33 protein-coding genes and 3 tRNA genes are annotated in these 57,671 nt (G+C 46.3%); 20 read left to right on the top strand and 16 right to left on the bottom strand.

All coding sequences use genetic code 11. The features are described from left to right. The first annotated feature begins 598 nt into the window (after positions 1-598). From ANPL_RS00445 to ANPL_RS04695, 4 genes are all read left to right on the top strand, one after another. On the top strand, positions 599-1,291 hold the full coding sequence (locus ANPL_RS00445; RefSeq protein WP_169192866.1) for an SDR family NAD(P)-dependent oxidoreductase: 693 nt from the start codon (positions 599-601) through the stop codon (positions 1,289-1,291). A 930-nt stretch (positions 1,292-2,221) separates the two neighbouring features. Further along, the gene (locus tag ANPL_RS04705; protein WP_236822840.1) at positions 2,222-2,440 is read left to right on the top strand and encodes a hypothetical protein; all 219 of its coding nucleotides are present in this window, start codon (positions 2,222-2,224) and stop codon (positions 2,438-2,440) included. 239 nt (positions 2,441-2,679) lie between these two features. Then, entirely contained in the window at positions 2,680-2,997 is a 318-nt protein-coding gene (locus tag ANPL_RS04700) for a hypothetical protein (RefSeq protein WP_236822839.1), read from the top strand. Further along, positions 2,972-3,316, top strand: a complete 345-nt coding sequence (locus ANPL_RS04695; protein WP_236822838.1) for a hypothetical protein — start codon at positions 2,972-2,974, stop codon at positions 3,314-3,316. Before ANPL_RS04700 ends, ANPL_RS04695 begins: the two co-directional genes overlap by 26 nt. Positions 3,317-4,501: 1,185 nt before the next feature. Here the strand turns inward: ANPL_RS04695 and rpsP are convergent. After that, on the bottom strand, positions 4,502-4,771 hold the full coding sequence (gene rpsP, locus ANPL_RS00435) for a 30S ribosomal protein S16 (protein WP_169192865.1): 270 nt from the start codon (positions 4,769-4,771) through the stop codon (positions 4,502-4,504). Positions 4,772-5,099: 328 nt separating this feature from the next. Here rpsP and ANPL_RS00430 point away from each other — a divergent pair, with 328 nt between their 5' ends. After that, the gene (locus ANPL_RS00430; RefSeq protein WP_169192864.1) at positions 5,100-6,386 is read left to right on the top strand and encodes an MFS transporter; all 1,287 of its coding nucleotides are present in this window, start codon (positions 5,100-5,102) and stop codon (positions 6,384-6,386) included. A 2,850-nt stretch (positions 6,387-9,236) separates the two neighbouring features. Here ANPL_RS00430 and ANPL_RS00425 read toward each other — a convergent pair. From ANPL_RS00425 to ANPL_RS00415, 3 genes are all read right to left on the bottom strand, one after another. Further along, positions 9,237-9,416, bottom strand: coding sequence for a Trm112 family protein (locus ANPL_RS00425; RefSeq protein ID WP_169192863.1), 180 nt, complete (start codon positions 9,414-9,416; stop codon positions 9,237-9,239). Between the two features lie 11 nt (positions 9,417-9,427). Continuing rightward, positions 9,428-10,468, bottom strand: coding sequence for a Fe(3+) ABC transporter substrate-binding protein (locus ANPL_RS00420; protein WP_169192862.1), 1,041 nt, complete (start codon positions 10,466-10,468; stop codon positions 9,428-9,430). A gap of 349 nt (positions 10,469-10,817) precedes the next feature. Beyond that, positions 10,818-18,266: a ribonuclease E domain-containing protein gene (locus ANPL_RS00415; protein WP_169192861.1), complete on the bottom strand. Its 7,449-nt coding sequence runs from the start codon at positions 18,264-18,266 to the stop codon at positions 10,818-10,820. 343 nt (positions 18,267-18,609) lie between these two features. Here ANPL_RS00415 and ANPL_RS00410 point away from each other — a divergent pair, with 343 nt between their 5' ends. After that, on the top strand, positions 18,610-28,650 hold the full coding sequence (locus ANPL_RS00410; protein WP_169192860.1) for a hypothetical protein: 10,041 nt from the start codon (positions 18,610-18,612) through the stop codon (positions 28,648-28,650). A 63-nt stretch (positions 28,651-28,713) separates the two neighbouring features. Here the strand turns inward: ANPL_RS00410 and ANPL_RS00405 are convergent. Continuing rightward, positions 28,714-28,786: transfer RNA gene (locus ANPL_RS00405), tRNA-Ala, on the bottom strand. 55 nt (positions 28,787-28,841) lie between these two features. Then, a complete protein-coding gene (gene nrdR / locus ANPL_RS00400; protein ID WP_169192859.1) occupies positions 28,842-29,303 on the bottom strand; it encodes a transcriptional regulator NrdR in 462 nt (153 codons plus the stop codon). Between the two features lie 111 nt (positions 29,304-29,414). On the opposite strand from nrdR, the gene ANPL_RS00395 reads away from it, so the two are divergent. From ANPL_RS00395 to ANPL_RS00385, 3 genes are all read left to right on the top strand, one after another. Then, positions 29,415-29,702 (top strand): NADH-ubiquinone oxidoreductase subunit NDUFA12 family protein, encoded by a 288-nt coding sequence (locus ANPL_RS00395; RefSeq protein WP_169192858.1) that lies wholly within the window; start codon positions 29,415-29,417, stop codon positions 29,700-29,702. Positions 29,703-29,888: 186 nt separating this feature from the next. After that, positions 29,889-30,350 carry an outer membrane lipid asymmetry maintenance protein MlaD gene (gene mlaD, locus ANPL_RS00390; RefSeq protein ID WP_169192857.1) on the top strand — a complete coding sequence of 154 codons (462 nt, stop codon included), beginning with the start codon at positions 29,889-29,891 and terminating at the stop codon, positions 30,348-30,350. Between the two features lie 650 nt (positions 30,351-31,000). Continuing rightward, entirely contained in the window at positions 31,001-31,288 is a 288-nt protein-coding gene (locus ANPL_RS00385) for a hypothetical protein (protein WP_169192856.1), read from the top strand. A 530-nt stretch (positions 31,289-31,818) separates the two neighbouring features. Here the strand turns inward: ANPL_RS00385 and ANPL_RS00380 are convergent. From ANPL_RS00380 to ANPL_RS00370, 3 genes are all read right to left on the bottom strand, one after another. Beyond that, positions 31,819-33,312, bottom strand: a complete 1,494-nt coding sequence (locus tag ANPL_RS00380; RefSeq protein ID WP_272899043.1) for a proton-conducting transporter transmembrane domain-containing protein — start codon at positions 33,310-33,312, stop codon at positions 31,819-31,821. Between the two features lie 428 nt (positions 33,313-33,740). Next, a complete protein-coding gene (locus ANPL_RS00375; RefSeq protein ID WP_169192854.1) occupies positions 33,741-36,428 on the bottom strand; it encodes an AsmA family protein in 2,688 nt (895 codons plus the stop codon). Between the two features lie 219 nt (positions 36,429-36,647). Further along, positions 36,648-38,903 (bottom strand): NADP-dependent malic enzyme, encoded by a 2,256-nt coding sequence (locus ANPL_RS00370; RefSeq protein ID WP_169192853.1) that lies wholly within the window; start codon positions 38,901-38,903, stop codon positions 36,648-36,650. Between the two features lie 356 nt (positions 38,904-39,259). On the opposite strand from ANPL_RS00370, the gene ANPL_RS00365 reads away from it, so the two are divergent. Then, positions 39,260-39,931 (top strand): ABC transporter ATP-binding protein, encoded by a 672-nt coding sequence (locus tag ANPL_RS00365; RefSeq protein WP_410518187.1) that lies wholly within the window; start codon positions 39,260-39,262, stop codon positions 39,929-39,931. Between the two features lie 130 nt (positions 39,932-40,061). Here the strand turns inward: ANPL_RS00365 and ANPL_RS00360 are convergent, their stop codons facing one another. Then, complete coding sequence (locus ANPL_RS00360) at positions 40,062-40,994, bottom strand: tyrosine recombinase (RefSeq protein WP_169192851.1); 933 nt, start codon at positions 40,992-40,994, stop codon at positions 40,062-40,064. Positions 40,995-41,333: 339 nt separating this feature from the next. On the opposite strand from ANPL_RS00360, the gene secG reads away from it, so the two are divergent. Both secG and ANPL_RS00350 read left to right on the top strand, forming a co-directional pair. Beyond that, complete coding sequence (gene secG / locus ANPL_RS00355; protein WP_169192850.1) at positions 41,334-41,642, top strand: preprotein translocase subunit SecG; 309 nt, start codon at positions 41,334-41,336, stop codon at positions 41,640-41,642. A 9-nt stretch (positions 41,643-41,651) separates the two neighbouring features. After that, entirely contained in the window at positions 41,652-43,277 is a 1,626-nt protein-coding gene (locus ANPL_RS00350; protein ID WP_169192849.1) for a CTP synthase, read from the top strand. A gap of 262 nt (positions 43,278-43,539) precedes the next feature. On the opposite strand, the gene ribD is transcribed toward ANPL_RS00350, so the two are convergent. Further along, the gene (gene ribD / locus ANPL_RS00345) at positions 43,540-44,709 is read right to left on the bottom strand and encodes a bifunctional diaminohydroxyphosphoribosylaminopyrimidine deaminase/5-amino-6-(5-phosphoribosylamino)uracil reductase RibD (protein WP_169192848.1); all 1,170 of its coding nucleotides are present in this window, start codon (positions 44,707-44,709) and stop codon (positions 43,540-43,542) included. Between the two features lie 80 nt (positions 44,710-44,789). Here ribD and ANPL_RS00340 point away from each other — a divergent pair, with 80 nt between their 5' ends. Beyond that, positions 44,790-45,404: a nucleotide exchange factor GrpE gene (locus tag ANPL_RS00340; protein ID WP_169192847.1), complete on the top strand. Its 615-nt coding sequence runs from the start codon at positions 44,790-44,792 to the stop codon at positions 45,402-45,404. A 6-nt stretch (positions 45,405-45,410) separates the two neighbouring features. Beyond that, positions 45,411-46,406, top strand: a complete 996-nt coding sequence (gene trpS / locus ANPL_RS00335) for a tryptophan--tRNA ligase (RefSeq protein WP_169192846.1) — start codon at positions 45,411-45,413, stop codon at positions 46,404-46,406. Between the two features lie 333 nt (positions 46,407-46,739). On the opposite strand, the gene ANPL_RS00330 is transcribed toward trpS, so the two are convergent. Beyond that, a tRNA-Ser gene (locus ANPL_RS00330) sits at positions 46,740-46,826 on the bottom strand. Between the two features lie 504 nt (positions 46,827-47,330). Between ANPL_RS00330 and ANPL_RS00325 the strand changes: the two genes are divergently transcribed. After that, entirely contained in the window at positions 47,331-49,568 is a 2,238-nt protein-coding gene (locus ANPL_RS00325) for a hypothetical protein (RefSeq protein WP_169192845.1), read from the top strand. A gap of 455 nt (positions 49,569-50,023) precedes the next feature. On the opposite strand, the gene ANPL_RS00320 is transcribed toward ANPL_RS00325, so the two are convergent. From ANPL_RS00320 to ANPL_RS00310, 3 genes are all read right to left on the bottom strand, one after another. Further along, positions 50,024-50,101: transfer RNA gene (locus tag ANPL_RS00320), tRNA-Pro, on the bottom strand. After that, entirely contained in the window at positions 50,092-50,472 is a 381-nt protein-coding gene (locus tag ANPL_RS00315) for a MerR family transcriptional regulator (protein ID WP_169192844.1), read from the bottom strand. The genes ANPL_RS00320 and ANPL_RS00315 overlap by 10 nt, the downstream gene beginning before the upstream one ends. Beyond that, positions 50,469-50,765, bottom strand: coding sequence for an HU family DNA-binding protein (locus ANPL_RS00310; protein WP_169193573.1), 297 nt, complete (start codon positions 50,763-50,765; stop codon positions 50,469-50,471). Before ANPL_RS00310 ends, ANPL_RS00315 begins: the two co-directional genes overlap by 4 nt. Before the next feature lie 354 nt (positions 50,766-51,119). Here ANPL_RS00310 and ANPL_RS00305 point away from each other — a divergent pair, with 354 nt between their 5' ends. Continuing rightward, positions 51,120-51,683, top strand: a complete 564-nt coding sequence (locus ANPL_RS00305; protein WP_169192843.1) for a TlpA family protein disulfide reductase — start codon at positions 51,120-51,122, stop codon at positions 51,681-51,683. Beyond that, positions 51,670-52,170, top strand: coding sequence for a 5-(carboxyamino)imidazole ribonucleotide mutase (gene purE / locus ANPL_RS00300; protein ID WP_236822836.1), 501 nt, complete (start codon positions 51,670-51,672; stop codon positions 52,168-52,170). Before ANPL_RS00305 ends, purE begins: the two co-directional genes overlap by 14 nt. 568 nt (positions 52,171-52,738) lie before the next feature. On the opposite strand, the gene ANPL_RS00295 is transcribed toward purE, so the two are convergent. Beyond that, the gene (locus tag ANPL_RS00295) at positions 52,739-54,544 is read right to left on the bottom strand and encodes a hypothetical protein (protein WP_169192842.1); all 1,806 of its coding nucleotides are present in this window, start codon (positions 54,542-54,544) and stop codon (positions 52,739-52,741) included. 341 nt (positions 54,545-54,885) lie between these two features. On the opposite strand from ANPL_RS00295, the gene ANPL_RS00290 reads away from it, so the two are divergent. The 3 genes from ANPL_RS00290 to ychF all read left to right on the top strand — a co-directional run bounded on the left by ANPL_RS00290 (position 54,886) and on the right by ychF (position 57,584). Continuing rightward, positions 54,886-55,599 (top strand): IspD/TarI family cytidylyltransferase, encoded by a 714-nt coding sequence (locus tag ANPL_RS00290; protein WP_169192841.1) that lies wholly within the window; start codon positions 54,886-54,888, stop codon positions 55,597-55,599. Positions 55,600-55,825: 226 nt separating this feature from the next. After that, on the top strand, positions 55,826-56,317 hold the full coding sequence (gene ispF / locus ANPL_RS00285) for a 2-C-methyl-D-erythritol 2,4-cyclodiphosphate synthase (RefSeq protein ID WP_169192840.1): 492 nt from the start codon (positions 55,826-55,828) through the stop codon (positions 56,315-56,317). A 175-nt stretch (positions 56,318-56,492) separates the two neighbouring features. Then, entirely contained in the window at positions 56,493-57,584 is a 1,092-nt protein-coding gene (gene ychF / locus ANPL_RS00280; protein ID WP_169192839.1) for a redox-regulated ATPase YchF, read from the top strand. The last annotated feature ends 87 nt before the right edge of the window (positions 57,585-57,671 follow it).

Raw genomic sequence — 57,671 nt, 5'->3', positions numbered from 1 at the left:
GAAAATCCGACACAATCCCACCGAAGGCACTAATGCCTGAATATTGGCGTTGTTTTCCAGATCTGCAAAAGAACCCAACAATTACCACAATGAAAACACAATTTCTCTATGTTGGCGTAAGTAGACAAAACACACGGCAATCTGCTTGGAAAGGTCTGTTAGCACACGCTCCCTTACTGAAATTTACTCAGTAATGTATTTGATAACCAAGAAATTAGAGAATATAACCGACATGCGAACAGAAAACTCAAACTTTCCACAGACAGAGGCTCATGTCGGAGCACCATAGGAAACCCCATTTCCACCCTCTGGGACTACGTATAGCAAGTCTTCAGCCACACAAATCAAGCCAGGATTTCTAATTTCTTCGTAAGATTATGCAATTGAGCACTTTCCTCGAACTGGCCTACAATACATCAGAGTAAGCACAATGCCTGAGTCTCGGCTGCACAAGCTTGCGTGATTTTCGGCACGCCTACACTTGAAGTAAGAAGCGACATAACCGAATAGTTGACCACCCGTACTTCGCGCTCTAAATTAGCTCGGCAACCTACAGCGCCAAGAAAGTGACCAATGTGGTTTAACGAGAGTAAGACACATGAAAAATGCTGCTTTAATAACTGGGTCAGCCCGCAGAATTGGCAGGGCCTTGGCGATCTTCTTAGCTTCTAAGCACGAATGCGACATTGTGGCGCACTATCACTCCTCCCATGATGATGCACTGAGCCTACAAGATATAGTGCAAAAATCTTACAGGCGAAAATGTGTCTTAGTGCAAGCCGACCTGGGCAATTTTGCTTCACTTAAAAAAATAATGAAACAGTCTTTCACCGCCATGCCTCATCTCAACATATTGATAAACAATGCTTCTGTATTCTATGAAGACAGCTTGGAAAAGTGCTCACTAAAATGCTTTACAGAAAACCATAATATCCATGTCCGGGCACCAGTTTTTCTCACACAATATTTTGCACGAATGTGCAAGCAAGGCAAAGTGATAAACGTAGTGGACGCGAACGTCAAAAGAACAAGCACAAGTTACTTCTCCTACCTACTATCTAAAAAATCGTTAGTGGACTTCACTGCACTGACAGCATCGGAATTCGATCCGAGGCACCTATGCATAACCGCGGTGTGTCCCACGAAAATTCCCGCACACGAGATCGACGGTATTCAATCCGTAGAAAACCTTACCGACAAACCACAACTTAAAAACTTTCTGGATATAGTGGACCATATCATGGACTTTAACCAACTCAGTAGCGGAAAAATATTATTCATGGACAAGTAACCATGAAACATCAGCCCGCTATGCGCGACATTTTTGCCATCACTTACCAGAACAGGTCGTACCCATAAAGGCAAAGATTTGCATCTCTAGGAATATTTCACGGCACATAACTAATGAACGCCGTAGTTCACTGCCACATCTCGGGTTCAGAACTTACCAAGCAAATCATCCAGAAGAATCTAGATTCTTCACGGCTAAGCCACAACGCAACCAAGAAGATCCATATCGAAAGGTTTGTAAAAACAAACTACGCAGGCGACACATTAAAGACTCAATCCACATCTAAGTCACTACGAAAATTTCCTGGACCGTTCGCAAACCCGTGAAGCAGATCTTGCAAAATCCTTCCACACAGCACCCGAGAACCATCATCCAAGACTACACAGAACATAACAGCTGAGAAATCTGTCACAAATGTTATAAAACAACTGACAAAGTAGCATATCCGTCACGACGACATTTGGTGGCAACTCATACCCCAGAAGTCTCGTCTCCAGCCATTGCGCTACAAACCTCTTGCGGATTAATGTAGGGCACTAAGTGCGTAGCTCAGCTTTTTAATAGTCGATTTCTAAAAAATCTCGGGACTTACAGGGCACTACATGGTCGTAGTATTCGAGCTACACCACACATAAAAACCACAAACACTGTCCACAGCACCTATCCACGAGAAAATACAACCCCATGATGACAATGCAGCCTGCTGTAAAGTATAATGGGAGCTGATGCACTGTTTTTTAAAACAGCTAGCTGAATCCACTTAGGTGTTCTCCCCCCCCCCTTCCCTATGCCACGTTTGGGCGTGAGTGTGGTACTGCAGGTATGCGTGAGAGGCTGTGCCATGCGCAGCATATTCACTCTATGCATGCTCGTGCTGCGTGAGATAGCCACGGGGCCGTCAAGTCGGCCATGGGTTGTGTTGGAGGTCGTATGGAAAAGGGAAAAGTAAGGCGTGCCGTGCTGTCGACGGTGATTTGCAGCGCCATAATGTGGTATGATTACATACTCGTTGGAAGTCTTACAGTAACAATTGGGGAGTTATTCTTCCACCTGATGATCGCCATATCGCCCTACTCAGCAGTTTCTGTGTTTACGCTGTGGGATTTTGCATGCGCCCATTTGGTGCTGGCGTCTTCGGTCCATAGGTGATAGGTACAGGAGAAAAATGGCCTTGGTAGCTTCGTCAATTGCCATGACTGTACCCATGGGTTTCATGAGTATAATACCGACTTATGAGAGTTCCAGCCTGCTGGCAACAGTTTTGCTGATCATGTGTTTTCTCGTGTCAGGATTTTCCCTAGGGGGGGGGGAGCGCTGGCAGTGGTGCTACGTTACTCGTTGAGCTCTCAAAGAAAAATAGACCCGGGCTTTTTGGCAGTCTAGAGGTGATGACCGCAGTTTTGGGGTCTGTATTTTCTACAGCAATTATTGTTGTGTCGAAGTATGCTTTCACCGCCTGGGGCTGGAGAATACCATTCGTAGCAGGGTTTGTGTTGAGTATAGCAAGTGTATTTATGAGAGCACAGACGGGAGAGAGTCCGGTATACGAGAAACACAAAGCCGAAGACCAGGAAGTGACAAAAGCTCCCTCCAGTGCGGCACTTGTTCCGCTTTTACAAAAAGCCCCTTTTGACCGCTGTATGCATCAGCTGTGTCGAGTGTTGCTGTTTCCATACTCTCATGGTGTTTTTCTCAAGCTATGTTAGTAGTTTGCCACATGCTGCTGAACTTAATAATACCCAGGCTATAGGCGCCGTCGAGTTCATGAGCATTTTGCTCAGGGGCGGGCTTACTGTAGCCTTTGGCGCACTTTCTGACGTTTGGGGTCGAAAAGCTGTCATAGGTTCAGCATCGGTGTTTCTCTTATTTCCATCCATTCCGGTATTCTGGTTACTGAGCCAGGAAAGCGTTCTGCTGATAGCTAGCGGCTATCTGATTTTTCACTACCGTTCACTGCAACGCTGGGACCTACAAATGCCGCGATCGCTGAGTTGTTCCCCGCAAAAGTACGTTGTGCAGGTTTAGGTCTTGCACGAAATGTCGCTTCTGCTCTGGGAGGGGGACTTGCACCAGCGCTTTGCACATTATTGGTACACTTAACTGACTCGTCACTTGCACCAGGACTGTATGTGATGTTTGGGGCTGTGATCGGGCTAATAGCGCTGAGTCGCATCCGTAAAGATGATATTTACCGGGACTGGGTGTAGAACGCGGGGCTGCTGGAGCTCGCAACAAAAGTGGGGGCGTTACTGCACCCACTGGCCCCTGTAGCGAAAATGTCCTGGTTTGGTTTTACACTTATCACTGTAAAGTCACGGGTTTGACTGCTAATAGTCTCAGTAATCATTTGAAAAAGCAAAACGCGTCTCTAAAGGCCAGAAAGACGTGCCTTCAGAGCAACACCTCGTCCAAAAATACACATACAAAAAGGTAATAATTGTCGTTACAGTCTGCACCACTACGCTCAAAATATTTCGCTCCCCCTGCGCTTCAATAAAGACCGAGCAAATCGAGTACTTACGCGCACCTTGCCCGGATGAGTGCGTTTATAAAAACTAAGCATACCCAATCCCCTAGATACTTCGAAAAAACAAGTCTTCAAAACCCACTTGGGCTAGAAACCCACGGCACTAAATGGAACTCATCTGTAGCAAAGCGTATTGCTGAAGAGGCAGAACACTGGGCCTGATCCGCATTTACATCACAAACAACACACAGAACGTTGAAGAGTAAGACACGCACCCCCGAACATGTATTGCACTGTAAATTCCGGGCCGCCGGTAACTCAACAGGGCACTTGAGCACAGGAAACTGCTGAGAATTGGCCCTGCACAGAGCGTGTAATCCAAAAAATACACCCACCTATACACCGCACAACATCAAAAGATATTGCCTTAAAGCACAAAAGACATCACACGGAGACACGAGGCCCAGATGTATTTTCCCCAAGAACAACGCACAAACTTAAGACGAAGAGAAAGCAAAAGAAGATCGACGCGGTTAATCCCTCAACTCAACAGGCAAGCAACCCCAGCACCGGCTGTAAGGCCTAACACAAGACAGCATCGGCCAAACAACCACGCGACAGCAAACCGAAACACACGCCCCATCAACCACGGCCCTACTAAATCCATCGATTAAACCCAGACAGCTATTCGCTGGAAGCTTACATTACACACAAGAAGCGCACCATATCACGCGCCCCAGGAGCTAGGCAGGACGCCCTTGAACCTCCACGAGACCCTTCTTTATGAACCAGGCCACCCTGTCTGTAGGCTGCGCCCCAACCCCAAGCCAGTAGCCCAGTCTTTCAGCGTTAACCTTCAGAAATCCCGGAGATCCGCAAGACACCATCGGGTCGTAATATCCGAGCTGCTCTATGCACCGCCCATCCCTTTGAACCCCCGAATCGGCCACCACAATCCTGTAGAAGGGCTTCTTTTTTGCACCCAACCTCATTAACCTTATCTTTACAGACATCTCCTAAAAAGACCCCTCACAGCAAAATAAGAGCCGATTGTAGCATCTAACACATCACAGTCAATCTAAAAAATTTTACAGCTGTCTGATGACAAATTTGCCATCGTGCTGTACAATTGCCGTCCTCACGCCGTTTTTTGCTCTCGGCTGAGTGTATCTGACTTAGGTATTTCCCGCATCTGCTGTGTTGCAGTATGGGGGGAGGTGCTAGTGTGCGTTGGATAAATTTTACCGCGTGTTTTTCTGCTTGTAAGTACGCTAGCGTTGTTATGAGGTAAGCTGCGGGACCGCAAAGCCGGTCGTAGCTGTGCAAATAATCGGAGGTCATATGGAAGCAGGTAAAGTAAGGCGCGCAGTGCTGTCGACTATAGTGTGTAACACGCTTGTGTGGTATGATTTCATACTTTTCGGCAGTCTTGCGGGAACCATTGGCGAGTTATTCTTTCCACCCAATGATCGTTACTCTACTCTACTGAGCAGTTTTTGTGTCGTCGCTGTGGGCTTTTGTATGCGCCCGTTCGGGGCGAGTATGTTTGGACACATTGGTGACAGGTACGGACGAAGAGCTGCACTTGTTATATCGTTAATCGCAATGACGGTACCAATAGGGTTCATGAGTATAATACCTACCTATTCTAGCGTGGGCATGTTGGCTCCAACGCTGCTGGTGATATGCCGCCTTGTGCAGGGGTTTTCCCTGGGAGGCGAGGCTGGAAATGCTACGTTCCTTATCGAGCACTCAAAAAAGAATCGAGCCGGGCTCTTTGGAAGTTTTGAAGTGCTAAGCGCAGTGGCGGGATCTGTCCTTTCGCTTGCGGTGGTCATGTTGTCAAGACACTTGACTGGTGATGCCTTCAGCTCCTGGGGCTGGAGGATACCCTTTATCGTGGGTTTTCTATTGGGCATAGGGAGCATATTTATCAGATTTAAAGCTGGAGAGAGTCCAGCATACGAGAAGCATTCATCTGTTGCCGACGGCCTGGTTAAGTCCCCTGTGAGGCACTTATTCCGCTACTACAAGAGACCTTTGTTGCTAGCTATCTGTATTGACTGCATAGAGAACTGTTCGTTCCACCTTTTTATGGTCTTTTTTAGTAGCTATGTAGGGCACCTGCCGCACTCTTCGAATATCAGTCCTATGTCCTCGGAGTTGATTGAGATAGTGATCGTGACACTTAGTGGGGTGCTTACTGTTGCATTTGGAGCACTTTCGGATGTCTTGGGACGCAAGACCGTCATGGGTGCAGCCTCAGCCACCCTCTTGGTAGTGGCTATTCCGGTATTCTGGATGTTAAGCCAAGATAGCATTCCATTTATAGTTGCGGGGTACTTGATTTTTGTAGTACCGTTCGCCGCATCGTTGGGGCCATCAAGTGCAGCAATGTCAGAGTTGTTCCCAACCAGGGTGCGTTACACCGGCTTCGGTATCTCAAGAAACGTCTCCTCTGCTCTTGGGGGCGGGATAGCACCGGCGCTCTGTACTTGGCTGATACAAGCTACAGGATGGAACTTGGCACCTGGGCTCTGCGTTATATTCTGGGCTGCGGTGGCGCTGATTGCGTTAAGTAGAATCAAACCAAGTGATTTGAATGTTGACTGGGTAAAAAGTTCCTAGTTGAGGTTCGGTGATTGAAGCTGTCACGTAAGTGCGGGCTGTTGTGTTTTGGAGTTTCTATAACTGTGGCTATTCTCGTAGATGATTTCGTGCGTTGCACCAATGGTGTTACTTTTGGTGGCTGGCTGACACGTATCCCCACCACTCTTGTGAATGCAATGCACGATTTGCTACCTATGACGCAATTAACGTGCAACTGGGAAAAAAGTACACAGACTTGTGACTAACAGCTGAGACGTTGCCGGAAAAACGCGGGTCTATCCCGTTCCTATGTTTTGCTTAGAAGTGCAGCGCACTCACAGTTGAGCTTGGTGTGGAGTTAGTTAGCTGGGCAACACTCTCTTTACGTGTTTTGGACTTTCTTTATGCATGACACTATAAAAGGCAACGCGTTTCGACGCATTTAACGGCTATAGATAATGCAATGACGCCCCGTGGCGCTAACGGAGTTGCTCTGCCAATGTGCTTGCTTGTTGATGTGTTTCAGGCGCTGTAATTTATGAGCGTTGATGACGGAGAATACGAGGCGCTTCGGATAAAATGAAACTACCGTTCTTTGTGCAGCTATGCCTTCATGAAATTGCTCTGGGACTAGGTATGGCACAGACTGACGTGAAGGGCTTGTGTAATTATATGATCTACAAGAGCAGCAATACGGAACATAGAGCGGCATTTCTTGTACTCATTTTTACAACGGTTTGCACTTTATTGCGGCTAGAATGCCGGGGCAAGAAAGGACAACCCAACTGCAGAGATATAAGAAGAGAGGGGAACAGTGATAATACCGGAACACTTTTTTTGTTACAGTCGCATCAGAGATACGCATAGATGCAGGCAACGCTCTTGTCGTGTTGCAATAAGGCCGAAACACCGTAATTATTTGGCCATGGTGAGAAAAAAACACGCAATTACAGAGAGCACAGTGCCTATGAATTCTGGATTTACTCTCCCCTTATGTGACTTTCATGAAGCAAGCTGAACAATGCAGAAGATGTTATATCAGGCGTGATATGTACAAACTGGACCCGGAGAAGACACTATCTTGGCCCGTTTGCGTCACAGTTGCGTAGTTGCTGCGAACACTGTGTTGCTGTGCTACTGCGCTTGAAATGGGCTAGCCTAATTAAGTGCTTTAAGCTATAATCTCGCACATTTTTTACGGGTTAACCCGCGAGCTGCGGCATAGTCTATAGAGAGATTAAAGAGCATTGAAAGAAGTTCTATAAAATCGCTATGTGCTTACAGCGCGGACTGGGAGAGTGTGCAAAGGGAACACTTACTTTTCGTCACGGTTGCGCCATAGAGGAAGGAATCACCAGTGCGGCGAAATTCTGTGTTGACGAAAATGCATTTTAAGCCCTGTGATAACAGGCGGCACAAAATTCTTAATTGGTAGCTTAGCCACGTTGCTGTAACATTTGCACCTATGGTATGGCTCACACCAACACGCAGAGCTGGACGTGCAAGAATTCTAAGCACCCGAGTAACCTTTCCAAAGAGAAGGAACTAAGACACAACAGATGCCATTCGGATACGTTTTGTTGTTTCCTGTGTGTCTCATCCTGTATACTCTGCTGCAGCTGTTTTGTAGAAAAAAATTCGTTTTGTGCGCTAAGGTTCCATCGCACCGTAAGGGCGCCGGAGTGGCTGATGTAATCTGAAGCAATTTGATCCACGGGCGTTTGTTGTAGAAGACCAACCACAGTGCAGGCCTCAGTACAGCGCTTAAAAAATTTACCAACACTGCTATGCCATCTCCCAGACATAGAGGTAACAGAGTCCATGTCATTTGATGAACAATCTAGGTTACGTCCCTGTGACGCTATAGCCGGTGATAGCGCGGTGGAGCCAGGTTGGAATGATTTTTAGATCCACGTGCTTCTAAAAACTGTGGTCTGATAAACAAAGTTGTTACTAGGGATAGTTTAACACGTTGCACATTTAGAACACACCTGGAACCACTCACCAAGTTTGTTGGAAAATTTGATTTTTCAGGCTCTCCTTGCCCAGTGCTTTGGCAGTCCGCAACCAAAGCAAAGAACTGACCATAGACAGCAACAGACAGTTTGGGGGCAAGTTTATTGCCCGAAAGAAGGCTCCACAAGGAGACTGACGCTTACTATACCATTTCTTAAACTCATCTTGCTGGGAGAACGAAGAAGTAAAATACACGAAAAACAGGTTAGCTTCTACCAGGTCGCACACCGATAGCATCGCGTTTTATTTCAGGCTTCAAACGCGCCTTTTGGCATGGACAGGAACTTTACGCTTCTGCTGCACAGTTGAAGGCCGGCTACTTATGCTACTGACTACAAATCAGAAGCCCTCCACAGGAAATCACTGCAGGTTAGCATATAAATGGCATAGCATTTTATTTTCGGACAATAAACGCGTTTTGCCTGGACTAGGAACTTTACCCTTCTGCTGTAATAGCTAAAAAGCCGTATCTCATACCTCTAGCGACGAGTCAACAGATAGCGTGCAAGAACCCTACGCACTGCGCTATCCGAGCTATGATGAATAACACAAAACACATGCGAAACGGCACGTTTTAAAAGCGAAGAACCCGCAGGAAAAACTAATGACACAGGCGACGTGGCAGCCTTTAGGAGACGCACAGCTCCACACGAGAAACTAACACAGAGGAAAGCTAACTACCGATATCGAGCACAAGCTCTACACCAATGTACAACTAAAACGCAAACAAGCTCGGGAACGACTGCAGCCCACCATTAACCACCACGCAAGCCACCGACAAACAAAAAAAGGAGGGGGCTACCCGCGAACAACCTACCAGCCAAACCCCCAACTGAAGTTAGCCAAACTACCGACCCGCCGCACAGACGTAACTTACCTCTCCTCCTTACTGAACGCTCTGGCCTCATCAACCAGCATGACCGGAATCCCGCCGCGTACAGGATAGGCAAGGCCGGCCTCTTTGCTTATCAGCTCCCCCCTGCCTTCGTCATACAGGAGCTGCCCTCCAGTAAGAGGACAAACCAAAACCTCAAGAACCTTCCTATCCAACACGTTCCGCACTATTACTTCCAGCCTTCTTCGTCCGCGAGCTGCACAGACTCAGGCAGATACCTTTCTAGCTCCCGCAGAGGAAGCGTGCTTTCCTTAAAGCTCCCCCAAGACTCGAGGATATCAGCGCTACTAACCCCCTCAACCAGAGGATACTCCTTGTTAGAGTGAGCATATATCTCCTGAGCTTCCTTGCTAACCAAGAACTCAAGGAGCCTGAGCGCGTTAGCCTTATTCTTAGCATGTTTAGCCACACCACCACCACTGATGTTGATCATAGCACCAGTCGTATTTTGGTTCGGGAAGAATATGCCAACCTTAGACGCCACCTTCTTATCCTCAGGATCTTCTGAAGAAGATATCCTCCCAAAGTAGTAGCTATTAACGATAGCTATTGCACCCTCACCCGCGGCCACAGCGCGAATCTGATCTGTATCGCCACCTGCGGGCGCCCTAGCCATATTGCGTACCAAGCCTCTCACCCACTTCCTAGCGGCATCCATACCATTGTGAGCAATCATGAACGCAATCAAAGACTGATTGTATGGACGGTTAGACGAAGACACCAAGAGCAAATTCCTCCATTTAGGATCCGCCAAGTCTTCATAAGTACTTAGCTTACCAACATCAACCATACCCTTATTGTAAACAACGATGCGTGCACGTTTAGTGAGCCCAAACCAATAGCCCTCACCATCCCTAAGGGAAGCAGGGATAGAATTTTCTAGCTTTGCAGACCTAATAGGCTGAAGCAGCCCCTTATTCTTAGCCAATATCAGATTCGTAGCGTCAGCTGTGAGCAGAAGGTCAGCCTTACTGTATACCCCTTCACTCTCCATACGCGTAATGAGCTGAGGAGCCTTGTCCCTGACATACCTAACTTCGATGCCAGTCTCGGCGGTAAACTTTTTAAACAGGTCACGCACCAACTCTTCTTTGCGTGAAGAATAAACATTAACTACACTTTCGCCACGAGAGCCAAACTTATTGTACGCAAACCCTATACCGAGTCCTATGGCCAACGCAGCAAGAGCTATACTGAGAAATCTCACCATGCTCAAGTCCTCATACACACATCCTTGCCGCAATTATGAGAACACTTCTATGAAAATAAAAGTAAAATCTGCGAAAGGTTGCACAAATGCCTGCTAGTACAGCAAGAATTTCTGAGCACCTTTGAGTAGTCATTATTTACACCTTACAGACACACTATGCTTTGAGAAGCTAGTAGAAATAGTAAACAATGCTGAAGTTTCGCTCTCCTTATAACGTGTGACAAAAACAAACCACCGATTCATCAATATCTCACAAACAAAAAAGGCCGCGCCCTCCGGTGAGAACGCGGCCTTAGACAATAAACAGTAAAGCCAGCCCTATAGGGCCTACAGAATTAAGTCTACAACACTACAGAATAGCGAACCCGCTATCACTATATCCATACTGATGCTCGGAATGGCCGGCATAGCCGCTGTCGTGGGGATCATGCTCCTTGTTCGAGTGATGTACGTCATAAACCGAGGTATTATGATGTTGGGCATCTGAAACGTGATAGCCACGGTTTGCACCTATAGAAGGCACATTATAACCGTGAGAAATGTTGTCACTTGCATTACTCTTGGCATTTTCAGCGGCAAAATGTGTCGTGTCAACTGTGCTCCCAGCATCTTCCACATTGTGCCCTTCCGCAGCTCTTGAACCCCGAGACAGTAAAACCTCGCTCGCGTCTGGTATACTTGGATCAGAGTTCTCTTTAATAGTGATCGAATCCCTAATCCTTGGTCCGTATGTAGACAACATAGCAACTTCCGCACCATTTTCGTCGTACAGGTGAGGGACTCTTATCGGGTCACCCACTTTGTCTTCGTGACCTAAAGATGAGTATGATAGTTTTCCACCAGCCTTGATTGAAAACAGCGTATTATCAGCATAGGAAGCCAAGTCTAGCAATGACAGCTGTGCTTTATCACCGCTTTCAGTGCTGAACTTAGACGCTGCGCTATGAACCCAAAGGGGACTAATATAAACTTTCCCCTGATTAGGCATACCTTCCGGTGATTCGTTACCATCTGCAGTACAAGGCACCAAGTACTTTTGTCCAGCATGCGTAGCGACCTTCACATGGGTAATGGTGTTAGGAAATTGCATGTAAGTTACGGTACTATGATCAAAAATATTGAGGAACCAGCGCGACGCAGCGGCAGAAGAATTTGATTCTTCAACCATGTAGAGCGATGTACTGGTTACAGTACTGCTCTCACTTTCGGAAGCTTCGTGCGTCTTAGTACTTCTACTTTGACGCCTAGCAGCACCGTCCGCTACCTGCGTGACTTCAGAAGAAGTTATAGCTTCAGGCTGTGTACCGGAAGCAAGTTCTCTGATTTCTGTGCGTAAATTATGATCATCCTCTTGGGTCCTTTGATATTGCGAGTAGTACTCACTGAATCCTCGGTCTGTTCCCAAGTCATTCTTACCGCTTAGAGCCACCCTCTTCACGTCCTCCACAGAAGTGTCTAAAACTTCAGCTTCCTGCCAATACTTAGAGGAAACAAAGTCGCTTTGGCTGTAGCTATGGTCCATAGAAAGGAACACTTTGTCTTGGAAGAAAGCGGTAGCACTGGCAAGCCGTCCTACTCTTTCCCCATTAGGCCCGTCAAGGGTTACACTAACGATATAAGGCTGGTCGTTCACTCTTAGCACATTACCGTCGGCATCCCTCTTGATTGCAGGGTCATTAAGGTCTTGACTCAACTTGAACAATGTACCCGAAGAATATCCGCTAAAATCAGCCAAACTGAATTTAGAGTTGCTAGCAACCCATTCGGAACTTTTACGATCGTAAACAAAAATAGGATCAATATATGAATACTGCTCCATGTTCTCTGGCATACCTTGAGGATTAGTGTCTCCGTCTTTAGTGCAAGGCACCAATCTGACAGTACCTTTTTCCGTTCTAATCAGCTTCAAATGCGTTATAGATTCTGGAAACTGAATAACCCTGTCAGAAGCAACGTCTCTAATGAGTAAGTCTGACCGCTCAATTTTGTTACCAGACTCATCTGTGCGTTCTTCAGTCATGTAAAATTGTAGACTAGACATTTTCTGAATAAGCGTATGATCACCAACCTTTAGCTTAGCTGAGTACAAGTCATCGCTGTCTCTCGCTGTACCACGGTCATCAAGCTTAGCTCCCTGCACTATCACAGGGGTTTCATCATCAAACACAGGCTCCTTATCGTAGATAGCTATCTTTATATCTTTCGACAGAGGGAAGCTCTCTCTAGCCTTGATACCTTTGGCAGACAGATCTGAAAATTGATTGACCTCAGCTTCTATCTCTTGGTCGCTCAAAGTACCAGACTTTGTGCCACGCCAGAAGTTTGCAACCTTATTACCTTGGGCATCCGTCGTGACTATGATCAGAGGCGTACCGCTGTATGAAGTATGCACGGCTTTCAGCGCATCCATCGTCACAAAGGTTGCAACTTCTTTGCCTGCCGCATCAGTGTGCTTAACAAAGCCCTCGGCGTTACTTGGAAGTTCACCAAGTTTTTGGTTATCTAACAAAATAGATGCACCACTTAGGTCTCCCTTGCCAAGACCAACAACCTGCAAGATCTTGTCATGATGCTGCTTAGCAACCTGATCAAATGTAACGTCGTTAGTGCCAACAATAGCTTCCGGATCAATGTAGACTATAGATTTTAAGACCCTGCTGAGCATAACTGCTTGCTCAAAAGTGCTGGATTCTGGAGAGTGAAGTAAAGTTTTAGTCTCATGAGATACAAAATGACTATATGCAATTCTCAAATGACGAACAGCATCGGTTATGTTACTCATGCTCGGATCTCGCTGCACAAGATCTGTGTCCATGAAGTATTGAAGTGCCTCACCTTGCATGTTGCGTGTGACACCGCTTAGTATGGACTTCACAGCGTCTATGGCCGCGATAACTTTGTCTCGCGCAGCGGTATCACGTTCATCGCCAAAATCAGTAAATGTTTTACCTAAGTTTGTTACCGCTTCACGTATCACGGAAAAGTTAGGATCATACTTAGCTAGTATCTTGGCAATTTGATCTACTGTTGCTTCACTTAACTCCGTTGTAAACTCTCTGCCCTCCACATCACAGTAAGCATACCTTGGACCATCCGCTGTTGAAACAAGTTTCATGTAACTGAACTCTTTTCCCAGCAGAACACCGTCACCAGAAAACGGATTGTAAGCTCTGATAGCTCCATTATGCACAAAATGTGCCACTGGAGAAAGTTTTCCTACATGGCCATGATTACTATCTTCAAGGTTTGCAGAGTAGACATTGCCACGAACCACAGCAGAGTTTGCTATGGTATCACGGAATCCAAGATTGTCTGCTTCACTAACCGTGAGCATCTCATGTTTGCTAATATGCTTTTCCAGAGTATTTTCTGAAAGCCATTCACCAAACGAGCTAGGAATGTCATTGGCAATACTCGCCAACTTGTCAAAGGATTCTCCCTTAGCTGATTTTTCATGCCCAGCAGCAAATAGGGCTTTTAGCGCATCTGGATAAACTTTTTGCAGATACTGAACGAATGTCTGACCGAAACTATACTTCAGTCCGCTGTAATCTGGATTGTCAGAGTTTTTCTCTATGACTCCGTAGATCTCTTCAAGAGATTTAGCATTTCGCAGCTCAGGATTTTCGCTAAATATCTTGCGTACACTGTCGATGACTGAAGAAAATTCAATGGTCGTACCTTTCTTGTTGTGTTTAACAAGATACTGGATGTAGTCGGCAACACCTTCACACAATATTGCCATACCAGGCGTCTTATCAAACGCGTGTCCTGTCGAGTAGTGCATCAGCTGGTGCGTCATTTCGTGCGCAAGGTTTTCGACCTTTATCTTGCCCAACTTGTAGACATATATCTTGCCAAGTGAAGACCAGTTAATCCCACCAGCAGTATCCCAGTTGGGTTCCCCAATGTCTTTTAGAGCATCTTTGAGATCATTGCTGTTGTTGAATAAGAATATATCTACTTTGCGCGCAGTATCACTTTGCGGTAACTCACCAAACTCTTGTTGGTAAGCCTTCAAGGTCTTGACTATCGTCTTCTTAATGCGCGCTGCTGCCTTATCAGAAAGCTGTGTTGTACTGTGGACAACAAGCTTAATGTTACAACGGTCAAGTAACTTGGAATCCACATCGGCACTAGCAGTGAACTGCGCTTCTATATCCGCATAACCCTTGCGTGCATAGCTATCAGAAACCGCATCGGAAGGTGTCTCTGACGGGGTTCCCGCTTTGACAGCAACATTTGCTGTACTTACCGCTTCTGGAACCACAGATGCCATCTCCCCAGCAGTATTAACCGGGTTAGAAACATCAGAAACACTAACATCAACTGAAACACGTTCGGTTTTCTCATCTGAACCACTGGCAGCCTTTGGCACAGAACTTGCAATTGCTTTGTCAGCCGCAGGACTTGCTTTTTGTTCCGCAACTTGACTCACTTCACTTTGTGACTGTGCTACAGCAGCCGAAACCTGCATGTTTTCCATAGAAAGATCTTGATCCTCTGCAGCGTCATGTTTTACCCGACGCCCTCTCCCTCTTTGAGGGAAACTATCATAAGTTCCCCATTGCGTATCTGAGGAGTAAGATTGATCCTGATAGTAGGGCGTATCGCGGTAATCGTGGACAGGAACCGCCACTGATGCGCTATGCGGCGCCAATTTGCCAGTCCATGAAGAAAGGTCAGACACACTGAACTTGTTAATAGGTTGCAAAAACTTTGCTGCATCGTATTCGGTTCTAGCCTTGGAATGCCTTGCACTGCTCGCAGCTGCGGCAGCTTCCTTGAAAACATTTTTCAGAAGGCCCGGAGAGGCTTCCTCAAGGTACTTGATCAACACTTGCCCTGCCTCGTATTTCACAGTGTTGCAACCTTTTGACCCGCAAGTTTTATACTGGATGTCGGACCCCATCTGAGAGAGAACAGGAGCATTTTGATTCTTTTCCTGCAGGTAAGAATTTGCTGACGTTGCCACGTGACTATAGTTATCCTTTTGTGCTTCAGCCGGAATAAAATTGCTAAACCCCTCAGTAAGAACTTTAGACTGATAGTAAGCATGCGAGTTATTATTGTGATCCAGAAAACCGCCGGTAGCAGAACGGTAGAGTACGTGACAGAACTCGTGCAGCATCACACTAAAGTGCTGCTGACCATTTGGCATGAGCCCAAGAGAGGACACAAATACCAGGCCATCATTAGCTATTGTTAACCCTGAACCAGTTGCGTTGTGCTGTACTACAGTTTGTACCGCTCTCGCGTATTTTCCGTGATCATCAAACAAAAGGATGCTGACTTCCTGGGGTATAGCACGGGGTATAAACTTACCAAAGTGTTCTTCATAAACATGCATAACTTTTTCTAGATCACCTCTGGCAGATTCCAATGAATCATGGCTCAATGGGTTACCTTGTTTGTATAAGATCACCTTCATTCCGTATTTCGACATGGCTTGTGGCGTCACATCATATTTGATACCAGTCTTAACTAGTGCGGAATTTGGAGACGGAACTGCAAACTCAACTTTCTCAATCTCGGCTTCAACACGACTTACATGTTGCGTCTCCCCGCCACGTCCCACATACACATCCTTAACAGCACCACTATTATGACTTTCTACAGAAACACTGTGATCAGGCACATGCGTTGCTACAGCAGGTTTTCCGACTGCCGACCTCTGCGTTTCCACGCTATGACTTTGTGTTTCTGCACTATGACTTTGGGGCACTTTAACACTACTTGCTATAGAAACTGCCGGAGCAGCAGTTTTTGGCACATTTTCTATATGCCCACTGCGCTCTGGTGTAGGCACCGCAGTTGCAACTTTCTGTGTTTCCACATTTTGTACCGCAGTGGTGTCAGCACTGTTGTTAGATGCAGGTTCAGATGCAGCACCGGCTTGCGGCGTCTTAGTCGCAGATTTGCTCGCCACCGTGCTCGATGTTTCTGCACTATTAACAGGGGCCACCTTCACACTACTCACTTCAGTCCTAGACACATCAACAACTTGTGGCGTATTGACCACAGGTTTGTTCGCTACAGGGCTTTGTGTTTCCACATTTTGCACTGAAGCAGAGTTGATCTTGCCAGTTTCTGTTACAGACGTCGCAACCACTTGTTGCGTACTTTTTGTAGGTTTCTTCACGGTATTGTCTGGAGTTTCCGCCCCCTTGCTAGAAGGCACCTCAGCACGACTGACTGCAGGCTTAGGCGTGGATGCAACTCGAGTGGTATTATTACCAGTGAATCCATCACCAGGCACAACAATAGTCTTTACCTCTATTGGCCGCCCACCTTCTCTGTAGATGTTGGTACTGCTCCTGGTATAGGGATCGTAATGGTATTGATCTATGCCACTATAAGCATAATCGGTGGGTACTCCATAATATGGTTGACGCACCTGAGAAGGACTAACATAGGTCTGTAGCCAGTCAGCGACTTCGCCCATGCTATGCTTATTAATCTCTTGTAAAATTGCATTAGCATTTCTGGTAGCTTCCCAGCTAGAGCCATATCGCACACTGGTAGAAAGCTTTGCTGCCTGAGTGAACACATTCTGCAACGTACCAGGAGCTTTTTCCATAAGGAACTGTACCAACGCTTGACCGCCCTTATATTGCACAGTATTACAGGACACCGGAGAGCATTGACCGCTGCCAAGACTTTCTCCTATTCCAGCGAGAACCTGACCATCGTAACCCTGGTTCTGTTGAAAGTACTTAATCGCGCGACCTGCTACACGAGAGAACTCATGCGCCCCTTTGTTGTAAACTTTATCAGATATATATTCACAAAATCCGTCATCCAGCGCTTCGATTTCGCTCTGTACTTTGCTGTCTGCATAGTTAAAAAACCCACCGGTAGCACACTGGAACAGAAGGTGGCCAAGTTCATGCGGCAGTGACCCAAATTCTTCAGAGCGTGAAAAATTCGATGGCGATATCCACATAGTACCTTTTGTAGGCTCTATATAGCCCCCCGTATATCTTGTGATGGTATAATTCGCGACATTTACCGACGAAACGAAGTCTCTTACGGTGTCGAACATGTGAATGTTAATTTCTCGAGGAATATCACGAGCTACAAGCCTACCAAAGTCCGATTCGTAAACATTGATTGTTCTCTCCACCAATTCTCTGGCAGCCTGAATCCTATCATGCGAAAACTCTTGGCCATGCTGGTTTATGACTACCTTCATCCCTTGCTCTTGCATACGCTGTGGGGTAACATCGTATTGATGGCTACCGTGCTTAAGGTGTTCGTATGGCCTATGGATATTGCGAAAGGAGGGAGTTTCATCCGCAGGAGGCTGTCCATTGTATATAGGTAATGTAGGCGTGGAAACGCCACTAGCCTGGATCTCGGCTGCGTTGTCCGCGGGCTTAGTAGAAGGCCGATTTGTAGTGGCAGGACCGCCGTTCACGTATGATGTCGGCAGGTGTGTGACCTTGTCAGCGGTGTCAACAGTAACATCCTCGTCGGTACCCACATGACTGGGTTTTGGGGAAGCACCCACACTATCATTTACAACCCGTACATTATCATAGGGGTAGAAGGTGTCTTGATCATCTGGATAATAAAAATCGTTGTTCAAATCTTCAACGCACTCCCGGTCATCCTGAACAACATAGTAAGGTTGCTGCGGTATATCTATACAGTCGGGAGCTAAATCGTAATAGATGTTGTTCAGAGGCTGGACATCGTCCCACCCCCTTGTGCTCCCTGACATGGAGCGTGCTGGAACTGAAAACCCATACTCAAATGAGCCCCTCATTCCTGCAGAATAATGTTTTCTTTTCATGGAATACTCTGTTTTTGGGAAGGCGCGGAGTAAAACACGATAGTTTTTTATAGTCAAAAATATTTTTCCACAGTTGCGGAGTTAATCCCTGCTATCCTGAGATCATTGATTGTCCATTAGCCGCACAACACTTAAAAAATCGCACCGGTTTTGCATCCTTCACTCGACCATGAAGGGCTAAACACACACGCATTACGCTGCCCCTCGTACAATACGAATGTCTTTCCCAAGTGAGTAAATTGGTTAATTCCTGTTACACAAGAAAGGCAACATGTCTTAACTTCACAAATTTTTAATCCCAAACCCATATCAATTTCCGACTTTTCAGAAAGCCAGGTATTACATGTCCGATAATACAGAGAGCCACAGCTTTAAATTATTTCCAACTCTCAAATATACAGCCACCTCAGATAAGGCTCATAATGAGCTGGCAGCTTGGGGAGCTGATGGAACAGGAAAAATTTTTCGGCCCCCAAGCGCGAGGTTCTTCTTCCACAACGGAATTTTGGTATACCAAGACCAGGAGGTAACAGTTGCCTTCCCTAAAAAGTACCAATATGTAGACCTGAAGAAGAGTACGGCAACCGCGGGCGAAGAATATAGCCTAACTCTTTGTGACGATGCGAAACTACCGGTTACCCAGCAAACATTCAAAGAGGTAACCAATATTGAAGACCTCCTGAAGCAGGCAGAACAAAGCGATGTTCCTCTAACAAACAGCCTGCAGAAACTGGAAAAAAGAACTAACTTCAATCCCCTGAAAGCTATTGAATCCCAACTGCCTGCCGATGTGCTCCGTGAAAACGCTAACGGCACCAAGGCTTTACAAATAAAACAATGGCTTGATGATGCTGCAACCCCTGGGCAAGCAGCAATATACCTTGAAGACCAACCAGAAAAAGTGGTTGCGCTACTGCCGCAAGACAAAATCAGGTTCCGTGTTTCTGAAGACAGCATCGCAATTGTATATACGCCACCTGAATATCCTTCAGTTGAGCAGACAATTTCATTACATCTAAAGGACATCTTCCAAGACGAAAGTCATCTCAACTATCTAGAAAGTGTGCTAGATTCACATCCGGTATACTTGCTTATCAGCAATAAAAGTCACAAAATATCAGAAAGTCTTTCTGATATTTCAGATGGAAAGGAAAGAACTTTTACACGGATCTATGACTATGACAAAGCAAAGGCCCTTCTTGCTCAGGTAGGGCTCATCGATTCGGAGCAAAACACATCCGAATCTACCTCCGTAATTGAGGGCGAATATGCGTTGGAATTGGGTATAACCAACGAGCTGCTGGGCGTTCAATCCGCGGGGAATTCATCTAGTAAAGTATACAAGACAACAGTCCTCACCGGCGTTGCCGAGTCTATTAAGATAGAACGAAATATAGGCGCCCCACATAAAACAATAGCGTTGATCGGCCATAACATTGGTTACGTTACCGTAACAGGAAAGGATCTTGTGGTGCCATATGACAGCGCCGTAATAAACAGATCAACAGACCTATTACAGGCTATAGCCAAGCAGTATTTTATATACTCACACCAAATTACAGACCCATCAACACCTGTTCCCGACGGCAACTATGGCTCGATCTCCATCGTAGACAATGGAAACGTAAACTGGAGCGAAGGTAAGGCACCAACACAACCGATAAAAGTAGGAAGTTATTCACTGGCCAAAAGCGCACTATTTTCTCTACCTATAGTACTGGTTCCAGAAAACCAAGTAGTGCAGATGCCCTGGATGTCATCAGAGCACATGAAAAAAGACGCAGGCACCGTTGTCAAAGAACCAGAAAGTCCTGTGGCACCGACAGCAGTATCTGACAGTGGAGCAACAGGTAGTGCAGGCGCCGAAGCGAAGGAACAATTGGAACCTAGTACACAAGTCAAAGGATCTGGTGGCGGGGCACACCCAGAGTCCGGGAGTAAAACGAATGAACCAGAACGTACAGCTGGCGATACAGGGCAACTCCCCCAAGTGAAAACAAGCCCTCCTGTCATACCTACACCACAAGGTAGAAGCAACGATGAAGATAACTCCCCTCAAGGAAGATCGCTAATAGGAACCGGAAGCCAGAGCGAAACATCCGAAGTCACTCGAGTACCCAGCAAAAAAGTCAACGATACTGAAAATTCTCCCCCAGAAGGTGACAAGTCTCCACCGCAAAGTCCTGTGGCACCGACAGCAGTATCTGACAGTGGAGCAACAGGTAGTGCAGGCGCCGAAGCGAAGGAACAATTGGAACCTAGTACACAAGTCAAAGGATCTGGTGGCGGGGCACACCCAGAGTCCGGGAGTAAAACGAATGAACCAGAACGTACAGCTGGCGATACAGGGCAACTCCCCCAAGTGAAAACAAGCCCTCCTGTCATACCTACACCACAAGGTAGAAGCAACGATGAAGATAACTCCCCTCAAGGAAGATCGCTAATAGGAACTGGAAGCCAGAGCGAAACATCCGGGAACAATGCCAAGGTGGCGGAATCGATAATTGGCCAAACAGCACAGTCGGAGCAGCCTACTGAAGGTATGAGACAGCCGAAAAAAACGAGCATAAGTCACGACACTACAACGCACAAAATCCGCAGAGAAGCAACGGGCCACGATGGGGACGGGACAACCCGGAACCAACAGCATCCCGTGGATAATATGCCTACTGATACTGGAAGTAGAAAATTCGAAAGCCCAGAAGATCTGAATAAATCTCTTTGTGGGTTTATCAACAATAGCAGCAGCGAATTGAACAGTAATCCAGAAATTGCGGAACGCTTTAAAGAATTGCCACCTTTGGGAGTTCTAACACCTGGCTCGATTATTCCAGCTCCAAAAATAAATGGCAATGAACCCCATCTTTACACTGCATCTATAAAATCACCTACTAAAGACGAAATATTACTTTCTTATCACAGATACTACTTCAAAAATGGTCAGCTTGTATGCGATACAGAGGGCTCTTCCTATTACATAGTCATACCTAAAGAATATCATTTCTTACGCTCATCACCTGAAACTACGTCCCAACATGGTGTTGGTATATTGTGTGACCAAGAAGGGAATTCATTACCGGTACAATCCCTATACGTTGTTGCGAAGGGTGATCCAGATGCGAATATGGTGCCTTATAAAACGCATTTTCCACTTGTCCATGATATTTCCCAAATAACTAACGCGCACTGGAGAGCAGCACCTGGTATTGAAAAGTTGGACACATCTCATACAGCGGGCGAGCACTTTAAACGTCCTGAAGTTAAGATTGTTGATAGGGAACAAATCGCTGTAATTGAACGATTAGCAGATGACAAAACTATCGGTAAGCTTAATGATCACGCTGCCGTTTTTATTTCAACGCCATCCGATCCGGCACATCCATACAAGCTGTCGATCAACGGTGAGGTCTCTCCCGTTAAGGGCCTAGGCCTTACGCCACAAAATGTCATGACCACGAAAGTGCTGGTAACGTCGGATAGGGATCTGAAGCTTTATAATATCCCATCTAAACACCATGGAACCCCATTAGTAAATACTGAAGCCGAAGCCGCAACATTTTTTTCCGCAATCGACGATATAATTCGCTCGGGGTCGACGACTATCAAGCCAATAGCAGCAAATGTGGTCTTCACGCCAAAAGATGCAGCAGGCAATTACAAACTGCTTATTATTGGCAGGGCAGGCATGCTTACTGTCCCCGAACTGCTGAAAAGAAATATTTATTTCTCCACTAAACTATCAGGACTCGTAATTAAGGACAAGAACGATCCGAACGGAGAAGTGCTATTAGCATTCCTAGATCCACTAGAAGGCACATATGACTTACGCTATAGAATGCCGATAGCAAAGAGTACTCAATGCCACGACGATGAGTACGTCCTAACTTTAGGCGATAAGATAATAAGCGCAAATTTTGGCAGTTTATATGTTCCAAAAGTTAGCAACGAACACTCATCAAAAACTGTTAATAGTGAACCGGTAGTACATGGTGGTGGAGACGGACATACACATGATACAAAAGTTCCTTTGAATGCACATGGTCCAACAAAGCTGTCTACAACAACGCCTAACCTCACACATGCTGCACCAGCGCAGGAAACCACCTTGCCTACGCACTTGACAACACCGGAAAGCAGCAGCTTCGATGCATACAAAGCGTCCTTCGTTTCACCTGTTGATCAAAACGGCACAAAGCCACTAAACGAACTGGAAATTATCCAAAGGCTAAAAGAATCCCCGGTCTTAGGAGTTCTTACCCCTGGAGCTATGTATGACATACCCAAGCTCAGCCAGGAGGATCCGGATATCTATGTGGCAGACTTCCAGCAACCGAGTATAACCAAACCGTTCATATCCCCTGATAGATATTATTTCGCAGGCGACCAGCTAATATGCGATACGGAAGGCGCCTCTTACCACATAGTCATTCCCAAAGAATATCACTACTTGAAGCAATCCCAACATTTTAGAAATGGTCATTACCTAGGAGAATTCTGCGATATATCTGGAAAGCCGCTTTCTACAGAATTGTTACATATAGTAAGAAAAGGAGCCTCTCCCACAGCGATGGAATCCTACACACAAGTTTTCCCAAAAGTGAAAAATCCTACACAGTTGATCGCAGTGGAATGGAAGGCACGGGAGCCAGGAGTACTCCTTGATCCACATGCAGTTGATGGCAGAAAATATGCTAATCATACCGTGAGTATTGTCGCAGAGGGACAAACTGCTGTGCTCAAGCGAGCCAGCAATGAGACGATAGGAAGATTAAATGACCAAGCTGCTACCTTTACTATAGAGGAACACGACGGTGTCAGCACCTACAAACTACATCTAAATGGCATAGAGAAACAGCTAAACATTGAGAACCCTCTGCCACCATATGAACATTCTTTAGCAAGCAATCTGTCACTTGTGATATCGAATGGAACTTTGAAGATTTTCTCTGCAGAGAAGCATTTTCCCAACGACCTTATTGTAGATTCCACAGAAAAGGCAATTCTGTTTAAAAATGCACTAGAAGATATCTTGTTGCACGGTCGCGCAAAGTTAGCGCCACCAATGGTGGCTAAGGTATCATTCGATATTAAGGGCATTCTTGATTATCAAAATGCAAATTTCGACCTTGAAATCGTTCACCATGGGAAAATGCTATATGAATTGCTATTCGAGAATAAGGAACTTTATTTTTCCACCCAACTATTGGGGCTGGTCACTAAAGATTCAAACGTTTCTCAAGCCGCCAACGGGCATGCTGAGGAGAGATTATTGGCATTCTTGAGTTTATATTCCCTTGACCACGGGAAAAACCTTAAGGGGTTGCCTGAAGTGAAAAGTTCGCCATGCCACCCAGGAGCATTTGCGCTCACTTTAGATGACACCACACTGCTGGGAATGAACCTTAGCCAATCACATATCTCTAGCACTGAACAATGTATACCACATGAGAACACCGGGGACTCCCAGGATAGGACACATACTGGACATGAAGGGGGTAGCAGCACCGCTGGACTACCCCACGCAGGAGAAAATACTCCCACATTTGACAGCGATAACAACCGTTATGTCCCTGGATACACAGCACCACCAACTTTTGGAGATGTGGGTCCTAGTGGTGGCAAAGTCCAACCGATTAACGCTAACTATGCCAGTGGAGATAATATTTTGAGCGATGAAGATCTGTGCAACTTGATAAGTAAAGACACTGCGAAGGCAAATAATAATCCTAAAATTGTAGAGCACTTAAAAACATGGACTGATACGGGCGTACTGGCTCCCGGCATCGCACTCAACATACCTAAGCTTAGCCTTAAAGATCCGGACATATACACCGCATCTATACAGGAGCATTCCGGAGAGAAAACTTTTATCCCTCCTTATAGGTACTATTTCAAAAATGACCTACTGCTTTGCGATACTGATGGCGCCGCTTATTACATAGTAATACCCAAGGAATATCACTACCTTAAGCAGTCGCCACAACATTTGAGGAATCACCATTACTTTGGGGAATTCTGCGATAAATGGGGAAACCCACTCTCAACAAAATCTTTGCATGTGATAAAAAAAGGTGACCCTTCGGGAACGCTTGTGTCTTACGAAGAACTTTTACCAAGTGCTGAAAAAATACCGCAGCTGATTTCCGTAGAATGGAAGTCATTAGGCCAAAAAGAACCAGCATTCCCAACTATTAGTGGAGTGGTATCACAGAATCCTGCCGTTGAAATCATTGCAGAGGGAGAAATTGCAACACTGAAAGGACTTGTTGGAGGAGAGACTATAGGCAAACTCAACGACCATGCCGCAACTTTTGCAGTGGTATCACATGATTCTGTAAATCCCTACAAGCTATTTTTGAATGGCCAAGAATTCGACATTGAATGTTCTACGCCACCATCTAATAAGCTACGCAAAGCTCTGCTGCTCGCGGTATCAGACGGGATTTTGAAGATTTACTCGGATAGCAATAAACATATCCCCCACGCCGCGGTGATAGATACGGAAGCTGGCGCAGAACTGCTCAGCGCTGCGGTAAATTACGTCCTCCAATTTGGATCCACCAAACTGCCAAATATGACGGCACTGGTGGCCTTAGAACAGAGAGCTGATTCACCCCAAGATTTCGATTTGCAATTCTTGCACAATGGCAAACCCATTGTGAAGTCATTCTGCGGGGGAAGGGAGCTGCATTTTTCCACCAAATACCTGGGGCTCGTTTCTAGAGATCCCAGTAGTCCCACCGAAGAAAAACTAGTAGCATTCCTAAATTTACCTCCGGCACCGGAAGACAAAATAGTGTCAGGGTTACCTGGAGTAAAAAGTGCGCCTTGCAATGCTGAGTTACTTGTGCTCACCATAGGGGATAGAGTTCTAAGTGCAAACTTTAGCAAGTCATACATCCCCGAAGACAATGGACATAAAGAAGAACAAGACACCTCTGCAACCGGCCCTATAGCGCTCCATACCCATCACGTTCATTATAACAATGTAGCCGGCTCAAATGCTGACCAGTACTTTTCTTCGGCCAATACATTTGGGGGCAGCGGGTTAGAAAGAGATTCACGGAGGCCGGGAACCGCAGAGCAGGTTGCTCACACATCTCAAGAGACGGCAATTACTGAACAAACAAATAATGTCTTTGCCTCGATGAAATTGGGGCTGGGAAAAATAATTAGCGCCAACCATGTCCCGGGAAAGACCTTATACGCAGCACAGGGATCTTTATTGCACAAGAATGATAACCATGTTTCAGTAAAGACCGTGTCTTTGCCTGTCCCCACATACATCTCGACTCACAAAGGAATTTTGCTAACTCAAAACAACCAAAATTTCTCCCTGGAATTGGCTCCTCATCACAGGTATTTGATCGTCCAAAACTTTAACGATGTTTATGAGCTATTTCCCTGCAATGCATCAGGCACGCCGCTCAGAGGGGAAAATTTTGAATATGGTAAGCAATTTTGTGGCGACAATGAAGGATGTTCTCTGTTCAAGGATGGAAAACAAAGCAACTATGATTACCGCAATAGCACGGATTATCCGAAAAAGGTCAACATAGGTACCAACTATCTGTCCTTCGAGCATAAGGTTCTCAAAGAATCGGAACTACGCGACTTGTTCAAAGAACTTTACTACACAAGCATTAAAAATGGTAAGCAACCCATACTAAAACTCTTGAACCCTGGGCACTTCTCTCTAGTACCCCACCTTAAACCCGCTGATGAAACGCATGTATACAGTGGCCCCGTGGGAATTACTAAGCCATCAATCATGTTTGCAGTACATGACAATCAAAAAGCTTTTGAAGTAATCGTGACCTCCAAAGATGGCGACTCCCACTCAACACAAGTGGATATAACCAGCGGAAGACTTCTAGGAAGCCTACAAGAAGCTAGAAAGACTGCCCTGGATCGGGAACCGCTATATCTCATCACCGATGGAGAAACCGTTCTGTTCTCCACTGATCCCCATGGCATGAAGGCAGTAAACACACTAAGTCCTTATATTAAAACTGTGCTGGACACAGCATTCGGTATGGCAAAACCCCTACAGCCTTCACAGTTATACGAGGGAAATTTCTACGTATTCAGGGTGGTGCCCATTGCAAAATATGAGCACGGAATGCAGGGAATGGGCATCCAAATGCATGATCAGATAATTGAGATTCCCCTGACCCCCACACAGAGAAATGGGCATATTTGGGGATTCGCAGAATCCGACCCATGCAAGATAGAACACAGGCTGCAAGACGGTCACAAAATCGTGCAGCATTATGAGATGCCCAAGTTACAACGCGAAGTGCTAAAAGAGTTCATATCGAACAATATCAAGCTAGTGCTGGAACACAGTGATGACCACCTCTCTCCAACTATGGCCGTGCATGTTGGACAACATACTGCCATAAAATACGACGGCACGGTACATGACATTGCTCAGGCAAATGAGTCCCAAGAAGTTAAAAATTTCGCACAGGAATTTCTGCAGGAGCTGCATAATCAATATATAATCCGCAGTAGACACGAAAACGCTTCAGGGCAACTACCGATCACACAATTGGATGTAATCCAGCTAACGCAAGACTTTGCACCTTCGAGAGATATGAAGAGCTTTATGACCCTTCATAGCAGCCCAGTGGGGGACGAAGACAATAGTGATTATGACCACTTGTATATCGATGCGCAGTCCTCTTGGACCACATCGCACCGTTTTCCACGTAGTGTCTTTTACTTCCGAGATGATAATAAGTTGGCAGTTACCACCCCTGATCAACCTGAAGTGGTATTTGACGATAAATATAGATTTTTCAAGGTAACCCAGGGCAAAAACGCCGATAAGGTTTCTCTTGCGCTGTGCGATCAGGAGGGAAACGAAGCTTCACGTGCCCCACTGCTAGATAGCAGGAATGTGCTATTCGATGTATCCCTAGGTGAAAATAATCCACTAGATTTGTTTAGAGCTTCGTCAGGAAAGGTCATCTTCGAGCTACGGCAAGGAGTAAAGGAGATGGTCTACTCACCCACAAGAGTAGAGTTGCTGCCCACTCATGAAAGTCCATTTAGTGGCACACACGGTAACACAGCGCTTGCCCATCTTAATACTGTAGGCATGTATCTGGATTGGGATACAAACGAAGGGAAAATATCACTTCAGTATATGAATCCTCTTGCCCTGGTTGGCACCAACCCTAGACTTGAAATAGACCTGCTAGCCAACAGCTGGATTCAAGCCCCTAAAATAGCAATGGAGGCTGCAAGCAAGGCAACTCCCTTGTATCTTACTATTTCCGATGGCAAAACTGCATTCACTACATATGAGAACGCAAAAGATTCGGACATGCGCCAGGATGAATCATTCCTGGAATTCTTAAAAACCATACTGGTCCTCCCCGAGGATGGCCGAAAAACTACGCTATTGCTTACCCTAGATGCACCACTGAAGGAAACTTCCACAAAAATACCATTCCTCATCACTCCTCTGAACGGTGACGTGAGTCTAATTGACCCTGAGTATAAATCCACTACCCCCAGGCTGTTTTTAGAACTGGGTGGCTTCAGCGTTGCGTATGATTCTAATAACGTCATACAATGCGTCTCCAGACCTACGCAGTGGGCAAAACAAATTGTGGGTGCAATACTACCAGTGGCGTTTGTGCTAGAGGCTCCAGATGATGACGCAGGAAAACCCGCTAAGCTCACTAACAAATTTAATCACTTGTCAATCAATGCGGGCGAACTAGGTGAAACAATTGCGAATGACTTGAAGTTTTATAGCATGCCAATTGACCTTGCGGTAAACGGCAATGAGACACACAACATTGGCGAATACGCCTATGAAAAATTAACAGCCGCTACTGATGCAACTAAAACTCACGCCAGTAGAAGAGACTTATCTACAAATCATGACCACACGCCGGAACCGCAAAACGATGGCACACCAGAACAGGCACCTGTCAAGCCTAAAGCTCATGTCCAACACCCCCAATACCCTGGAAACAAGCCAGCAGCTGGTGACGCATTGAATCATCTACCGGCCCCAGGAGATGATAGATCCTTCAACTTTGAAGAGTGGTCACTGACAAGCAAGCTACACAATCTTCATGTAGATCGTCCTGAAGCTCCTGATAGGGATTATGAACTGTGGGTTCGGGCAACGCGGAGTGAAATGCACACTTTCTATGAAAACGTTGACATCAAGTACCGAAGCGATGGTTTTTCTTACCATGAGGCCATGAACCTCTACGAGGGAATAGTGGTAGAGTCGTGCGGAAGATATACGTTCCCCGTGCAGCTTGGTACAGTAGACAACGACGGTAATGTCAAAATAGGAAACCACGAATACGGCCAACTGGCAGATCTGGACAAGATGTTCACCCCACAAGGGTAAGCACTCTCCCCCACAATGGCTAAAGTATTAAGGCTAAGTACAGCGCAGAGACCCCGCCCTATGTGGAGGCAAGCGGGGTCGAACCGCTGACCTTCTGTGTGCAAAACAGATGCTCTACCAACTGAGCTATGCCCCCAGAACAAGCCACGAGGCTAGCATAAGCACTTAGCTAACTCAAGAAAAATATCTCCTCACCTACTAGTGTCTTCTTTCAGTCTCTCAACTACGCTGCTGAAATCGTCTGCGTAGCTAAAATCCATATAAACAGAAACAAATCTTATGTACGCCACCTTATCGAGAGACAAAAGTTTCTCTTTCACTATTTCCCCTATAACCCGGGTGGGAATGATGTTTTCCTTGACGGATTCAAACTTGTAAAAAACCTTGCTGAGAACCATGTTGATCTGCGCCTGTGAAATAGGTCGCTTGTTTGTAGCAAGCATTATTGATGTAAGTAGCTTTTGCTTGTCAAAAGGCTCAACTCTTCCGTCCTTTTTAAGAACCATTATGGGCTTGAGCAACAATTCTTCCAGGGTAGTAAACCTGGAGTTGCAAACCTCGCACAATCTACGCCTTCGGACCGACATATTATCGTCGGAATGCCTAGAGTTTTTCACTCTAGTATCTGCACTGTTACAAAACGGACATCTCATAAACTTAATTCCAGCTAAGAACTTCTGCCAACAACATACAGATAGATAGTTAGCAATTGTGTTTCATATCATAGACCTTATAATTGAGCAACGTACGAGAGACAGGATTTTATGGGAGTTCGCGCATTTCTCCTGCGTAAGCTTGGGGCATTCCTGAAAACAAGGAGGGCTTCCTGCCTGTATAGGGACTACTTGGGCAACGCCTACTACTCAAAAGTGGTAAATGGGAAAGAACGGAGATGGGTAGTATGTGGAGACAAAGTGGACCCATCGATGATCCCAGCAAGCTGCCATTTATGGCTGCACTACACAAGCGACGAGTTGTTGCCCAGCAGTAAGGAGACGCACTTGCCAAATTGTACAGGAACCGAACGTGCTTACCATCCTCACAAAAGATAAACGCGTGGCATGGGTAATCTATGTAAACCGGTCCTTAATCATGTAGGTGCACAATGTACGGCTGAAAGGTAGAACCTATACGTGATCTCAAGGATCCGTGCTATGCGTGGGGGCTTTGCCATATACGCGGTGATGTTAGTTCTGCGTATGGCTTAATTTTAAATTGCAGTCGACTAATGGGTTTGTATGTCCAAATACAGTATAATTGAAGTAGTAGTTGGCATTTTCGCCACCATTGCCGTTATAGCCTTGGGTGGCATTATGATAAACAGACTTACAAACACTGGCGGCTTTTACAACCGCTGCATAAGCATTTCAGCTGCATTCTCAGACGTTGATGGGCTCACAGTTGGCAGCGATGTAAGAATAGCAGGCGTCAGGGTGGGGAGTGTCACTTCCCTACGCTTAGATCAAGACAACACCCCCATAGTAGAAATGTGCATACAGAAGCATTTGCTGTTACCAGTTGATAGCTCAGCATCGATCACCTACTCTGATCTGTTTGGTCGCAGATACGTAGATATAGTCCCAGGAGGAGAAGATGAAATGCTCTCGGGAGGAGCTTTTATCGCGCATACAAGTTCGTCCACAAGTATCCGCAAGATACTAGATAAGGTCGTAGATACCGCGCTTAGCGGCAAGTTTTAGTGCAATTGTGCGTGAACTTTCAGCGTTCCCCGTGTTGCACTCGACTGTTAGCTTACGGTGCATACCGACACTTGATACTCTTCATGACAAGTGCGCACATGTCATTTGGTCTGTTACTCGGCAGTTCTATGCACATGCATCACGCATCTTAACACCTGCAAGCTGAAAGGAGCCGTGTAGTCTTCGATCATTAAGACGATGCCATCCGACCGCACCTTTGCGCGCAAGGTAAAATTGTTTATACCCGACTACAAGAGTACAATTTTTTATACTCAGCTTTATTTTGGCCAAAAAAACCTGTCCAACACCGAGATATGGCAAAAGCCTATAAAAACACTTACCAGGCTTCCACTGGCTAAAAATATAGCAGTTCCATTACGCTGATACTCTGTTTCAAAGCTTTACTCCATGGTCTTGTTCTATCAAGAAGTCTAATATCCTAAGCACAATCCCGGCCTGAAGGCAAATTGCTAACAAGACGTAGTGCTGGAATACTTGCCTATACTCGCGGGACATTGCGGTTTACATTAAAGGCTATTTGCCGTAGAATGCTGCCGGTGTGTTATGTGCGGAAATACTTAAAAGTTGGTAGCTGGGGCTTGTGGTCCAGTGCGTTGATGGCGACATGTTTGCTAGAACGGGTTTGAGCGATGTTTGACCTTTACGGCGTGATTTGTGCATCACTTTTCGGAGTAGCCCTGTATGTTGTTATCACCAAGCTGATGGATTTGGTACATCAGCTTAAGAAAAAGAAAAAAGCACGCAGTGCTAAGATTGAATGCAATACCAAATCTGCTGCGGCGCATGACGCAAATTCAAAGGGATCGGCGCCACCAAAACGCTTGGTATCCGCCTACGCAAAACAGACAAAAAAGTTTCAGGTGGGGGTCGATGCTGTCGATCAGGTGTTTCCAGGCGCGAAAGGAAGAAAGCGCTAAATGGGCACGTGGCCTGTTCAGGAGGATAGAGCTTCCCCTGCTCTACAGTTCGCCATTTTCTCTAAGAGAGTATAAGATCCGTAACCGCTGGCGCAGAAAACCTCGGTAAGATGTGCTGCATGCGTAATGGAAGGAGAGAGGCGATATAAACCGCAGCGGTATTCTAAAGGATGAAATAACCTCAACAAACTGAAACTGCAGTAAGAAAAGCAACACCGGCTCAGTCACATGTAAGTTACAATTACTCAATGCAATGTTCCTTCCAGCTACTCTGAACAAAAAAGAGAAACGTAGCAACATGAACAGACGGAGATCGTCACCTCTATAGCATGAGTAATGGCAAAACTCGATCCCAAATGCAAAAATATTTGCGCAGCTCCCGCACCTGGAAAAACGCTAGCCTACCCGGCAATAAAATTTCATATTTATTCCATAGATTCGTGGCAATTTCTTCAGTGACAGTACCCGCTGCGCCATCACAGAAGTTGCCTCATGGTGCCAAGAAAAGAAAGTACCTGAACCCGAGTTAATTACCCCATCAGTTGTGAGTCCGCAGGACCGGAAATGAGGTCATGCGCTATTTGCTCGGTTATTGAGGTTAACGGAACCGGGTAAGCACCAACCGCCAATCCTAAGCATGCCATTAACCATATACACAGAACCATAGCCTTTGGCGTTTCAATGGATATATCGTTGGCACACCCGTCTACCATTCTGGGCGCAAAGTACAAATACTCCACCATCTTCCATGTGTATAATACGGAACATACAGACCCCATAGACAGAGCCATCAACCCCACCCATGCTTGGGCACTGGCAAATGAACTTAGCATATGCCATTTGGCTACAAATCCAAGAGTGGGGGGCATCCCAACAAGACTCAGCGACAATAGAACGTATGCAGATGCAATGTTCGGCATCACCCTGCTGAGACTTAGACACTTACCAACATCCCCTCTTCCAAAGTGGTAAGATATCCCTCCTGAGACCATAAATAACGCAGATTTAACCACGCTGTGATTCACCATATATGCCAAAGCTGCAGCCAACCCCGCATACGTATTTAGCCCTACAGCGTACATTATGCACCCGATGTTCGCCACACTGGAGTATGCAAGCACATCCTTAATGTCCTTGCTAATGACAGCAAATACCGATGCTGCAACAGTTGCTAAAGCTGCCAAAGCTAACAAAATCTTCCCAAATGGTAATACAGAGAAAACTATTTGCTCCCCAAACACCCCATATATAACCCTAATCACCAGGTATATCATTACCTTGGTTGCAGTCCCCGATAGAAATACAGCAATAAAAGCTGGTGATGTTGCATAAGCTCGCACCAACCACCCATGGAAAGGGTACAACGCAGCCTTCATCACAAGGCCGAGCATTACAAAAAATATACCCGCGTATACAGTTTTATCCATTGGAACCACTTGTAATATGGAAAACATATTACCCATGTTCAGTGTCCCGGTGGCCGCGTATAAAAACCCAATGCCCAGGAGGTAAAATGTGGCACCCACAGTACCGATTACTAGGTATTCAAACGCCGAAACTAATGAGCCCTTATACCCGCCCATAGCGACTAACACGTATGCGGTAATTGATGATATCTCCAAAAATACATACACGTTAAAGGCATCATTAGACACCAAGATACCTAACAGACCGGTAAGTGATAGCAAAAATGTTGCATAAAATTTTGGAACTTTTTCAGTAGAGATTTCCTTGCGGCTAGGATAAACGCCATAAATGGCGCTCATGAGACCTATGAAATTCACCAACAACACTAGAGTGGCACTGAGCAAATCCACCCGCAGTTCTATACCATAGTTAGTGCTCCACCCTCCTACTCTGTATACAACAGGCGCTCCAAAGTAAACTTCACAGAACAGCAACAGCGCAACAAAAAATGAGCACGCAACCGCACCACAGGCAAAAACCTGCACGGTAGAGACCCTGCAACGCAACAAGGAACAAACGACTGCAGACAGCAATGGAACCACCACCTGCAACATCACCAAATTATCTCTTACAGCCGAAAGCACACGTTCCTTTCATGGGTCACCAGCACTCAGCAGTTATACTGAATATGCAAAAATTTCACAATATTTCTTTGGAGTGCAAACAGCTTGTTCAGTAGCCTAATAAAAACACATGCCATGGAAGTTGCAGCACACACAACATTACATCAAGGATTAAACTCCAAGTTAGTCTCCAATAGATGCCCTTGGCACACATTACGTACGCAATGCTCCCGTATATTGCACTAAAAACGCCACTGCCACGTAAAGAGGAGGACTGGTTCCATTTGCAGCCTCATAAAGGAACCCGCAGCCCGTATACGGGTCCTGTTGTCACACGACAAGTGCTATAGGCAAGGCGATCTGCGCACCAAACTCAACAACACCCACACCAATACGTTGATTATGCTCTTTTGCCCTATGGACTACCGATTTTCCCTAACGATATCGTAAAGCCTGTCTATGTCAAAAGTAGGATTAGGCTGCCATAAATACCCTTGCATCGTCATGTCTATGTTTCTGGCACCACTTCTTCCCCCCGGAGGTATAAAAGTGAACCTGCATAGTGACTTCAGGGTAAACTGAGGAACCATAAAGTGAACCGATGCTCCGCCTACTGCACTTTTTATTCTAAACTGCACCGTAGACGCAGCCGCACCACGATCAATGGTCATGTCTCCATCAAACTTTTCAAAAACCGTGTTCCCACGGTACATATAAACCCGGGATAGCGCCGCAATCTCAGACTTGTTTTCCGCGTGGAACAGATCTGTGATAAACCCGTTGAAGTCGACTCCCTTAACGTTCAGCATCCTCGCTGCAAACTTAAGCTTTCCCTTGACCGCGTTAGCCCATTCCAGCATGTCCCTGCCCTGAGTCTGCAAGCTGCCACTCACACTTACATTGCCAGAGAACCCTTCCTTAGCGCCGGGCTCGCCACCTATAGCAACATTAGTCGCCGATACTATCAACGACGCTGAAGATACCTCACCCATGCCCACATTACCACTTACTTTGACTTCGCCTTTCCCTTGCTTAAAGCTCAAGTCATCTATGGACATCACGCCCTCTTTCAGCTTTGAGGTCAAAACAAAATCTTTCAAAACCCTGCTGCCAAAAGTCAAGCTACCAACCTTAACGCTCACGCTACCATCTATGCCTTCTAAACTCGACAGATCTATAGGTTGCTTGGACCACGTTAACCTCGGCATTCCACCCCTATCGTCCTGGCCTTCATCCCCACCTGTTGCAGTTTCTGAACTTCGTAGCAACAGCCGCGGAATCCACATATGCTCTGAGCTGTACCTATCGCCGTGGAGGCTTAATAAAATCTTTGGTCTCAGACCCTGACTACTCAGAGAAACTCTAGCAAAACCGGTCAGAGAGGAAAGAGCATTGCTACTGTCAACAGCAGAGAAATTTATCTTTTCAATACTCATCCTACGATTAGAAATATTGGCTAGAAAACTGAGCTCATCGATCAAATGAGATCCCAGAGTAAAGTCGCGAAACCGAATATTAAGCTGTACTGGAACCGCTATACTTCTTAGCCAGTTAAAGCTGGTTAAGTCGCGTTTTATGTCAAAATTCTCGACATTATAGCCACCAGTCGAAAATCCACTGACTGTCAAAGCTCCAACAACACTGCTGCCACGATGCCCATACTTGTACTTAAGGTTGGCAACCACCCTTGTATTGTTTGATGCTAGCTTTATGTCAGGAAGGGCGACAACCCTGGGTGCCATGTATAAGTTACTTACCAGGACAAAGCTACCCGACTTTAGCCGTTGTTTCGCGTCAGGTCGAATAGGAGTTACCCAGCTGAGCAGAGTATCAATATCGTCGCCCGTAGCGTTAATAGTTCCCACAAACCTGGGAATTGCATCGTTATCAGAATGTACCGCGCTGCCACTGATCCGCAAAACGTTATTCTTGCCCGGCAGATCAAGTAGGAGTTGGTCTATCGCAATTTTTCCATTATCAACAGAAGCTCTAGCCACCAGGTTCTGCGACATCCCCCCACGGTAGCGTATTTCTTTTATCAGCAAGTCTATGTCTACGGACACAACACCTTTAAGGAAATGAGGTCCCGCGCCACTCCCTGCATGAGCTGAACGGTACTCAACATTCTGTACATCCTGGCGATAAAGAGTATCAAGATCTATAGATGAGAATACTAGCTTTGCATCACACCCACCAGCTCCCCTGCATGTTGCACTGGCTTGCCCCGACAGACTATCGCTTTTTATTTCTAGGTTACTAAGCTCCAAGCCATGTTCCTCTGTCCTTTTGGCACGCGCAGTAACCGACATTGCTTCCTTAGAGTTGATATCCCCCAACACGTCAACTCCAGTGGCCAAGGCAATAACCTGGGCGAACTCTGAAAGATCAGCGGTTCTGGCATCTAGAATCCATTCAGAGCTGCCAAACGGGTCGCTTACACCTTGTTGAACTGCCTGCCCCTTGCCGGAAAGTACCACCCTGCTGGAGGCAGAACTCAACTCTACTTCAGCCGAGCTACGCTGATCTGACGGCAACGTCAGTTTAGATATAAGGTTATATTTCCCGCTACCTATTCTCAGCTCAGCATCAGACGAATAATACCCGTCTTTAGTTCTTATGTGTCCACGCTTAATGTAGACAGCATTCCTTGGTGTGGGATCGCTTGCCCTATTTGTGCTGATTACCGCATCATGTAGTGTTACCTTGCCCACGCCACCCGCAGCTTGCGATGATACTATGTGAGCAAAGCTATTTACATCGGTACGTAGCCCATGCAATTCCACAGACTTTACTTTCGGAACACCCAAAATTAACGACATAAAGGATAGGTTTAGCTCCACCTTCTCTACTGATACCTGCCCATGACACCCCTTAGCTTCCGCATCACACTCCACATACAGATTATTGACCATGAGCCTAGGCGGAATAAACCCGCCCTTTATGTTTCCCACAGTTTTGACCGAGGAACCACTGCCCTTCAAGGAAACCCCAAGCTGCTCAAAAGCATAACCCTCATAGAGGGCGTTCCAGTTTACTAGGTGCGGAACAATCCCTAGGGCAGCGATCGCAATTATAACGACACCCAACAAACCACCCAGGAATTTCGTCATCGGTACACCCCACATGTCCCCCCACTATATTCACCAACAATATTAAGAATATATAAAAACACCTAGCAAAAGGTGCCGATGCTGAGACATGCGTCTGCCCAGGAACAGGAGCTTGCAAGACAACGAATAAAGATACATTGACTCACCTACACCACCTGGTCAGACGGCGCCCAACAATGGAGATGAACTGCCGTCCAAAGACTAGGTCTATTAGCAGAGTTAAGCGAGGTTATACAAAGTAGCGAGCAAAGCCTGGCTCAGGATTTCTGATACCGACGCCGTCATATGCACTATCTGCACGGGCTTTTCCAGACCCATAAGAATTGGCCCCATCACTGTCACTCCCCCAACTTCCTGCAGCAGTTTTGAGGAAATGCTCGCACTGCACAAGCTGGGCATTACCAGTACATTCGCTGGCTCTTTTATCCTATTAAAGGGATATAGCGACAAAGACTCCTGCTTCAGCGCTACGTCAATAGACATCTCCCCGTCGTAAGCAAAACCAACACCCATGACGTCCATAATACGCATGCATTCCTTGATTCTGGCTGCTTCCTGCTGCGAGTGACTACCAAAATTGGAAAATGATACAAAAGCCACCCTGGGCTCATGCCCCATGCGCCTAGCAGCCGTTGCAGCAGTCACCGCAATATCAGCCAACTCAGATGCTGTCGGAAACTCATTAACTGCGGTATCAGCAATGAATAAAGTGCGCTCTTCACTAGTGATAACTGACAAGCCAATTACAGCGCCATTGCTAGTCCCAACAACCTTCCTGACATCGGCAAGAGATTCCCTATATCCTCTGGTAACACCCGTAACCATGATGTCACCATCACCACACGCCAGCATGCACGCTGCGAATACGTTCCTGTCTGTTTTAACGTCACGAACACACCTACGGTGCAGATAACCATCCCGTTGCAGCTTGCCATATAGGTACTCGATGTACAAGTCATTGCGCGTTGACATTGCAGCATTGGCGATTTCAATGCCATCAAAGCTATCAACACCGATTAGTTCAAGCCCATCTTTTACCTTATCCGCCCTGCCCACAAGGATGGGAGTTCCGTATCCTTGGCTTTTCCACTGCAACGCTGCCTTAATAACCCTTACTTCCTCCCCCTCCGAAAATATCACACGCTTAGGCGTGCTTTGCACTGATCCATACATAATGTTCAAGACGTTGGCAGTCGCGGATACCTTTGAGCTCAATTTTCGGGCATATTTATCCCAATCATCAATGAGCATTCTGGCCACCCCAGAATCGATCGCAGCCTTAGCTGCCGCAGGGGACACCACAGATATCAACCTAGGATCGAAAGGAGTAGGAATTATGTATTCCTTACCATACCTCATTCCACGGCCACCGTAAGCATCAAGAACCTCATCGCTTACTACCTCTCGCGCCAACATAGCTATAGCTTTGGCAACTGCAAGCTTCATTTCGTTGTTTACAGATCTAGCCCGCACGTCTAAAGCTCCCCTGAAAATGTAAGGAAAGCCCATCACATTGTTTACTTGGTTGCAGTAGTCCGACCTACCGGTTGCTATAATAGCATCCGGCCTAACTTCTCTAGCAAACTCCGGATCCACTTCTGGGTATGGATTTGCCAGCGCAAAGATGATGGGCTCCTTGTTCATCGACAACAACATTTCCCGACTTAACACATCGCGGACTGATAGGCCGATAAATATATCAGCACCCTTCACCGCATCTTTCAGGTCCCGATCACTGGTCTCAACCGCATGCTTTAATTTCCACTTATTGACCCCTAACTGACGCCCCTTGAAGATCACACCATTCTGATCACACATGAAAACGTTGTCGTGTGGTATGCCCACAAACTTCAGCATCTCTGCACAGGCTATACCTGCCGCCCCCGCACCATTAATAACGACTTTTACGTCCTTAAAGTTCCGCCCAGTGATGTCCAAGGCATTGATGATTCCCGCTAAAACGATGATCGCAGTCCCATGCTGATCATCATGAAACACAGGAATATCCATTAACTCGCCAAGTCGCCTTTCTATGTCAAAGCACTCCGGCGCCCGGATATCTTCGAGATTAATTCCACCCCAGCTATGGCCTAGATGCTTAACTGCATTAATAAACTCCTCAACATCCTGCGTGTCTACCTCTATGTCTACAGCATCAATGTCAGCAAACCGCTTGAATAGTACAGCCTTACCTTCCATCACGGGCTTTGAAGCCGCTGGACCTATATTACCCAATCCCAAAACAGCAGTGCCGTTTGATATCACAGCAACATAGTTTCCCTTTGCTGTGTACTCATAAATGCTATCAGGATCGTCCGCTATTTTTAGGCACGGGGCCGCAACACCTGGGGAATACGCCAATGACAAATCATTTTGCGTCATTAAGGGCTTAGTAGGTAGCAAAGAGACCTTGCCTGGTTTTCTCATGCAGTGAAATTCCAGTGCCTCAACATCTTTTTCTGAAAGACCGCTCATATCGAACTTGGGAGCAAGATAAACGATCAGAGAGCGTATACACATTGAATATTTTGCGCAACTGTTTAATAAAAAGGCACGGAGATAATGAACACATTACAACTGACAGACCACGCAACTAAAAACAAGTGCTTCGAAGACTGATTTACCGCGTTACACACTCAAAGGTGACTCTGGCATTTCAGTATTCTTACAAACAAGGCACGGCACGATGAGGTTACAGCATCGATAATTGCCGAGTGGAAGCGCACTCCACACCAAAGCATTTCTATACCTTCTGGTAAATATACTTCTGTATTTACCGTGAAATATACATAGACTAGACTATGGGAGCCCGTTTATTAGGAGTGATTTCCGTGAACTACACGTTGGAATTGCATGATGTTGGCCAACACTACGCAGAACATAACGCCACAGTTTTTGCTGGGGTTAACTTAAAAATAGCACAGGGGGAGTTTGTGGCGTTGATCGGGAATTCTGGAGCTGGGAAAAGCACCCTACTACACATAGCAGGATTGCTACAGGTACCTACACATGGCACGGTATTGATAAATAATGTTAGGTGCTCACCTGCGAAAGATGCCATTAGAACCAAAATTCGGCGTGCTAACCTGGGATTTGTGTACCAGTCGCCTAATTTGCTCCACGAGTTGAATGTCTTGGAAAACGTTATGCTTCCGCTGAGAATTCTTGGACAGAGCACTAAAAAAGCTCACATTGAGGCATCAGCAATTTTACAAGAACTTGGGCTTGAACACAAAATGCTACACCAAATTTCCTGCCTCTCCGGGGGCGAAAAACAGCGCGTTGCACTTGCGCGCGCTCTGGTAAACAGACCATGTCTGCTACTCGCTGACGAGCCCACAGGAAGCTTGGACCCTTCAACCTCTGATGCCGTTTTTTCCGTGATGTATAATAGCGTCAAAACGAGAAACCTGTCAGCATTGGTGGTAACCCATAACCACTTACTAGCCAACAAGTCCGACATTTTACTGTCTCTTCAGAATGGAAAGCTAGCGAAACTGTAGGAACCAAAGGCACAAATGTCTTCGTACGGCGTCTACAAACTGAAACAGAGACTTACACCGCGACTACCGCAAAATAGGCCGTGCGCACAGCGCAGCCTGGTGGCACACGTGTTTTGAACTGAACATTTGTTTACTTAATGTTCGATAGCGGGTGAAATTCCTCAATCGCTTCCTTGAGCTTTTCCCTGGCTACGTGAGTGTATATCTGAGTTGTGGAAAGATTAACGTGCCCGAGCATTTTTTGTATGAACACTATGTTTGACCCGTTGTTCAGGAGGTGCGTTGCAAACGAATGTCGAAACTTATGAGGTGAGATCTTATCCCGGTCTACCCCGGCATTTTGTGCTAAGAGCTTCAATAACTGCCCTACTCTTTGCCGGCTTATGTGGCTGTCATACCTCGAACCAGGAAATAACCACCTGGATTCCGTCCTCCCCCGCGCAATAAAACACTTTCTCACTGCAAGATAGTCGCAGATACTGTCCATAGCAATATCGCTGAAAAGAACCAACCTCTCTCTTCCCCCTTTGCCTCTGATAACAATGTGCCCGACATCTCCATCGCGCGCACGCAGCATGGCGTCCACTTCATGGAATTTCAAACTCACAAGCTCAGAAACGCGGATACCCGAGGAGTACAAGATGTTGACCATGGCAGTAATCCGCTTTCCTTCACCGGTGCCATCTTGTTGTGCAACCGCTGAAAGACGCTCTATGTCCGACTCAGAAATCGACTGCGGTAGTGAGCGTCCCAACTTGTACGAGTCCAGGTTAAGAGATGGGTCACTTGCGACCAGGCGGTCACTGTGCAGAAACCCATACAATCTCCTAATGGCAGAAATTCTCCTGGCCACGGTGGACGCTTTGTGTCCCTTTTTGCTCAGATATCGAATATACGTGCGCAAATCGTCAGAACTTGCATCAACTATTCTAACGCCACGCCGCTTTAAAAACGCACCTAGGTTCTGGAGGTCGCACCTATAGTTATAGCTGGTGTTCTCCGAAACGCCCTTAACTGAAACCAAAAACTCCAAAAAAGCACTTATACAGCGATTATCTTTCACTTTGCGCCATAAGGAATCACTAGACTTACCTATACCCCAGCACCGCGACCAGTACCAAGTATAAAAACATGATACACAGAACTCTTTAATAAAGTACTGTTAAACACAAACACGAAATTACTCCTCAAGGTTAACTTGTACACACCAAAACTTATCTTCGACGCGCCAATTTAAAACATTGTTGATGCCATCCGAACAACCCTTGATAGCAACCCAATTACACATGTGCGTCCATGAACACAAGTTTCAGGACTAAATAAGCCCAGTGCCGTTAACAATTTCTTGACCACGCACCAGGAATATCGTAGCATGCGACGATGTTGTTTGACCTCTTGCCTTATGTTTTTGGTAGCAGTACAGGTGTTTTTGGCGCTTTTGTTGGTGCTTTTGGTTCTGCTGCAGTCACCTGAATCGGGGAGCATAGGGGGTTTTGACGGAGCTCAGTGTAATCTGGGATCTGTGTTCAGTAAGGGGGCACCTTCGACGTTAATAGCAAGGCTCACTGCCTTTGTCGCTGCTGTGTTTATAATCAATACTCTGCTTCTCGTGGGCACGGGCTCTAAGAATGCCCGCGAAGTGGATATAACAGGCGGCGTTGAGTTAACCACAAAACAAACCGCCGGTGTGGGCGAAGTTCCTTCTGAATAGCGTTGCAGTATGTCGAAAAAAGATACTGATGCAGCTCGCTTTATTTTTGTAACCGGAGGAGTTGTCTCCTCGCTAGGTAAAGGTCTTGCTGCAGCTTCTATAGGTTCCTTGCTGCAGGGACACGGGTACCGCGTCAGGCTGAGAAAGTTAGACCCATATCTCAACGTTGATCCTGGCACTATGAGCCCAGCCCAACACGGGGAGGTGTTTATAACTGCTGACGGTGGAGAAACTGACCTGGACCTAGGACATTACGAGCGCTTTACCGGTGCATTAACTACCAAGGCTGATAACGTAACCGCTGGAAGGATCTACCACGAGCTACTGAAAAAAGAACGCCGCGGTGATTATCTCGGGCAGACCGTACAAGTTGTACCACACGTTATCGACTTGATCGCGTCATGCATTTTAAGCAATAACTCTGGTGCGGATTTCGTGATTTGCGAAATAGGGGGCACTGTGGGGGATATAGAGAGCCAGCCGTTCCTTGAAGCCATAAGACAGGTTGGATACCGGTTAAGCAAAAGTCGCACAATTTATGTTCATCTTACATTGGTGCCTTACATAGGAACTGTGGGAGAGCTTAAAACAAAGCCAACGCAACACTCTGTTAAGGAGCTCAGCTCACATGGGATTCAGCCTGATATTGTTCTGTACCGGAGTAAGGCTCAGCTACCATCGTACCAGAGCGACAAAATCGCTAACTTTTGCAATGTGGCCGCGGATAATATAATCCCCGCCCTGGATGTCGATAACATCTACATGCTTCCAGTTATGTACCACAAACATAAGCTGGACACCCAAATACTTAAGCATTTCGGAGTTGCGGGCAGCGAGCCTGACCTATCTAAGTGGCATAATGTACTTAGTTTGGCAAACCGGGCAGAGGAAGATGTTATGGTAGCCATAGTGGGAAAATACACTACTGCCTTAGATGCCTATACTTCGCTCACTGAAGCGCTGACACATGCTGGAATCCATAGCGGGATCCACGTGCGTGTAAAGTGGATTGATTCTCGTTTACCTATCAATAAAGGAGATTTCTCTGACGTTGATGCTATATTAATCCCGGGTGGGTTTGGATCAGATGGTATAGAAACAAAAAAGAGCGCTATCACCTATGCTAGAGAAAACGGCATACCGATGTTGGGAATCTGCATGGGAATGCAGCTTGCAGTTATTGAGTATGCACAGAACGTGCTCGGATTGGAGGGCGCAAACTCCACTGAGTTCGCTATCGACTGTAAGAACCCTGTGATAAGTGAGCTTCCTGGTTTACAGCTTGATGGAGAATATAAGATGGGCGGCAGCATGCGCTTGGGGCTGTATACCTGTAATCTAGATCCGGATTCAGCAGTTGCGGCAATATACGGATGCACAACCATACGTGAGCGTCGGCGTCATAGGTACGGAATAAATCCAAAATACAAAAGTTTGTTCACTGATGGTGGTCTCTCATTCACTGGAGCTGCTGAAGACAGGGATTTGCCAGAAGTACTTGAAATTAGAGAGCACCCTTGGTTTATTGGAGTTCAATACCACCCAGAGTTTGGCTCAAGTCCGTTTGCCTCGCATCCATTGTTTTTATCCTTTGTTACCGCTGCCCTAGAGAAAAAGCGCAAATTAGCTGAGTAGAGAACGCTGTTCATCTGCACAAACGGGATGTATTTTGTCCTCAAAAATTAGGAAATACTGCCCACGGATACTCCTTTACCTTGAGCGCTACGCAACGTGAGCTGAAAGAACTATAACTTTGATCCAAATCTTGATACGGTATTACCAGGGCTATCAGCAGCCTTTTTAGCCTTGAAGGCGCATGACGATCGCGAAGACCATAAGATAGTTTTATACAGCTGGAGAAATATAGAAACAAACAAAAGCCGCGTTATACCCAGTGCTATTTCTGATCCTGAAAACCTGCATCGCGGTTACAAGACACCCCGACAGCGCGATGTTTTCTACAGGCACTCGTGTCTATGCTAGTTTGCTGCAAGCAATATGTCACATCGTAGATTTCTACCGTGTCCGTCATAAACGACATACTTTGCGTTTTAGCGAACTCACAGCACGCCCCTAACAACAACCCTACGTTAACTATAGCATCAGCCCCACCAGCTCCGCTTATCGTGCTAGCCCGCGACCATATAAACCTGTCAACCAACTCCCTCCTTAGTAGTTCTGTTACTAAGATACCACCTCCTTCAACAAAAAGGCGAGTAACGCCCAAACGCTGTGTTAAAACACGCATGCAACTGCGGAGGAAATCTTGTCCACCGCTTACCTCAAGATATTGAACATTGGGCAACCTTAAGTGATCGCCATTGTCGGTTAGCACATACGTGGGAATTGTAGAAGCGGTCTCTACTAGCTTGTGCTGCGGTTTTAATTTCCCCGACCGGTCTATTACTACTCTTATGGGAGAATCGCGCTCAAGGCCGGGAAGCCTGCAATCCAGCATTGGATCGTCTTTTACCACAGTGTTACTGCCAACCATGATGGCATCGTTCATGGCACGTTGTTTGTGTACCCACCGCCTTGTAAAGATGTTTGTTATCCATGGGCTTCCAGCCTTGTTAAGTGATATCTTTCCGTCAAGAGTGGTAGCTAGCTTAACCGTAATTAGAGGGCGGTTGAGCAGCTTACTATTGAAGAACCCCGCATTAAGGGTTTCTGCCTCCTTCTGCAACACCCCACACTTAACTTCAATCCCAGCTTCGAGCAACGCTTTAACGCCCTTTCCCGATACCCGATAATCAGGATCTCGGGCAGCGACAACCACCCTACTCACCCCAGCCTGTATCAGCGCTGTAGTACAGGGACCAGTAACACCATTGTGACAACATGGTTCCAGCGTCACATACACCACAGAGCCCCGTGCCGCACCCCCGGCATTTTTTAAAGCAACTGTCTCTGCATGCGGCCTGCCCCCAGCCAGAGTCCAACCCCGCCCAACTACTGCACCACCGTTGGTAATTATGCACCCCACCGCAGGATTAGGGTATACATTACCTAAACCCCGACGCGCCACAGTCAAGGCCATAGACATAAATCTCTCATCCTGAAACATGGGATTAATTCTTTTAATCTTGAAATTTGCTGCTGAAATTACTATATACCTAGATGTTCGTGTGGAGAAGTTTTTGTGCTATGCCTGAAGAAGAACACGTAAAACAGAAGTCGGCATCTGATGCTCCAGAGTCATCATGTGAAGGTTCCGATGGGGCGGCCAAGGCGGCTGCCGAAAGTAGAGCTAGGGATGCGGGGAAGTTTGCAGCCGGCGTGCGTAAGGCTCACAACAGAATTAGCGCAGATTTAGCAGAGCTTAACAAGCTAAAGGTGGAGATTGAGACTTTGAGAAATCAGCTCAGGCTTGCTGTGGCCGATAGTAAAAACTTGGAGCGTCTGAGGGATAAGGAAATTAGCGATGCTAGGATTTTTTCGATATCAGGGTTCGTGCGTGATTTGATCCCGTCCTTTGACAACCTTGAGGCCTCTTTGAAAAATCTCAGCTCTGAAGACGCGGTGCATGCAGGAGTAAAAATGACCTGGGATAGCTTGATGGGAGTGCTGACAAGCCACGGTGTGGTAAGAATGTTTCCGAAAGGAGAGCCGTTTGACACAAGGTACCACACAGCAGTAACGCAGGCGGTAGATAACGAGCTGCCTGAAGGGTCCATCATAGAAGTTGTCCAGACCGGGTATATACTAAATGGGAAGGTGATACGCCCTGCTTCGGTTGTGGTGTCGAAGAAAGAATCTTAGTTAACTATGATATTTTCAGGGGTTCAGCCGAGTGGTGGGGCTTTACACTTGGGGAACTACTTGGGCGCTGTACGCAGATGGGTGGCGTTGCAGGGGGTAGATAGGTGCTTATTTTGCATTGTGGATTTGCACGCTTTGACTTCTGGCAGGTCTGTTTCCGGTGACCTGCATCGCAATAGCATATGCCTCCTGGCTTCGTACCTGGCTTGTGGAGTAAATCCAGAGAAGTCGACCGTATTTATACAATCATCGGTGAAGGAGCACGCCGAGCTTTGCTGGCTGTTAGGCTGTCTAACCCCGGTCGGGTGGTTAAACCGTATGACACAGTATAAAGACAAACGCGGCAATGATGCGGAAAAGGCAACATTAGGTCTGTATAGCTACCCAGTGCTAATGGCGGCTGACATCTTACTTTATAACGCCAACTTGGTGCCGGTTGGTAACGATCAGAAACAACACTTGGAGCTTGCTCAAGACATAGCTAAAACTTTCAATAAACTGTACTCTGTAGATCATTTCAACATACCAAGTGCTTTGCAGTTCGATGAATCTGCGAGAATAATGAGTCTTCGCGATGGAAAGAAAAAGATGAGCAAGTCGGACCCTTCTGATTTTTCCCGGATAAACTTAATCGATACCGACGAGGAAATAGCTCTAAAGGTAAGGAAAGCCACAACCGATAGTATCATGGGCTTTGATTATCAGCTACTCAATTCCAGACCAGAATTGCAAAATCTAGTAAACATCTACTCCTGTCTTTCCGGGCTTTCCCCTTGCGCAATTTGCGAGGAATACGAGCACAGTACAATGCGGGAGTTCAAAGAAAAACTTACAGACTTACTAATAAGTAATATTTCACCTATCCGCCACAGAATCGCAGAGCTGTTGGAAGATACGCCATACTTGAATAAGGTGCTCAGTGCCGGAACAGAACGCGCAACTTTTGTGGCTCAAGAAAACATGAGTAAAATACGGCAGATAGTTGGGCTACACAGCATGTAGCCAAAGGAAAAGTGACGGGAAATCTCTCACAGAATGGTTCCGAAAGAAGCCAAAGTTGGCGCATTTGTTCAAATACCCAAGACACTCTGTATAAAACATCAGAAATTGGTGATGAAGGGTATTTAACATACTCAACCACCACGTCGAATACGAGGCACAAAACGAGCTTACGTAACGCGGTGGCAAATGTTTATTAGGCCACAAAGCCGCGCACGGACCGGAACTGGGCTACTCACCAAACGTAACCCTCAACCCTGGAAACCACAGAAAGCGATCAACAGTAGCAGCAGGCATCTCCACCCACCAACATATCAGCCACAATTGCTGCAACCGAGGACGGAGTGGGATTCGAACCCACGGTACGCTCGCACGTACGTCAGTTTTCAAGACTGGTACCATAAACCGCTCGGTCATCCGTCCCGGCACCTTTCTAACATAATAATCCTAAAATCGCAATTTGTATGTTAGGCTAGTGTTTTGAAAACACATAACTGCCCTAGCTTGTGGCATTTCCACAATAGGAATGAAGAGCGCAACCAACTAGCGGATCTTATGCGTTATTAGTAATGAAACATTAATCATGATATTCTAGCATCCCGCGTCGCTTTAGTGTTCGCATGTTTTTGATTGTAGATAGTGCTGTATTTTGGGAAGGAAATTTGCTGCGCTTCTAGACTACCAACTTGCGACACTTGGCACAGAGCAAGGTGTGTGTCTCGTTGCACAACACATCTCCTGGCATCTGTGTTTGGAGGAGGTTTAATACGTAACACGAGACAGTTGTTTCGTTCACAACAGAGTCTTCTTTGGCGTGCATTGCCACAAATTATACAATGATTTACGGGGGCGTTCTGGTTTACAATGCCTCCTGACGTGCGTGTTTAATAGTTTGAGATGTTTAGGTGATTTAAATAAGGTACAAAAATGTTTGATGATAGCAATATCACTACGCCCGAGCAGGAACAAGACGTTACTTTGAAAGAGGGTCAGCAGAAGGTATTCGTTGAGCCTTTTGCGATTAGAGCCACGAACCACAACGGAAATTTCATCCTTGAATCTCATAGGGCAAGTTCTCCTGGGGATGAGGGCTACATCCGCCTCCGGGATGAAAGTGGGCGATTAATTGCTTCTTTCATGAACACGTACGTAATGGATTTCTATCTTTTTGGACAGGTGGACCGCCAGGCGTCACCCGTTTTTATGGACCCCGCAGCGTCAGTGGTAACACATGCAAATCCCATATTTGCTCAAGACCACACGCATTCAATTGCTGACAGGGGTGTTGCAGCCGCTCCTACACTCGAGGTTGCCACCTTCAAAACAAACACCGAGCACGGTTTAGGGGGAGCTGAAATACACAGCTCTATGGTAGAAAAAACAAAAAGTGTGGAAGCGCCCACAGTAGCACTAACATTGGGCAATGGCTCACCACTGGAAAAGCCTGCAACTGATGCCAGTGCTAGAGATGGGGAAGAGGGTTTCAGTTTGAATACCAAGGCAGATGTAAAACCTCAAGGTGATACCACCATCACACAACCTAGTGCTCTTTCCATTTTGAATAAGGTTTTCAATATCGCCCGAAATGAGATTTATAAGTTCTTCGATGAGTTCTCTGATGGAGGTATAGATAATGAAGCGGAACCTGCTCCGCAGCAAGTTGATGATTCACATGCTGAAAATGAGAGCGTCGCAGGAGTGTTAGAAAGCCAACAAACTACAAGCTTGGACGTCCGCAAAGAGGAATCTAGGATAGAATCATCAGGTGTCGTGGAGGATCATACTGCAGCTTTAGACGCTTCTAAAACCGAGTTAGCGCTTGATACTAATTATACTGCGGCAGAGGTAATACCATCAACACCGCAAAGTAGGTTAGCTAACAATGGGGCTTCTTTTGTTGCCGCAGTTTCTGGAGTTGCCTCTATGGAAGCACTTGAGGAAGCTGCTTGGTTTACGGGGCTAGTAAAAGAAGGCGCAGCTGAACAAACTCCAAAAACCATCTCCAAACCGGATGCAACTAGTGGCGGACAGCCGGAACACACCGAAGAAGTTGCCTTTAATGCATCCCCGGCTGCTAGAGACGAGGAAGTAAAAAGTTTAACCATGGCGGGCCTAGGGCAAGATGCGGAAGTCAGAACACATAGCGATAACGTGGCCTCTGACGTGATAGAGAAGGTATCGTGGAAAGTGCAACCACCTCAAGAGGCGGTAGTCCGCATGCCTGCCACTGTTGAGACTGTCGACATGGAATCAGGGAACGTAGTACCCGCTATGCATAACAACCGCACATCTGAAGCTGGAATTGTACACAATATGTCTGATACAGATTCGTCTGAAACCACTTTAGAGAAGGCTCTGGAAACAGAAGAGCTTGCTTCAAGCATGCAAAAAACTGAAAAGGAAGTTGCAACGGCATCGCAAGGCACTGACGCTGTGACGACTGTTCACACCATGACTACTCCAGATTTATCGGCTGCTGTTGAGCAGGAAGATGTAGAAGATATTAGAACTAAAGATAGCGGAGTAGAGACCTACACAGCAGCGGAAGTTCCCGTGATTTTATCTAGTGAACAGCACCTTCAGAAAGCTACAAAGGCCTCGGAAATACCTGAAGCTGCTGCTATAGAAAAGGACTTTGCAGAGGTCGCAAGGGATAGTGTAGACGTTGAAAAACTGGCACACGATATGCCTGCTCCAGATTTGTCAGTAGCAGTAGAGAGCGCAGTATTGCAAGCTGAAGAATCTGTTGTTCCTCAAACGAAGGGATTAGTACTATCTGAAGACGAAAGCTTAACTGTTCACAAGGTTGAAGAGGAAACCATACAGCATATACCAACCTTGGAATTAGCTATAAAACCTGAGCAAGAGCGTGCATTGAGTGAGGCTTTGGAAACCATAATAGCAGAATCTGCAGGTGAAAGAGCTATTATAACACAAGACACTGGCCGCCATGGAGATAGCAGCACTGAGCTCCGCTCAGCTTATGCAACTGGAGGAAATGGCAGCAACGACACTGGTGCAGAACTACTCAGTGCTGCCCACATCAGTAGCAACACAGTCAGCGAACAGGAACAGACTCAAGCTGATGAAGACGCTGATAGAGAACTTAGTGCAACTACAACCCCGCATCAAAATTCTTCGGAGATAGAACCGGTAAGCGCGTAACAGACTTGTAACTTGCAACGTGTTAAAGTCTTAGAATCACTGTGACGTGTTGGATATAAACTTCGAACGTAAGTAAGCGACATGGTGTCCCGATGGCACCGTGTTGCTTTTGTTGTTTGGGGTTGCTGGGATGTCTTCCTGGTGCAATTTCTTTATCCTTTACCAAGAAGCGCCGAAGCAATGCTTTTTGACCTATAGAACCGCACCACAGTTGTAAAAAATAAAGCAATGATTTCCTAACCACGCATGTTTTCACTCACGTAGCTTTTCACGCCATAGAAAACATAAATGTATCCTATCGCGGGAGCCATTACCATAGCTGCTTGCACCTAAGCAGACTACCTGCCTTCTCGTAGTGCAAGGGCCTTCCAGCAAAGTAACAAGAAGTATTTGCTAAGAAGAGATGACTCCATTAATGCCGTTATCACCACTACTAGCCAGTAAAGAATGCAAAATGGTCGGAATGACGGGATTCGAACCCATGACCTCCAGTCCCCCAGACTGACGCGCTAACCTGGCTGCGCTACATTCCGTTCAACGTCTTGATTAGCAGCTCACGCATGCCCATCAGATCTTCTAGCAGCCCCCCAAGCTCACGCGAAGGCCCCCTCGGCACTACTTTATCTGCGCTAGTCTGCTTTTTGAGCTCCATCTGTGCACCCTTGATCGTGTAACCAAGGTCATAAAGCATGTGCTTTATCTTCTTAATAACTTCTATATCGCCACGGTCATATAACCTACGACCGCGACGCTTCATGGGATTTATCTGCGGAAACTTACTCTCCCAGAACCGTAGAACATATTGTTCCACGCCCAGCTCTTTGGCAACCTCCCCTATAGGGAAAAACACCTTCTCTCTACACTGTTGATCAGTGCTTTCCGCTGTAGACTGCTTATCAGTCACTCCTCCTCCCCGTTGATCAGTCTTTTAACTGTAACCGACGGACAAAATGTAACAGTGTTGTGCTCCTCTACGACAAACTTCTCTAAGGTCTTAGGGTTCCTACCAACGCGTTCCTTCTTACGAAGAACCTTAAAAACACCAAATGAGGATATCTTTAAAACACCAAAACGCACGAGAGAAGCCGTTATCTCGTCGAGTATCTCGCCCACCACCACAAGCGAATCCTCCCTTGACAAGCCAATTTCACGATTGATCTCAGCCGCAAGCCTGGCTTTTGTCAGTGTTCGAACCATATCACAACGCACAGCAGACAACACCTTCACAGTCTACACAATAAGATAAAAGTATCAAGCCATATGTGCCCGGAAACACCCATCGCCCCCGTGCGGCAACGCATATGCGTGGTCTAGTTGGGATGCATATTAAATATATTCATAATCAGAACAAACAATCCTGCTAGGATAGCGTCATTCATCGCTAAAATGCCACACGCAACGATCGGCTGAATTAGCGAAATATCCGTTAACAATCTAGCACGATTATTGAAATTGTTGGATATCCACCACCGCACGGAGACAAAAAACCTTGTTAGTTGGAGCATGCCCATTCATAATCGGTGATTATCTTTTTGCCAGAGGGGGTTAGGAATGTCCACTGTTCCCAGGGTACTGTACAGCAAGTATTTTATCGCGGTTTTCTGCATCCTTTCTGTGGCGTCATTCGCGCTCATAGGCAGTATAAACAACTCTGAACAAATCTTGGTAAAGAGAGATATTGTGATCCAAGAGGTCAATTCGGATGCTGAGCTGTTCAAGATGGTATCACAAATAGGGCCAGACCCTACCCTCCTAGTGTTATACACGTCATGGTGCAGCAACTGCGTGGAGAAGATGCCTGAAATCATCCAAACCATTAATGAGTACGATATCAAACCCATGATCATCTCATTAGACACCAGCAAGGCGCGGCTAGCATCTTTTTTGCTTGAACAACAAACAATAAATTTTGTACCCTACAATGTGAACTCTGATTTTCATGCCAAATTTGCATATGCTCTATCTGGGCGGGGAGTTTCTTTCACTGGCAAAATTCCCTTTATTGTAGTTTTGGGAGATGATAGGCCGCCGATTACTGGAATAAGCAGTGTCCCGATGCTACGTGCTGCCATAGAATCTGTAACAACGAGAAGGAAGAGCCATGTTACCTACTGACAACATCGCTGGCAGCCAAGTTGCTATAATAATGGGTAGCGAGTCTGACCTTTCTACTATGGACTACGCAGCTACTTTGTTGGATGAGCTGCTTATCAAATACGAAATCATGGTGGTCTCCGCCCACAGAACACCTGAAAGGCTATATAGCTTCGCAAAATCCGCTCATGAGCGTGGGTTGCGTGTAATCATAGCTGGGGCTGGTGGCGCTGCGCATTTACCAGGAATGGTCGCATCGTTGACTCACATACCGGTAATCGGCGTTCCCATAGCTAGCGAATATCTAAAGGGGTTGGATAGTCTACTGTCCATAGTGCAAATGCCCCGGGGAACGCCTGTTGCTACTATGGCCATAGGCACTGCCGGAGCAACCAATGCCGCCTTGCTCGCTGCATCTATACTGGGGCTCTCAGATCATGGAGTTACTGAAAAACTACAGAACTGGAAGAGAAGCCTCACAGAATCTGTCCCTACAGCACCACGTTGATACAAAGTAATATTCTTTGAGTTATTACTTACCAATCCAACACAGTGTACCTTGTACTACTCGCCAGGGACAAACAGCGTTTCGCATCTCCTGAGCCACCATAGAATTTTAAAGCATTTGTAAGTACCGACGCACAAAATATTCCGCTTCTGGGCACAGCTTAACCACCCGCAACCCAATAATTCTTCACACGGTTCCACATGACTACACGAATTAACATAACAAACTTGCGCTAGTCCCCGCAGTCATGGTCATGCACAATCGCTATTCAAGGTACCACGCTGCAGTAGTCTTAAAGCGCCCGAAACTGCTGCTACAGATAGGAATATGAATGGGGCGTGATGGACGTTTCTGCGATGGACCCTTGGTGAACAGCTTAAGCAAGCTGCCTGCGAACCATCTGCCCATAATGCACCCGTCACTATCAAGACCACTTACTGCACATCCTCAAAACCAACACACCATGCTTATATGGCTCTATTTGGCTTAGGTGTGACCCACACGACAAGCAAAGTCTCCCCCTACCAGCAATGGAAAAATCTGTCGGAAAGCCATGTGGCAAAGCACCCTAAGATGTGCGTGACATAGAGTCCCCTTCCAAGACCGCTTCAGACCTTGTTGGTACTATTTCCGTCTGCGGACCAGCCAACCCCGCAGCTTCGTCATCACTAACCCATGTACCACGGAATATGCGCTCCAAATCTATATCAGGTTGTCCCGTAATTGTGTGAATTCTGTCCGCTAGGTCATGCATGCTTTGCACGTTCATGACAATCCGCAATATTAGTTGCATCACCATGAGAAATGGCGTGCAATCTCTCAGCTGATTAAGTGTCACATACTCTCCCTCGAGATCAGAAATGTCGTCATCCTCTCGTGCAGTATACAGATTCTTCAGGAAAGATTGGTATTCCTCTACTGTCTTAAACATGCCCCGTTCTACACTGAATAGAGACTCGTAACATTTCTGCACGACAACTCTACATATCGCATCGTAGTGCTCAACGTTGGTACCAGTCTCCAGTGCTTCCTCCAATTCTTTCTTGAGATCAACTATTGGTGCGAGTTCCTGCCGGAGTATCGAGGATATTGCCGCAACTTTGGTTCTGGGGCCTTGCTTTCTGAGCAATTTGTTGATCATCTTCCCCGCCGAGTTTATAAACAACTTCGGAAATCTGCCAACATTTCCTTCAGGCTCCTGCAGGTCCTTGGCGTCACGAACATCCTTAATATGAGAGTATGCTTTAAGAAAAAAAACACACATGCTAATAGAGGCAGCGCCCTCCACCGAAAAGATTTTGCTTGTTGTTGACATCCAATGCTGATGCGCCTGCAGTGTCTTCTCCATAGAGCTCTTAGTTGCTTCCGAACCTTTTGCCAGAAGGGTAGAGATACTTTCTTCAAAAGTCTTCAACAGATTCCTCAGTTCAGAAACTGTCCGTCTAGAATTCTCTTGAGCACGTTCTAAACTCTCCGTAACACAAGTGCAATTCTCTACAAACGTCTTCTCCACTTTTTCTTCCACACTTTCTAGGCGAGCTCTAACTAATCTGGTGTTCTCTTCCACCATTGCAGCGCAACCTCGTTCCGCTGCTCCAATTTTTTCAACTTGCTCCGTTACAAAACCCTGGAGCTCAGTTACTCTGGCAAGCAAGTCCGCATGTTGTTGCTTTACTGTCTGATATGTCCGCGCCCCCTCATGGACTCCGGCTGTTAACCCATGAACATTGGTAAATACCTCGTCATAGACTGCAATCAATCGCTCGAAAACGTATGCGACTTTTGCATCAATATTTTGCCTTGCGTTATAAACTGATTGCACGTGTTCTCTGAGTTGCGTCAACTGGTGATTACGTGTTCTTCTCTCCATAACGCCCAATATGGTGTCCGCTATCTCTAGTCCAACAAGAACTAGACCGAATATAACAAAGACCGCCAAAGCGATGCGCAACTCAAGACTGGTAGCATTCCCTTGCTGCATGAGAAGGAGGAGACCCTTAACACTGTCAACACCCCCCTCTTTCGCGCTACCTAGACCAAACGCAACCGCACACACCAAACATATTAATGTAACCCATTTATTGCATTTTACAGCAATTCTTATGATGACTCTCTTGGATTTAAATTCTTCTGGGATTGCCACCACTTCTTCGCCTTTACACGCTGCGATGTACCCTTGCACCAGGACATTCAACTCGCTGGCAGTATCTACAGTAGCTGTTGTGCCTGATGATCTACGTTCCAAGCCCTTGTAACACCTTTTGAAGTCACTCTCTTCCGGGCTCGGAGCAGGTATATCAGTATCACCCGGAGGTGCGACTGCAAGCCCGCTTCCTGCACTACCTAGCGAAACTCTTCTACCATCTTGCAACATATTATGCCTCTTACAAATCTTGGACCAACCATACACACCTCATTGCATACCTAAACACGGTAGCCATCGTAGCACTATAGTGATAAGGCAAGCTAGAAATGAAAATTTTAACCAAATGCGGCGGCCTCATGACGCGCATAAAACATCAATCTTTCGGATGTTGTAACATGTGTAAAGGGGGAGATGGCTGCTGTAATGAGTGGCACAATACCGAAATTACGGTTGCTTTTATTAAATAGCAACGCTACCATCTCTTGGTTCCTTGTGGTTCTGTGGCCTTTGGCTGCAGCTTTCTGCTGTGTTGGTTTTTCGGTCTATTTGTTTGGTGTTTAGGGTAGAGAATGCAGCTTTTTGTGATTCTGGTAGTAGCTGCCGGTATCGGTAGAAGGTTAGGCGTAAGTGACGTGCCCAAACAATACTTGCAGCTCGCCTCACAGACTGTACTAGCACATTCTATAACTAGATTAGTCGACAAGCTCGAGTACATGTACCAGATTCGCGTGGTGATACACAAAGCCCATGCAATGTTTTATGAAGAAGCTATCATGTCTTTGGAGCCGAAGGTATCAAAGTGCTTGCTGCCTCCGGTATACGGAGGAACACAGCGGCAGGATTCCGTACGGATAGGGCTCGAAAGTCTGTGCGACATTGGACCACAGTTCGTGATTATCCATGATGCCTGTCGTCCATTTGCTGATTTACCCGATATGGGCACCGTGGTTGAAAGCCTACAGTGCAACTCGGGAGTAGTCCCTGCCATTCAACCAGTAGATACCATGGGGACGATAAAGGGCGGCTTACTTGCGGAAAAAGTTGAAAGAGACACCATTAGGATGATTCAAACACCGCAAATTTTTAGGTTTGCCGACGCGCTAGAATGCCATCGCCAGGTCAGCTTACAACACCCTGACAAGAATTTTACCGACGACGCATCTTTACTGCTCTATTGCGGAAAACATGTAGAAACCGTAAAGGGCGATTTTAACAACTTTAAGATAACCATTCCAGAGGATATGGCTCGCGCCAGGGCTTATATGCTCGAACACGCCCACTAAAAACCAGATTTTCCCAGCAAGTGTTACTTGGAAAACGCAAACAGCATAGTCAGCGTGGGAAAGACATATGGAAAACCAGAGAATGCCTCATTTGCAGGTCCCAGTATCAGCTTCTCTTGGCTCATGCGGGTACTTCGAGAATTAGAAGATTCTCATAACGCGGAAAGTTCGTGCATTCATACACGGCATTGTGTATACCTGCCTGCATAAATCTTGGAGTGTAAAAGTGCCGTTTCGCGTGGGTATAGGGTTTGATGTGCACCGGTTTACACATGAACCAGAGCGGCAACATTATGTACACGTTTGTGGGATAAAAATACCACACACACGAGGAGTGATAGCTCATTCCGACGGAGACGTCGGACTACATGCACTGACCGACGCACTACTGGGATGCATTGGTGAAGGGGGTATAGGAGAGCACTTCTCCGATCGGGACCCCAAGTGGCGCGATATGCCTTCAACACATTTTCTCACCTATGCGCAACAGAAGGCAACTCTGATGTCTTACGCCATACTCAATTTTGACATGACCATAGTGTGCGAGTATCCAAAAATAGCACCACATGTCCCCCACATGAAAGAATTTCTAGTGCAAGTGCTGGGTATTGCACAATCTTGCATGAACATCAAAGCGGTAACCACTGAGCGATTAGGATTTTTAGGGCGAGAAGAAGGTATAGCAGCGCATGCGGTAGTACTGTGCAAAAAGGTATAAAGTAGTCACGGCGCTGTGTTTATGTCAATAAAATGCGCCACTGTCTGTAAAATTTGGCGCCACGTAACCCGAAAATATCACATTCTACCAGCGAAACTAGTGCAACAAATGTGATGTGACAAACACACTTTAGATGCTATTATCGGCACCTGTGTGAGACTTGTAGTATAATGAGATGGGACTAAACTGTGGAATAGTGGGCTTGCCTAACGTGGGAAAATCAACACTGTTTAACGCGTTAACCCAAACCTCCCTCGCGGAGACGGCTAACTATCCCTTTTGCACCATCGAACCTAATACTGGAAAAACCATTGTACGCGACCATAGGCTCAAGACTTTGGCAACAATGGCAAATTCACAGAAAACAATTTTTAGCCAGGTAGAGTTCGTAGACATCGCTGGGCTGGTTCAGGGAGCGAGTTCCGGAGAAGGCCTAGGAAATAAGTTCTTGGGGCACATACGGGAAGTGGACGCTATTATGCACGTTCTGCGATGCTTCGAAGACAGTGACATCAGCCATGTCAATCAGGCTGTCGACCCCATATATGATGCAAAAATAGTTGAAACGGAGCTAATGCTGGCTGATATGGAAAGTATCCAACGCCGAATGCCAAATGTAGCCAAAGCAGTGAAAACTGGGAAGGAAAAGAAAAGCAAGCTCGACGTGCTTGAGCAAATATTATCAGCACTGGAAAATGGCCTACCGGCAAGGAGAGTCACTTCTGCGGACCCCAGCGAACTGAAACAGCTGCAGTTACTGACAAGTAAACCTGTCATGTATGTCTGTAACGTAGAAGAACCCAACGCACATAGTGGCAATGCCCTGTCTAATGCGGTGAAACAAATGGCCGAAGCCAGCGATAGCCAATGTTGCCATTTGTCTGCAAAACTTGAAGCTGACTTAGTTAGTTTTGATGATGAGGAGTCGAGAATGGCGTTCTTGGAAGAATTAGGAATGAAGCAATCCGGCATAGATACTGCCGTACAGGCAATGTATCGCCTTCTTAACCTAATAACTTTTTTCACCATAGGCCCCAAGGAGGCTCGTGCGTGGCCCATCATCAAAAATACTACAGCAGACAAAGCTGCCGGAACTATACATACGGATTTCGAGCAAGGCTTCATTAAGGCGGAAACCATAAGTTTTGAAGATTATGTAAAATATGGCGGCGAGTCAGGGTGCAAAGAAGCCGGAAGAGTGCGTTTTGAAGGAAGAGACTATATAGTGCAGGACGGAGACATAGTGCACTTCAGAGTAAACAAGTAACCTGCTGTACGATTTGTTAGCCGCGTATAAAGCCTGCTACGTGCTCATCTGCACAGTCCTTTAATGCCCAGATTACCGTGGGTTCTG

Origin of the sequence: Anaplasma platys, assembly GCF_012790675.1 — a bacterium.
In the GTDB taxonomy this organism is placed as follows: domain Bacteria; phylum Pseudomonadota; class Alphaproteobacteria; order Rickettsiales; family Anaplasmataceae; genus Anaplasma; species Anaplasma platys.
Note: the sequence above shows the minus strand (reverse complement) of the source record. Positions and strands in the feature narration are given on the sequence as shown.

Coding starts and splice junctions, on each gene's coding strand:
- ribD (WP_169192848.1), bottom strand. CDS start 44,709: ATGTTTCAGGATGAGAGATTTATGTCTATGGCCTTGACTGTGGCGCGT.
- ANPL_RS00445 (WP_169192866.1), top strand. CDS start 599: ATGAAAAATGCTGCTTTAATAACTGGGTCAGCCCGCAGAATTGGCAGG.
- rpsP (WP_169192865.1), bottom strand. CDS start 4,771: ATGTCTGTAAAGATAAGGTTAATGAGGTTGGGTGCAAAAAAGAAGCCC.
- ANPL_RS04705 (WP_236822840.1), top strand. CDS start 2,222: ATGGAAAAGGGAAAAGTAAGGCGTGCCGTGCTGTCGACGGTGATTTGC.
- ANPL_RS04700 (WP_236822839.1), top strand. CDS start 2,680: ATGACCGCAGTTTTGGGGTCTGTATTTTCTACAGCAATTATTGTTGTG.
- ANPL_RS00415 (WP_169192861.1), bottom strand. CDS start 18,266: ATGAAAAGAAAACATTATTCTGCAGGAATGAGGGGCTCATTTGAGTAT.
- ANPL_RS00310 (WP_169193573.1), bottom strand. CDS start 50,765: ATGGTTCGAACACTGACAAAAGCCAGGCTTGCGGCTGAGATCAATCGT.
- ANPL_RS00305 (WP_169192843.1), top strand. CDS start 51,120: ATGTCCACTGTTCCCAGGGTACTGTACAGCAAGTATTTTATCGCGGTT.
- ANPL_RS00350 (WP_169192849.1), top strand. CDS start 41,652: ATGTCGAAAAAAGATACTGATGCAGCTCGCTTTATTTTTGTAACCGGA.
- ANPL_RS00395 (WP_169192858.1), top strand. CDS start 29,415: ATGGGAGTTCGCGCATTTCTCCTGCGTAAGCTTGGGGCATTCCTGAAA.
- ANPL_RS00325 (WP_169192845.1), top strand. CDS start 47,331: ATGTTTGATGATAGCAATATCACTACGCCCGAGCAGGAACAAGACGTT.
- ANPL_RS00410 (WP_169192860.1), top strand. CDS start 18,610: ATGTCCGATAATACAGAGAGCCACAGCTTTAAATTATTTCCAACTCTC.
- ANPL_RS00290 (WP_169192841.1), top strand. CDS start 54,886: ATGCAGCTTTTTGTGATTCTGGTAGTAGCTGCCGGTATCGGTAGAAGG.
- ychF (WP_169192839.1), top strand. CDS start 56,493: ATGGGACTAAACTGTGGAATAGTGGGCTTGCCTAACGTGGGAAAATCA.
- ANPL_RS00385 (WP_169192856.1), top strand. CDS start 31,001: ATGTTTGACCTTTACGGCGTGATTTGTGCATCACTTTTCGGAGTAGCC.
- ANPL_RS00420 (WP_169192862.1), bottom strand. CDS start 10,468: ATGGTGAGATTTCTCAGTATAGCTCTTGCTGCGTTGGCCATAGGACTC.
- nrdR (WP_169192859.1), bottom strand. CDS start 29,303: ATGAGATGTCCGTTTTGTAACAGTGCAGATACTAGAGTGAAAAACTCT.
- ANPL_RS00375 (WP_169192854.1), bottom strand. CDS start 36,428: ATGACGAAATTCCTGGGTGGTTTGTTGGGTGTCGTTATAATTGCGATC.
- mlaD (WP_169192857.1), top strand. CDS start 29,889: ATGTCCAAATACAGTATAATTGAAGTAGTAGTTGGCATTTTCGCCACC.
- ANPL_RS00340 (WP_169192847.1), top strand. CDS start 44,790: ATGCCTGAAGAAGAACACGTAAAACAGAAGTCGGCATCTGATGCTCCA.
- purE (WP_236822836.1), top strand. CDS start 51,670: ATGTTACCTACTGACAACATCGCTGGCAGCCAAGTTGCTATAATAATG.
- trpS (WP_169192846.1), top strand. CDS start 45,411: ATGATATTTTCAGGGGTTCAGCCGAGTGGTGGGGCTTTACACTTGGGG.
- secG (WP_169192850.1), top strand. CDS start 41,334: ATGTTTTTGGTAGCAGTACAGGTGTTTTTGGCGCTTTTGTTGGTGCTT.
- ANPL_RS00295 (WP_169192842.1), bottom strand. CDS start 54,544: ATGTTGCAAGATGGTAGAAGAGTTTCGCTAGGTAGTGCAGGAAGCGGG.
- ANPL_RS00430 (WP_169192864.1), top strand. CDS start 5,100: ATGGAAGCAGGTAAAGTAAGGCGCGCAGTGCTGTCGACTATAGTGTGT.
- ANPL_RS00370 (WP_169192853.1), bottom strand. CDS start 38,903: ATGAGCGGTCTTTCAGAAAAAGATGTTGAGGCACTGGAATTTCACTGC.
- ANPL_RS04695 (WP_236822838.1), top strand. CDS start 2,972: ATGGTGTTTTTCTCAAGCTATGTTAGTAGTTTGCCACATGCTGCTGAA.